Here is a 40560-nt window from a genome sequence, read left to right as displayed (position 1 = left end):
GGGCCACCTGCTGGGTGGCTTTGGTCGCTTCTTCTGCGTTGGATGCTAATTCTTCGCTGGTGGCAGCAACGGTCTGGGAAGCGCTGCTAATGCCATGAAGTAAATCTCTCAAAGTTGTGACCATAACCTTAAAAGAACCGGCTAAGTCTTTTATTTCATCTTTAGTTTGTACTTTGGGCACTTCTACGGTAAGATTGCCTTTGGCTACTTCTCCTGCAGCCATCGCCAGGGAATTGACAGGTTTGGAAATAGACCGGCTGAGAAAAAAGCCCAGTATAACACTGATAAGCAGCGCCCCTGCAGAAACAGCGAATACAGTTTTTATATGTCTGTTTATATCAGCTTCTGTTTTTTGGAGGGTTTCATTTACCAGTTCCGGGGTGTTTTGTGCAATACAAACGCTTGGCATGTTCCTCCGTTTCTGTACTTTTTACATACAGGGTGGCAAGGAGGGTATTGATAATAGTGTTGCGGCAACTTTTGCCGTACACCCCGAGGTTATGCTCAGTTTAAGGTTTCCTGAGTATTTGCTTTCACTTTTTATTTTAATCCTCTGGGCAACCACTTCTGCCGTCCTGGCATCGGTCCGGGGCAAAAGGATTAAAAATTCGTCCCCACCCCAGCGGGCAATGATGTCTTCTTTCCGGCAGCTCTCCTTTAATATCTTTGCCACTTTTTTTAAGAGCTTGTCCCCCTCTTCATGGCCAAAAACGTCATTCGCCAGTTTCAGTTCGTTAACGTCGGCCATGATCACCGCCAGGGGCAGTTCCGGGAGCTGTTCCAGCTTTTTTATCTGTTCCTCCATGAAGCGCCGGTTATAAAGGCCGGTCAGGGAATCATGGTAGCTTTAGTTCAGAATTTCTTTCTTTCATGCCCTCTCCTGCGTAACATCGCGGAAAACCATGACCACTCCGAAGGTTTGCCCTTTCTCGCCTCTTATGGGCGCAACGCTGTCGGCTATTGGTATCTTACGCCCGTCTTTGGTAATTAAAGCAATATGGTTGCCCGGGCCAATGATTTTTCCTGTTTTCAAAACTTTGGCTACAGGGTCTTCCACATTTTGGCCCGTTTCTTTACTGACCAGCTTGAAGACCCGGGCAAAGGGACTGCCTTTTGCTTCTTCTTCACTCCAGCCGTTATTTCCTTTGCCGCCCTGTTTAAGGCCGTTATCCTGCCTGTCCGGTCAGTGGTAACCACTCCGTCGCCAATGGAAAAGAGGATCTCCCCGTTTTTTAACTGGTGCGGGAAAACAAAATAGCTTCCACACACCGCCGATAGTTGGCTTCAACCTTTTCACCTATTTCTTTCCCTACCAGTTCAACAGGTGTTCTGTCTTTCAGTTCTGCCGGACTGAAACGGTTAATTGCCGGTGGGCAGCGTTATTCCTGATGTAGCAGAATTCACCGTTTTCTACCTTGACGTGGAACATGGTATCCTGGGTGCCGTTGAACACATTTCCCAGTTCTATACTCAATTACCTAATTCTCGTTTCCTTTTCCTCCAGGGTTTTTATCCGTTCCATTTCGGAAGTGATTTCCTGGAAAATAGTAATATAGCAGCTACATCAACGGAATTGGCTTTCTCGGTAAAAACCTTTTCAATGTTATCAAGCATTCTTGATATAAACTTATCTGCATCATTTATTTGCCTGTTGAACATCCTTACAAAGGCTTTCTTCAACTTTTCCTCATTCTCCGCCTTCATGCTGCAGCCTTCCCCCTTTTCATCCCGGTTCCTGCAAATCCACACATACTTTTTGTACTTCTCCCCCTGACCCCAGCGGATCCTTCTGAACCGCGAACCACATTCACCGCAAATAATCTTTCCTGAAAAGGCATATTTGTTGCTGTACCTGCCGTCCTTGACCACGCCGGGGTGTTCCAGGATACCGCCGGGCCTGGCTCCGTTGGCAAAGAACCACGCCCCGTATTCTTCGGTGGCCAAGGCAAGCCCTATTGCTTCCTTGGCCATGTGGATGGGGGAATAACCCTGAGAAAAAAGGTATGCGCAAAGCATCACCCCACTTTTTCGGGCATAGAAAAAGCACCTCCGAAGAAGTGCTAATAAATACAGGTTTATTGATTTTTGCCTTTTTATAGTTTTAGTATTTTTACTTGAACAATTTTGTCAAATCCATCTTTGCGTATATTATGCGATGGACTTCAACTATTTTCTCCTCTTCCCGAACAACGTAAAAAACAGCATAATTTTTCACAATCAACATTCGATAATCTTCTCCCAAAGGCTTTATAGGGCGGTATATCTTGTGTGCATAAGGAAAATCCCTCAACAGGGAGATAGAATACTCTAATGCCTCCAGCAGATCCATTGCCGCCTTTGGCGCATTTAACTGGTCGGATATATACAGGATAATGTCCGTTATATCCTGCTTGGCTATGGGAAGGAAAATGATTTCATACATTTCCGTCGTCTGCCTTTTCCTGTAAAGTTTGCCTCAAACTGTCGAAAACCTCTTTATGGGAAAAACGCTGATTGGTTTGTTTTGCTTGCAATTCCGCTTCCTTCAATTTGAAATACACTTCACTTTCAAATTGTAGCTTTTCGTAAGCTTCAAAGCTCATCACAACCATATCTCCATACCCATTTTTTGTAAGAAAAACAGGTTCGGAGGTTTCGTGGACAACCCTTGAAATCTCTGCGAAATTATTTCGCAAATCCGATACCGGCCTAATCTGTGGCATAGAATAACACCTCCACATTTTGCTTAGCATAATTTTATCATAATTATGCTAAATAATCAAGGCGCGCGTCTGAAGCTTGATAATAGTATCTCCAGCATATCATTTTACGCTTTGGATTAATTATTGTTTTCTGTTTCAGCAACAAATTGTGGTTGATCTGCGTCACCTGTAATTAGAACTGTCCCATATCAGCCCCGGTACATACCGTGGAGCTACCGACAAGTTAATATTTTCACCCGCTGTCAGGCCGTTTTCTGCCAAAATGCGGGAAACCGTGGTAAAAGCCAGGTCAGGTTTATTATTTTCCGCACTCAAATGAGCCAGAGTAACGGAATTAGTTTGTCCCGAAACAAGGGAAACTAAACTATGCCCCGCCACAATATTGGACAAGTGCCCCCTGTTGCCTAATATCCGTTTTTTCAGAGGCCAGGGATAAGACCCTCTTTGCAGCATATCGATGTCATGGTTGGCTTCCAGAATAAAATAATGAGATCCCCGGACTTTTTTCACGATTTCCGAGGTCATGCAGCCCGTATCCGTTATAATACTCGCCTTGGTATCCCCCTCGTAGAAAACATATCCGACGGGATCGGCTGCGTCGTGGGATGTGGAAAAAGTCTCGATTTTCAAAGAGTCAATTTCCAGGACATGGCCGGGCCTAAAACAACATACCTGCTGTTCCTGTATTTTGCCCAGGCTAAACTGCAAAGCCCGCCAGGTTTTTTCCGTCACATAGACAGGCAAATCATAACGTTGGGCCAAAACTCCAACACCTTTTATATGGTCGCTATGCTCATGAGTTATTAAAATAGCGGAAAGACTCTCACATAATTCCCCCATAGCCTGTATTTTTGCTTCCAAAGCCTTTCCACTCATTCCGGCATCAACAATCACGGACGTATTATCAGATTTGATAAATATTGAGTTTCCAGAACTCCCACTAGCCAAAGTACAAACCTTCATGAGGGCCCCTTTCCCTACTGTTCCGCATTTAAATTTACGATCAGCCTAACTTCAGTGTATAAACAGTAACCCGGTAATGCAGCCCGCTGTCTTCCACATTAAACCGACATTCTGCTACACCGAATTCTTCCTGCCCCAACCCGTAGATAAACTCCTGGGCGTCTTTACGGCCCGGGTCAGAAAGGATTATCCTTCCGCCCGGCTTTAACAGCCTGTAAAAAATACTCTTTAGATAAGGATATAATGTCGGTTCGTAAAGTATATCAGAACCAAGTATAATATCGAAATCCTCTGTTATCTCAAAACTACGCCAATCGGCCTGAATCCTTTTTATGTTCCCTACTTTGTTCAGTTTCGCATTAAAAGCGCAAAAATCAAGGGCTTCCGGAAATAAATCCGTCTGATACACAACCCCGTTTTTAGCGGCAGCAACTATGCCGGCCAATCCTAACCCCGCTCCCAGTTCCAGGATTTTTTGCCCTGTGAGGTCCGGCCCTTGCCATAAAAACCGGGCCATACCGATGGCGGCAGGCCATAAAACCGCCCAAAACGGAACATCATCGTTGGTTTTGACCAGATTCAAAAGAGAATCTATGTCTTTCACGGCCCTAACCTTAAAAAACCGGCCACCCACATCTATTTCCAGTATTTCTGTAGCCACCAAATATATTTCACTTCCTTAATTTAACACAATTGGATAAAATATTGCAAGCAGCAATACCGGCCCTGATGATGAACATTCTCTAAAAAATCAAGACCATAGTTATTATACCATGGCCTCACAACTTCCGACTGTATTTTATGTAATCGGACTAGACTTTGAATTTGGTTATCTTTTTCCTCAGCTCCTCAGCCGCTTCAGCCAGCCGCTGGGCATTCAATGTTACCTGTTCATTGGTATTCATCTGCTGCTGAGCGGCCGCGGAAACCTGTTGAACCGCCGATGACACTTGCTGGGCAATATTATTGATTTTATCTATGGCCTGAACAACCTGCGTGATGCCTGCTGATTGCTGTTGGGCCGCCGTCGAAATTTCCTGAACTATATCAACTGTATTTTCCACCGTCTCAACAATTTCCTTGAGAGCCTGTTGAGCGTCAGATGCTATAACTACTCCCTCTTCAACTTCTTTAGAACCAACAACCATGGCATTAACCGCCATGCTTGTTTCTGACTGGATCTCCTTAATCAGGTCGCCAATCTGCTGAGCAGCTTTACCGGAACCCTCGGCCAATTTTCTCACTTCATCTGCAACCACGGCAAAACCCCGGCCGTGTTCTCCTGCCCTAGCCGCCTCAATAGCGGCATTCAAAGCCAGTAGGTTAGTTTGATCGGCAATACTGGTAATCACGTTGACTATCTCGCCAATCTGTTCGGACCTTTCATTAAGGGTTTTTACCACCTGGGCCGATCTCTTCACGGTTTCAGAAATACTGTTCATTTTTAGCACAGCCCGTTCAACTTCATTAGCGCCCTTAATGGCCAACCGGGAGGCGTTTTGGGAAGCGCCGTGAGCATTTTGGGAACTTGCGGCAATCTGTTGTACGGCAGCCGATAAATCCCGCATGACCTGCAATGTTTCATTTAACTGATATGCTTGCCCTTGCGTACCACCCATTATTTGCTGTATGGCAGCAGAAATTTGCTGCAGAGCAGCGGTTGCTTCCTGAGTGGCATCATATACCTGCTGAGACTCGCAAGCCACATTATTGGCCGTTGACGCGCTCTGCTGAACAGTATCCCTTATGTCCTTAACCATCTTGTTGAAAGCGGTGGCCATTCGCCCAAAAACATCTTTGGTAGGAAAATATATTTCTCCGGTAAGGTCTCCTTCCGCCACTCTGTTAGTGGCCTGAAGAAATACCTGGAATATGCTTTTTAAAATCCTGGTCACCATATAGAGGATAAGAAGGCCGGAAATTACCCCAACGGGCATAACGCCTGTTACCAGTTGTTTTGTCTGTTCAGGAGTGGCCCCAAAATAGTGCATCAAAAAAAGAGTCCAAACCAAGGTGCCTCCGCCCGTAATAGCCACAAAAATAAGGCCTAAACGCACCATCGGCTTAATCCTGAAGCTTGGTCCTTTAGACATTATCCCACTTCCTTAGACAAAAATTGATAAAATTATAGTTCTGCCTTTATCCTCTTTTTTCCTGCCAGGGCGTTATAAAATGTTTATAAACTTTAATATTTTATAGCAGTTTTCACTCCCAGTGCATTTAATTTGTCATAAATCCCTTCGTAGCCTCTTTCTATATAATGGGTATTGCAAATTTCTGTTTCTCCTTCCGCCATCAAACCGGCAATTATCAATGCCGCCCCCGCCCTGAGGTCGGAAGCTTTAACTTTGGCTCCCTGCAGTTTTTCAACCCCCTGAATAATAGCAGTACGGCCTTCTACCTTTATTTTGGCGCCCATGCGTTTGAATTCATCGGCAACCTGCAGCCGGTTTTCAAAGATATTTTCCACAATTACACTGGTGCCTTTTACGGTGGTAAGCATAGCCATCACCTGCGACTGCATGTCCGTGGGGAACCCCGGATAGGGTAAGGTTTTAATGTCTATGGGCCGCAGTTTGCTCCGACGGCGCACTCGTACCTTTTCGTCTTCCTCCCTGATTTCTGCCCCTGCTTCCCTCAATTTTGCAATCAGGGGCTCGATATGGGTGGTAATCACACCATCGATAAGAAGGTCGCCGTCAGTAGCCACCGCAGCAACCATAAAGGTACCTGCCTCTATGCGGTCCGGAATGACGGAATAACGACCGCCTCGCAGCCGTTCCACCCCGTCGATACGAATAACGTCAGTTCCTGCTCCTCGCACCTTGGCGCCCAGGGAATTAAGGAAATTGGCCAAGTCGACAATTTCCGGTTCCTTGGCCACATTTTCAATGACCGTCTGGCCTTTTGCCAAAACAGCCGCCATCATTATGTTTTCCGTGGCACCCACGCTAGGGAAATCAAGGTAAATTTTGGCACCCTCTAAACGGTCGCATTTGCCTTTTATTACGCCGTGCTCAAGTTCAATCTCGGCACCCATGCCGGCCAATCCCTTGAAATGCAGGTCCATAGGCCGGCTACCGATATTACACCCTCCGGGCAAAGAAATCTCCACTCTCCCCTGCCTGGCCAGTAAGGGGCCCAACAGTAAATTAGAAGCCCGTAACTTCTTTACTAATTCGTATGGAGTCTGGTACCCAATATCACCGGGGACATGAATACGGATCGTATTCTTTTCGCACCAGTCGGCTTCCACACCCAGATTCTTAACGATGTCCAGCATTACATTTACATCACTGATGTTGGGAACATTGTCGATAATAACAGGTTCATCAGTTAATAGGGCAGCAGCAATAATAGCAAGAGCTGCATTCTTGGCCCCTGCTATTTTTACCTCGCCAACAAGCGGTGTCCCTCCCGAAATTATTAAGCTATCCACTCCGTTTTTGACCTCCTCAGATTGTCCACAGTCATACCTTATGTATATTCTCGATAAATGTAAATATTCCTGCCGGTCTTCCAACATAAAGACAGTTCTAAACCTTCCCGGTATAGAACTGTTCGGATTACCGCGGTATTTTTGCTGGCAACATTTTTACTGTATTTCATCACAAGTGAGGTTATTTTCAATTTCCCCGACTCCGGGCACCTGGGATACTATCCGTTCAACTGCCTCAGCCTGTCCGGGGTTTTTTACATAACCGGAAAGCCTTACTTTGTTGTTCTCTGTTTCCAACCGGATTGTCCCCGGGTTAACTACAGTATTGTGCGCTAACGCTGTTTCAATATTATTGACCAATGTAGCTTCATCTCTCACTAAATCAGTGGCGCCGATTTTCAAATGGTTTACCACGTTTTTTACACCGTAAACTTTTGCCGCCGATTCCAGTGCACTATTGGCTTGCGCCAGAGACGCAACATTACCTTCCAGGTACACGACACCATCATGAACACCTATTTCTATGTCATGCAGGTCAAGCATGGGATGCCTCCTAAAGCGTTCCTCGACGGCCGTATAAATCTGGGCATCAGTCACCGGCCTGTCCATGGCGACAGTTAAGCTGTTGTCTACTCCCGTTACTCCGGAAACCTTGCGGGCTAATTCTCCGGCCATCCATTTTTCAGCCAGAACATCAACCACTCCATGCAGCGTTACGGCGCCATTGGCAACATCAATATTAATATCTGCCGTCTTAGACAATCCCGCAGCTTCCAATTGGTCCACTATATCATTTTTGATTTGCTCGTCTTTCGTCATCAAAAACCCCCTCCTTCAAAGATGGTAATAATAGTCTGCCCAGAAGTTAACAAATTAGACCAAAAAAGCCCAAAATCCAAGAGTGGATTTTAGGCTTAATTCGACTTTAACCAGTCTGCAAATTCACTTTGAAATTCATCGAGGTTCATATCCAAAGCATGTTCAAAGCTTTGATTGATGGTTTCTCCCATGGAGAGCCTGACTAATATTTCCCACAGCTTACTCTCACCGTGTTTTTCTACAATATAACGGACCGCTTCATAGGATTGGCGGTATGCCAAGGACTGGTCGGCTAAAACATCAAATTGTCTGTCCATCACATTTAACGGATACAACTCTTTCCCTGAGATAGGCTGCCTGTATTCTTCCTCTACATCCCCAACAATTTTAAATTCCTGATATAAAGCTATCCCTTCCGTAAGCCAGCGCGGATAATTTCCCCTGGTAATGTAATCAACTACCAAATGAGTGAATTCGTGCGCCATCGGACCCCTTGTTTCAAAAACGGCCTTCATGTCTTCAGGGGTATCCGCTTCAATCCATTGCTTGGGCGACAGCACTCTGATTACGCCTGCCCAATAAACACCCATGGCGCTTTCATCAGCATCCCAGCCAAAACTTTTGCTTAAGGATTCCCTGGTCGGGTATACAACGATAAGCACTTTATCCTTTGGGGCATAGGCAAAATCCCTTCTGATAGGAATATATGCATTTTCGGCAGCATCCAAAACCAACCGGGCTATATCCCGGTCGGCACTTTGATACCTGACAATAAAATGCTCTCCCTCATTTTGGTTCCAGGAACGGGTTTTCCACATCATCTGAGCTTTGCTGAGCTCCCTGAATATGCTGTAAATATAGGTTTTCGACAGCATGGGAGCCCGCACGGACACTATAACAAACAAAATAAAGAGGGCCAACACCAACTGTACCGTCTTTTTTAACAGAAAATTGGTACCAAGAAAGGTTGCATCGAGGAAACTCACTAGCCCTCCCCCCTCTCTGGCAAGTTCTCTCCAAAAACAAACAACAAATCAATAATGTTTATAAACCCAAATTCTCCTCTAATACAAATTATACAATTTTGCCGGCAGGGTACCTACCGGAAATAATCGCCATAAAGCCAAAAAAGGGGCCAAATGTTTCCTTGGGGAAATACCATTTGACCCTCATAAGACTATCGTTGCGCCTATTTATTTTTGGGGCCGGATATAGCCTCAAAGTACTGCTTGATCAGGTTTTGCGCATCCTGGTACCTTGGGTCACCGGTTTTTATTTTCTGTAGCTCTTTGATGGCATCCATATACTGTTTCTTGCCGTCTCCAAGATAAATAGCATAATTAAAACGGGCCTGTGTAAAATTAGGGTCTATTTTCAAGGCCTGCCTTACTAATTCAATAGCCTTGTCCGTGTTACCGGTATAAAAATAAGCTGTGGCCAGGTCCCCTAAAACCAGTTTATTTTGGGGAGTCTCTTTCAGGGCTTTTTCATATTCGACAATAGCATCTTTAAAAAGTTTTTGGGCGCCTTCCACATCATTCTTTGTCAGCAGTTTATCCATGGCTTGGGAAAAATAAGCGTTACCCTTAGCCTCGCTACTGCCATTATTGGCAACGGCAGTACCACTCGAATAAGAGCCGGAACTAAAAGCCCAAAAACCAATAGATACAGACCCCAACAAGCCTATGGAAATCATGGCGACCAAAACATAAAGGACAATTTTGTTAGGCCTTTTCTTATTCATAAAAGCCATATATAAATAACCTCCCCTAAATTTTTTCTCATTTCTTACACGCAACTTATTATAACACAGCCCTTGGTCTAAAAAAAGGTATAATCTAAGCCAAACTTACCAACCTTTAGGTATATTCGGGCATGTCCAAAAGATAATAAGAGGAAGCTTATTTTTTAAGCTTCCCCATTATCAGCATTTTCCTTAATTGTTCTCTCTACTTCAGGTAAGGTAAAGGATTACGGAAACTGCCGCCCACCATTACCTCGAAGTGCAGGTGAGATCCTGTGCTTCTACCCGTGGAACCGACTTCACCAATTAATTGTCCGCGGGACACATACTCGCCCGGAGAAACCTCTATTTTAGAAAGGTGAGCATATTTTGTTCTTAGCCCATTGCCATGATCAATGGTAACCTGTTTGCCGTAAGCGCCGTCCCAACCTGTCGAAACCACCCTTCCGTCTTCTGCCGCACCTACCGGCTGTCCTGTATAACCGTCAATATCCAACCCTGTATGCATGCTCCCCCACCTGCTTCCGAAGGGGGAAGTAATGCGGCCGCCGGTAGGCCATGCCAAACGACCGCTGCCGCCCCTGCTCGCCACAACCAGCCTGGCTCCTCTTACAACTATTTGGTCTTTGGCCGGTTTAATAACTTTTTGGTTTAATACGGTACGGTTCTCCACGGTTCCATTAGCCAAAACCAGCTTGTAAGTAACTTCGCGGCTACCGTTTTCCCCTTTTTGGTTAATTTTTTGTCTTCCTTTCCACATACTTTTATCGGCTATTACTTTCACGTTATAGGGGATAGTCTCTTTAACAGTAGCTTTCGCCTCTACTACAACGGTTAACAGAGGTTCTTCCTTAACAAGTTTTATTTCCTGGCCCAAATCAAGCCTTTCGCCCTTAATTTCCGGGTTAGCAGCCTTCAAATCAGCCACATGGGTATCATATTTACGAGCAATGGTCCATAATGAGTCGCCGCTTTGCACTATGTGTACCCTGGCCTTTTCTTTACCATGCATAAGTTTTTCCACTGCCTGGTCCACGGTAACTACATCTGCCAGCGAAGCAGGAATTTCGGAAATTTCTACTTTTTCCCGGAATCCTACGGATAAAGTTTGCATATTATTTATATTGGCAGTAAATCTTTTCTTAATGGTATCGAGGACTTTATTTGCCTCTGCCCGGCTTGCCAGAATAGCCACCGTTTTCCCATTTACTTTTAAACCTGTCGCCACCCCGACAAAGGTCAGTTTTTTATCCAGTATTGGTTTTAACGCACCTATATCGGCAATCAGGTATCTTTTTGCTTCCGTATCAACAAAGTTTACTTTTTCTTTTATAATTAACTTTTGCTTCCACTGGTGGGCCTTTTCTTTCTTCAGTTGCTCCAGTACTTTTTGGGCTGCCCTCTTATCCGAAACCAAGGCTACCTGTTTTCCATCTACCTTTACTGCCACCGCCTTTTCAGTAGAGTAAGCTACGGATACACCGGTAATAACGGCCAAACACAAAACTGTGGTCAAAACTACTACTGCCTTTTTCCACTTACCATTTGAACCGCCCAAATTTATCCGGCTCCAAATATTTGTTAAAGTATTACTGCAGGTTTTTCTCAAAAACTTTACCGCGGTAAACAGGGAAATTTTTTCTTTCAGAAAAGACCGGAAAGGAAATCTTACGGAAGGACTTTTTTTGGCTAAAACTGTTTGTCTCGGTGCCATAATATGTTGTTTTCTTTGACTGTGTTTACTAAAATATTCCTTGGTTTTCTGCAAACGTAATTTTTTTCGGGAAGATTTAAATAGCGAAGTAAACTTTAAATCGGTTTTAATTAGCGATGAAAAAAAGGTTCCATTCTTGGCTGCCAAGCTCCCAAAAATCGACCTGGCTTTGTCAGTTATCGACTTCATCAGGCGCTCCTTTCTCACTGCCGGTACCTTTTTTGATAAAAAAAGACTCGTTTCGCACGCAGTCGCAGTTGATTATTTTATTGTATTGTACGATTACCGTTAACATTATAGCACAGGAAACATTTTCCCGTAAACCCTTAATTTTCGACAAAGCCCATCGCCGTAGTGCTTCGCAAATATACCCCATGTAGGTAGGCACCCCCGGTGCTAAAGGTTTTGTATGTTCCTCGCTTAAAAAATTATCAGAAAATTACAAAAACGCATTTATTTTAATAATTTTTAAGCCCCAAACCCGCTTAAAACAAACTAGCCCTTTCCAACCAAAACGGAAAGGGTTTTTTAATGGCAAAAGTTAAATATATTAATATCTCGCTATTGACGCGTGGGATCAAATTTATTAATATAAAAATGAACATTATTCATTTATGGATTGCATTCATTATTAATAACTTTTTTATGCCCTCAAAAAACGTTCCCGGGAAGAAAGGGGTGAAAAGAATGGCCGCAAGACCTAACCGGCGGGAAAAGAAAAAAATGCTGGCCAGGCAAAAAATTATGGACGCAGCTCTGCAACTTTTTGTGGACAATGGGCTAAAAGAAACATCCATAGCAGAAATTATGGAAGCAGCCGATTTGGGGACCGGGACCTTTTATAACTATTTTCGGTCAAAGGAAGATGTGTTGGAACAATATATTCATGAAAAAATAGCTGATGCCAGGACAGCTATTGAAAAAACAGCAACCCAACCCGTACCGGCTTCATCAAAACTGGCCGAAATTCTGATTCTTGTCAGCGAAACATTCCAAAAGAATTCCTATTTAACATATTTTTTTCTTCAATTGCAAAAATCGAATCCCACTTTACAGGCCCCGGTCGGACACGGAATGGTCTTCAGGGAAATTCTCCTGAAAGTGATCCGGGAGGGACAAAGTTCAGGTGAATTCAAAAATGATATCCCTCCCGAAATAATCCTCGAGCTGATTCACGGTGTTTTATGGTCATCTCTGACCGGAGCCAATCAAGGTAATGATCTCACCAATAATATCCGGCTCAAACTTGACCTGCTTTTGCACGGTATATTAAACAAAAAGGGGTAATGTATATGCGTTTGAATTTGGAACAAAATCTAAGCAGGTATCCGCTGGCGGCAAAATTATACCGTCAACTTACATTGCGTAAAGCAGTTCAGTTTGCCGTAGCCTTCATCATGCTTTATGCAGCCTGGGAATTTTACCACTTTGTTGAGTATATCAGAGGCAGCGGCCTGGGGCCGGCCCCCCATCGCCCCCCCGTGGCCGAAGGATTTTTGCCTATAGCAGCAGTTTTAGCTTTTAAAGCTCTATTTGCCCTGAAAGAAATTGACCCCATACACCCAGCCGGACTAATGATTTTTATTGCTACACTTATCACAGCATGGGTTTTCAGGCGGGCTCTCTGCTCCTGGATTTGTCCTATAGGTACCTTGTCTGAAACTTTGGGGCAACTGGGCCGTAAACTGATTGGCCGTAATTTAAACGTTCCAAAGTGGCTTGACCGCTTATTGCTTGGTATCAAATACCTGTTATTCTTTTATGTCGTGAAAATGATACTCCTGATTCCCACCGATGAAGCCGTAGCTTTCATGAAAATACCTTATTATGCTGTTTCCGATATAAAAATGTTTGATATGTTCATGAATTTGGGCGTCAAAGCCCTGAGCATAATTCTGGTTCTCGCTGTTCTCTCCGTGCTGATTAAATCTTTCTGGTGCCGGTACTTGTGTCCTTATGGAGCCCTGCTCGGTGTTCTCGGCTTCCTCAGCCCCATATTTTTAACTATTAACCATGATACTTGCCATAACTGCGGCGCCTGTAACCGTGTATGCCCAAACAGGGTAGATGTACAGGGGAAAAAGCGCCTGGTGGCATCCACTGAATGTACGGGCTGCACCTCCTGTGTATCGGCCTGTCCACAAAAAGGAACTTTGCAGTTTAAATTGTTCGGTTTATTACCCATCAGCCCGCTGGTATTTTCACTTGGGTTTTTAAGCCTCTTCTTCGGCATTATTCTTTGGGCCAAACTTACAGGGCACTGGGAAACCAACCTGACCATCGAAAATTACCGGGCTATTGACCAGATGATGTCCGGCGGTTTCGGCGGCATGTAAATTAAGGCGCTCCCAAGGGAGCGCCAGTTCATTTTTACCACCAAAACCAGAAAAACGGGAAGAAGAATGGGAAGAAAAACCTGAAACGCCAAGGCCAAAACAGTTGTGCCGAAATATTGGGTTCGGCGTAATTTTCCGGGTTGGCGCCAGCTTGTATTTCAGTATCTGTGGCTGCTTCAGCAGAATAGATGTCCGGATGCCAGCCAGGCATATAACCGGGCATTCCCGGATACATACCGGGCATATAACCGGGCATATATCCATAGTATGGCATTGGACAGCCACCTATAGGTGGATAAAAGGGATAAGTTACTCCGGGGTAATGACTGTATCCGCACATGCTGATTACTCCTTTCAGTACTCAAGTTTCATCTTATAATATGAATCTGCTAAATAGACGGATACATTTTTTTGTTATGTTAGTGAATTAATTGCGACCTAATACAGACCCCCATCTCAAACCTTTGGGGTAATGATTTTTTAGCAGGCCGTTGACTAATTTACCCCATCCCAGCGGAAACCCATCAACAGTCACTATCGCCCATCCCTGCTCTCCCCCCTGTATTATGAGGGATTCTCCTTTTAGGTAACGGTAGACATCTTCGTTGTCCGCCCTTAAGTTAACGGTACGTTTCCATTCACCGGCATGCAGGCCCAAAGCCAACGCATGAGATGGCTCGAATCTTCCTCTTTTTACCGTCCCCAAGTGCCAGCCGGCACGGCTTATTTTTAGTCGGCTCAGCTCCGGCAACCGGTCAAATACAGCATATAACTGGTCGCCAAACATAAGATAAGGACCTTCCGGCACAATATTTAAGGTCTCCCGGCAAAAAGTCGCAAATAACTTTTGTACTTCCGGTGAAACCTCGTTGATTTTGTCGACCCCTGACTTTCGGCCGGGCCATAGCTTTTGTTCGGCCCTTAGTATCTGGCCCGCCCCGGCATCGCCTTTTTTCCGCAGCCGGGCCACAAAATGTCCCTCCCCTTGTACTTTATGGGGCCAAATCCGCACCGTACCTGCTAAGGTCCCCGGCGCAAGCCAATCATTTTCGACCGGGCATATTTCAAAGTCATTATGTGCCTGTAAAAAACTGTTTACCTGTTCTTCGTTTTCCTCTGGAGAAAAAGTGCAGGTCGAATATACCAAAACGCCTCCCGGTTTAAGCATTGACGCCGCCTGTGCCAATAAATTTTTTTGCATGGCGGCACAGCGCTGCGATTTCCCTTCCGACCAATCCAGGCAAGCCTCAGGAAGCTTGCGGAACATCCCTTCCCCGGAACAGGGCGCGTCAACAAGAATTTTATCGAAATAGGCAGGCATACGCTCCGCCAATTTTTCCGGTGTTTCATTAGTGACCAGGATGTTCCTGGCCCCCCACCGTTCTAGATTTTCGGCAAGGGCTTTCACCCGGTTGGCATTAATTTCATTAGCAACCAACAGTCCTGTATGGCCCAGGTAGCTGTAAATATGAGTAGATTTACCGCCCGGAGCGGCGCATAAATCCAATATCCGTTCCCCTGGTTGGGGCTGTAATATTTCGACGACGGCCATAGCGCTCGGCTCCTGAATATAATAAAGACCGGCGGCATGGTAAGGATGTTTTCCCGGCCGGTCGTCGGGGCTATAATAAAATCCCAGCCTGCACCACGGAACAGGGCGCAAAGAAAAGGGTACGCGGCTGACCAGACTGTCCCGGGAAATTTTCAGCGGATTTACCCTGATTCCCCGGGCAGCTTCCTGCCCGTAACTTTCACAAAATAAATTAAACTCCTCCTCACCCAGTAACAATTTCATTTTCTCAATGAACTTTGCAGGCAATTCAGGCATGGGATTCAGTCCTTTAATTCATTGCTTTTTTCCAGGTTTTCCATGGCAACAGAAAGCATTAGTTTTATCCTGTTTAGCTGGTTTACTTCACTTGCCCCGGGATCGTAATCGATGGGGGCAATGTTAGCCAGCGGATAAGCCCTGCGCAGTTCCCTGATCATACCCTTACCGGTAATATGGTTCGGCAGACAGGCAAAAGGCTGCAGGCAGACAATATTGTTCACCCCACTATGGATAAGTTCTACCATCTCGCCTGTCAGGAACCAGCCTTCACCCGTCTGGTTAGCCAGGGACAAGTGCCGCTCCGCCAACCTGGCTATCTCCTCAATCGGTTTTGGGGGTTCGAAACGTTTACTTGTGGCCAAGGCCTTCCGCATATGCTTCCTGTAAGCTTCCATTACTTTAATGGAAATACTTCCGGAAATCATCTTTTTAAAACTCCCCGATAACTGCTCATACTTTATCTTGTTGTCAAAAGCGCTGTACATCAGGAAGTCAGTCAGGTCAGGCACAACGGCCTCTGCTCCCTCAGCTTCCAGCAGCTCGACAATATTATTATTCGCGGTAGGATGAAATTTAACAAGGATTTCACCTACTACCCCCACCCTGGGTTTACTCATGTTTTCGTGAATTTCCAGATTATCAAAATCTTTAACAATTCTATAAATATTTTCTTTAAATTCTTTTCTACCGCCTTTTCGCAAATGTTCCTGGCACTTATCTACCCAGTATTCATATAGCTTGTTGGCCGAGCCGGGTACCTTTTCATAAGGCCGTACCCTGTACAGTACCCTCATTAACAGGTCGCCGTAGACCAGTCCCATCATCAGGTCATTAAACATTGAAATAGTTACTTTGAACCCAGGTTGCTTTTCCAGGCCCGAAGCATTCAGTGAGATTACAGGTACATGGCCCATTCCGGCATCTCTTAATGCTTTCCGGATAAAAGCAATGTAATTGGTGGCCCGGCATCCTCCGCCTGTTTGAGTGATTATGACCGAGGTGTTCTTTAAATCGTAATCACCTGAATTTAAGGCCTTCATTAACTGGCCTACAACTATAATTGCCGGATAACAGGCATCATTATGGACGTATTTTAAACCTTCGTCGATAGCAGTCTTGTCAACTGATGGCAGGACCACTATTTTGTAGCCCGCCTTTTCAAAACCGGTTCTCAAAAACTGAAAATGGATCGGCGACATCTGGGGGGCCAGAATAGTATGTGTTTTTTTCATTTCTTCAGTGAATATGACTTTACCGGGATTTTCATATAATTTCCGCGGTACAAAGTTCCTCTTATCCCTCTCTTTTATGGCTGCAATCAGAGAACGGACACGTATTCTTGCCGCCCCCAGGTTGTTTATTTCATCTATCTTCAACACTGTATAAATCTTACCGTATGACTCCAGTATTTCTTTCACCTGGTCCGTAGTTACAGCATCCAGGCCGCAGCCGAAGGAATTCAACTGAATTAGCTCCAGATTCCTCTGGCGGGCCACGAAACTGGCTGCCGCATACAACCTGGAATGATAAACCCACTGGTCTACAACCCGCAAGGGCCTTTCCACTTCAGCCAGGTGCCTGATGGAGTCCTCCGACAGCACGGCAAAACCGAAGGACTTAACCATCTCCGGTATACCGTGGTTGATTTCGGGGTCAATATGATAAGGCCTTCCCACCAGGACAATGCCTTTAATGTTGTTGGCTTCTATGTATTTAATGGTTTCTTCTCCTTTTTTCCGTACATCCTCCTTATACCTGGCCAGTTCGGCATAAGCTTTATCTAAAGCCCTGGCAATCTCTTTTTTAGGAATACCCTCAGGGGCAAGTTCTTCCGTCAAGCGTTTAACCATTCTTTTCGGCATATCCAGCGGCAGGAATGGATGGTAAAAAATGACATTATTTTGCTTCAGAATATCCATATTGGCGTTAATAGTTTCAGGGTAGGATGTAACTATCGGACAGTTATATTTATTGTCGGCATTTTCATCTTCTTTGATATTATATGGTATACAGGGGTAAAAAATCTTTTTTACGCCTTTATTAATCAGGTCCGTAATATGCCCATGCACCAGTTTTGCCGGATAGCAGGTAGATTCCGATGGAATGGTTTCCATGCCCAGCTCATATATTTTCTTTGATGAGCGACCGGAAATCACCACTCTATAGCCAAGCTCCGTGAAGAAGGTAAACCAGAAGGGGTAGTCTTCATACATATTCAACACCCTGGGCAATCCTATAACGCCCCTGGTCGCTTCTTTTTTCGATAAGGGTTTATAGCTGAATAATCTTTTATACTTATACTCGTATAGATTGGGGACTTCATTGGCGACCTTTTCCTTGCCCGCTCCCCTTTCACACCGGTTACCCGAGACAAATTCCGTCCCGTTGGAAAAAGTCTTAACAGTAATCAGGCAATTATTTCCACATAAACCACAACGTTTGAAAGATGTTGCCGTGGAAAAGTTATTCAGTTCTTCTCCTTGCAACAGGCTTGAAGTATGTCCCTCCACGTAACGCTCCCTGGCAATCAGAGCCGCGCCAAAAGCTCCCATTAGACCGGCAATGTCCGGGCGGACCACCGGTCTTTTGATTATTTTCTCCATGGCCCGGAGCGCCGCATCGTTATAAAAGGTTCCACCCTGCACAACAATTTTTTCTCCCAGGTCATCGGCGCTCCTCAACCTGATGACCTTAAACAGGGCGTTCTTAATAACAGAAGTGGATATACCCGCAGAAATATCGCCAACATCAGCGCCTTCCTTCTGGGCCTGTTTTACTTTGGAATTCATAAACACAGTGCAACGGGTACCCAGATCAACAGGTTTCTTAGCTGTTAAGCCCAGCCGGGCAAATTCCTTTACATCCATATTTAACGAATTGGCAAAGGTTTCTATGAAAGACCCGCAGCCGGAAGAACAGGCCTCGTTTAACATGACCGAATCAATGACTCCATCGCGGACCACCAAACTTTTCATGTCCTGACCGCCGATATCCAGAACAAAATCCACCCCTGGCAGGAAGAAATCAGCGGCTTTATAGTGGGCCACCGTTTCTATCTCTCCGATATCTACCTTTAAAGCGGCTTTTATCAGGTGTTCACCATACCCGGTGACAGCAGAGTTAACTATCCTTGTCCTGCTGTTCATCTTGCTGTATAAAGTTTTTAAAGCTTCCACGGTAGACTCCAGCGGGCTGCCCATATTGCTCCCGTAATGGGAATATAACAGATTGCCGGCTTCATCTATCAAAGCAATTTTCGTAGTCGTGGAACCGGCATCGATACCCAAATAGGCATTACCTTCATAGGTCTCCAGCTCAACCCTTTTTACCTTATGCCGGGCGTGCCTTTCGCTAAATTCTCTGTATTCTTCTTCATTGGCAAACAATGGCTCCAGGTTTTCGCTGTCTTCATTGTTTAAGCTGTAAATCCTGGGCGCCCGTTCATAAAAACACTCAAAGGGTATCGGCGTTTCCTCCCGGGAAGACAGAGCTGCTCCCAGGGCCACAAAAAACTGGGAATCATCGGGGAAAATGACACTCTCATCGGCCAACCTGAGGGTTTCTATGAAACGCTTCCTGAGTTCGGACATGAAATGAAGCGGGCCGCCTAAAAAAGCCACATTACCGCTAATCGGCCTCCCCTGCGCCAATCCGCTGATGGTCTGGTTGACCACAGCCTGCAGAACCGATGCAGCAATGTCCTCCTTAGCCGCCCCTTCGTTTAGCAGGGGTTGGATATCAGTCTTGGCAAACACTCCGCACCTGGAAGCAATAGGGTAAATGTTTTTATGCTTTTTAGCCAGCTCATTTAGCCCTATGGGGTCAGTCTGCAGCAGAGCAGCCATCTGGTCAATAAAAGCTCCCGTACCGCCGGCACAGGTCCCGTTCATCCTTTGCTCGATTGAATCTCCAAAATATGTAATCTTGGCGTCCTCACCGCCAAGCTCTATGGCTACATCAGTATTGGGAATTTTCCTTCTGACAGCATTGACACAAGCAATAACCTCCTGGATAAAAGGCACATCCAACCTTTGGGATATACTGAAACCTCCAGAGCCCGTAACCATTACAGTCAACAGGTTTCTCTCCATAATTTTTTTGGCGTCCTCAAGCATGGCAAAAACTGTATTTTTTATGTCGGATAAATGCCGTAAATATTTTTTGTAAACGATATTATCGTCCTGGTCCAAGATAACCATTTTTACCGTGGTCGAGCCCACATCGACCCCAACATGCAAAACCTTGTTCATTTTTGTCCTCCATTGTGCGTCAAAAGTATCTATCCCACTTAATCTGAAACAACCGTATATTAAACCGTCCGGAAAAGTTAAACGGTAATCCCTTTGGCAAAGGCCCTGACATAACTGGCAACGCAGGTCTCTAAACCAATATTTCCAATTAAATCGCCATTGACCAAAAAAGTCATAAAAAGACCAAAGTTAGCAGCCAAAAAGTTAACAGCCAGAATCTCAGGATTTTCTTTGATAACTCCCTTTTCCTGCATCTTAGCCAGATACTCTATAAGTAATTTCTTCAATTCGCCGGAAAACTTCAATAAAGGCGCATCAAAGGTAGAAGTTAAATCATCGTTTTTAAACTCCATCAAAATTATCTGCCGGTTCTTCAACAGGGTATCCTGGTAACAGTAGCTTATTTTAAGTAAATCCTTTTCCAAATCCCATTCCAGATTGTTCTCGAAGAAAGACTTGAATTGGGGGGAAAATATGAAAGTTTCAAAGGCTTTTTCGAAGAGGTTCCTTTTGTTCAAAAAATGGCGGAAAACTGTCATTTCACTGACGCCCGCTTCTCTGGCAATTTCTTTGGTCGTAACGGAATCGTATCCCTTTTGGGAAAAAAGAATTATTGACGCGTTTAGTATTTTATCTGCAGTTAAGCTGCTCATATATTTTCCTCCACAGTAATACCTTTGTCCAGTGTATATCTCATTATATACATATTGTTAAAGACATTGTTACATGACGGCAACCTTATATGGTCGGATTATACCAATACAAAAAATGTTAGCACCCGCTAACAGCATTTTATCACTAATTTTTGACAACTTCAATCACCTTTCCGCTTTGTTTTCACCATATTTCTTTCGCTAAATCATAGCCGGTATCTCTTGGTGCACCACGCAGCGAAAGAAAATTTTTCCGGCATGCCCTTGGGCTATACTTTCTTACTCACTAAAAAAGACCTGCCGGTTATACAGGTTTTACGGTTGAAGGGGAATAATTATGTCATTGTCGGCCGGTTCCAAATCTGTTCCCAGTGAGAGAAGGGCCTCGCCAAGCATGCCTAAAAGAGGGCTTTCCGATGCTACCAGCCTTTGAATTACCGGCAACAACTCTTCGTCAAGAACCTCGTCCCCCTGGTAGTGCGCTACCATAATCGTGGCCAACAGGTCGCCGAGGGTCATGAATGGAGAAACTTTCTGCCTCACGATAAGAGCAGCCTGCTCCACCGCTTCTTCTTCAGTCAAACCCTGGCCCATAATAATACGGGCTAAAAAGTGCGGCGCCAAATCACGCAAACCGTCTGTCAAATATTTTTTGGCATAAACCGGGAATTTCAGACTTCCTGTATCGTAGTCAATTTCTTCAATTCTCGATGTCTTTATTCTTAATTTATTATCGGGCGTCCATTCGATGGTCCTGTACGGGTTAGGATAAGTCACCAGAGAACCGGTTTCAACGTCATAGATATATTTATTGCCAATCTGCTTGGCAGTAATATCCTGGGCATGAAAATGCCCGGTAAAGACTGCCGCCATACCGGCATCAGCCAAATCTACAGCTATTCTGTCGGCATCCTTAATCACATATTGAGCAAAAAACCGGCGCTGCACACTAAAGTGGTCCATTAAACCATGATGCATCATGCCCAAAACAATTTTCCCCTGCGCCTTGGCTTTTTTTATCTGCCCGATAATCCAATTCAGTGTAGCCCCAGAAAAAGCGCCTTCCGTTTTGGGCCGCCCAACAGTGTGGTTACGGTCATATATCGCCGAATCCATGACGATAAGCCTTAACCCTTGAACAGGCTCCACCACATAACTCAACGAATTGGTATCAACGGCAAGAGCCTCTGCATAGCCAAAATCTTTGTAAATCTCTTTAAACTGCTCAGGCGAAACATTTTCAACCGGGATTACCTGCGCGCCTTCAAATTTAAAGGCATGGGGGTTGTTAATATCATGGTTGCCATTAATGACATAAACTTTCCTGCCGCTGTCTTCCAGTTTTTTTAAATATGATGCAACCTTCAGGTGATTAACAAGTTCCCCGTCTTTGGTCAGGTCCCCCGAAATAAGCACGATACCGGCGTCACTGGCTTTAATCTGATTAATAGTTTTTCGCAAAATGGCATTACTTTCCGCCAACAGTTTCCGGTCCCCGGCCAGATACTCTTCGAAAGCAGCGCCTGTAGTACCAAGTTCCGGGGTATAATAATGGGGGTCGGAAAAAATAATTATCTTTTTATAATTCAATTTGTGGCGCTGCTGTTCCCTTGCACAGCCAAACCGTCCCCAAATTGTATTGTTTGGCCCCCGGGTAGCCCCCACCGGTTTTACCGACCCGGCAGGAGAAATTATCCCTAAGCCCATTACCAGAACCAGGAACAACCCTATCAGCCAACGCGGTTTAAATATGAACACAATTAATTTCACCGGGCCCAAACCCTCCTTAATGTAAAAGGCTGGGTTCTGTAGTTTGGCAACTTTTTGATGCATTTTACCGCTGCTGGACTATCTTTCCAACTTGTTGTATAATTTTATCCACTGCATCCTATGTTAGGAAAAAGCATATTATAACGGGGTAAAGATTGGAAAAGGAGTCAGGATATGAGATTACCTCCTGCATTTTTAACCAAAATGGAACAGCAACTGGGCAGCAATGTTGCGCGCTTTTTGCAAAGCTACACCGAACCCCGCACAGCCGGGTTGCGCGCCAACACCCTAAAGATTTCACCGGAAGCTCTACAGGAACTACTTCCTTTTTTACAGGAACGGGTCTCCTGGTGCAGGGACGGTTTCTATTACAACGAGGAAGAAGTTAGACCGGCAAAACTGCCCCACTATTACGCAGGTCTTTACTACATCCAGGAACCAAGCGCCATGCTCCCGGCCGAACTGTTACAGGTTCAACCGGGTGAGCGGGTGCTGGACTTATGCGCAGCGCCAGGCGGGAAATCTCTGCAACTTGCGGCCCATTTAGGAAAGGCGGGGCTTCTTGTAGTCAATGACCCCCATCCCCAACGAGCCAAGGTATTGTTAAAAAACATAGAACGGTATGGCGCGACAAATGCTGTTGTTTTGAGTGAGACTCCCCAGCGGCTGGCCCATATCTTCGCAGATTTTTTTGATAAAATTTTGGTAGATGCTCCGTGCTCCGGCGAGGGTATGTTCCGCAAAGAACCGGAAATGGCCAAAAACTGGAGTGAAGCAGAGGTGGCCAAATATGCCAAGTGGCAGGCCGCCATTTTAGAGCATATTCCTCAAATGCTCCGACCAGGCGGCGAAGTGGTTTACTCCACCTGCACCTTTTCCCGGGAGGAAAACGAACAGCAGGTACTCCGGTTCCTGGGCGCTTTTCCTGATTTTGAACTGTTGGAAATGCGCCGACTGTGGCCTCATGAAGTTAGAGGCGAGGGGCATTTTGCCGCAAAAATAAAAAACCTGTCTTTACAGGCAGAAAAAAAGGAATGTTTAATGGACAAAAACGGTCTCTGGCGACAGCAGGAAAAAAATGGCCTTACGCCGGAGGCAAAGCAAGCCCTGGCAGAATTCTCACTGCAGGTTTGGCAGGCTGCCGAAGGTTGGCAGGCATGGCTGCCTGAGGGTGGCATGGTGATAGAACGGGCCGGCCATATTCTTTGGGAAAGCTTATGCTTGCCGCCTTTGCGCGGCTTGAAGGTGCTTCGCTCCGGTTGGCTTCTGGGCACAATCCAAAAAGGGCGATTTCGCCCCAGCCCGGCCTTTGCCCTGGGCCTGCCCCCGGAGGCAGTCCATTCGGCAATCCAGCGGTTGGATTTATCATCTCACAACGCCGATGACAACTCTGTAGCCCTTCGCTATTTGCGCGGGGAGACCATCCAACGTGAGGGAAAAGTATGGGCCAAGGGCTGGCATTTGGTATCTCTGGACGGTTTTGTACTGGGGTGGGCAAAGGGAGCAGGAAATTGGTTAAAAAATGAGTTTCCCCCCGGCTGGCGTCGCATAGACGGAGAAGAAAGGTAAGGTGAAATCAATGGCGGAAAAAGAACGGCAGCGCCTGGACAAAGTGTTGGCCCATATGGGATTGGGCACACGCAAAGAAGCTAAAAAGTTGATTAAAGAGAGAAAAGTAGAGGTCAACGGGGAATTGGCCCAGGACCCGGGATTACATGTCCGGCCCGGTCAGGACCGCATTGTGGTAAATGGCAAACCCGTAGAATACCGGCAGTTTGTCTATTTAATGTTAAACAAACCGCAGGGTGTCCTGTCCGCCACTGGGGACGAGTCTGGTCAAGTGGTGGTTGACCTGCTGTCACCCAATTACCAATCCTTTCATCCATTCCCCGTAGGGCGGTTGGACAAAGATACAGAGGGCTTGCTTTTACTTACCAATGACGGTCACCTGGCCCACCGGCTCCTGTCACCGAAAAAACATGTGCCGAAAACCTATTATGCCATAGTTAGCGGAATGATTACACAAGAGGACGTGGAAATGTTTCGTCAGGGGGTAGTTTTAGACGATGGCTACCGCACTTTACCCGGCTGCCTGAAAATTCTCCGGTCCGGACCCGAATCGGAGGTTGAACTGGCTATCTACGAAGGAAAATATCACCAGGTTAAGCGTATGTTTCAGGCAGTGGGCAAAACAGTAACCTATCTGAAGCGGATTGCCATGGGCCCCCTGACGCTGGATAATACTCTAAAACCGGGGGAGTACCGCGAATTGACGGAAGAAGAAATTACCTCCCTGCGGGAACACCCCGGAGACACCGGTTAAGCTGTTATTTAGCAACTGAAGGCCGAAAATCACCCTTTGGGCCAATACCGGTTGCTGTGCCCAAATCTTGTCTGATAGTATTGAAAAATAATATTTTGTCCTAGAAAGTTCGGCACTTAACCGGAGGTAGTATGACTGCAGGCAAAGTTTACTTTTTATCAAAAGTAGAATTATTTGCACATTTAAGTCCACAGGATTTGGCAGAGCTTGCCAGGGACTTTGAATGGGCAAAATTTGACAAGTACTCGGATATCGTACTCCAGGGCGAGAAAAACTTTAAATTTTATGTCCTCGCCGAGGGCAAGGCAGAGGTGTTGATTAATAATCAGCAGGATCCATTGAAAGTTAATTCTTTCGGCCCTGGCGACATTTTCGGCGAGATATCCCTTTTTACCGGAAATCCTCCTCCCGTTACCATACGGTGCACAGAAAACTGCAAAGTCCTGGTAATGAATCGGGATAACTTTGCCCGTATGCTAACACGCTGGCCAAAACTTTATGAAAAGTTCCTGGAAAAACTTTCTCATCACCTGATGCAGGCCAATATGAGCATGTGGGAGACCCGCTACAAGGAACTTTTACGCGCCGGTCTCCTGGCAAATCAATTACAATATAAATTTTACGGCTTATGGGGAAGCAGAAAGACTACCAGAGAAGTCGAAAGTAAACTGGCTGAATTTTCCAGGAACGGTGGTAATTTGTTGGTTTTAGGCGAACGGGGAACAGGCCGACAGATGTTCGCCTGGTATTTACATAAACAACAGTTTGGTGAATCAGCTCCTTTTATCGTTATTGACGGGGTTCATTTTGACCGGTATTGGGGGGAAATACTTTACCATAAGGCAAAAGAAGGTAACCAATGCCCTAAAATCACCATAGACAGCCTGTTAGATATTGTCAAAGGCGGTACCTTGTTTATCAGAGACATAAACATGATTTCCGCCAGGAATCAGGTGCAGTTAGCCAGGGCCATCCGCCGCACGGAAACAGCCTGCCGTATTATTGGCAGCATCAATGTAGGCTCTGACCAGATACCGACAGATTTGGCCACACCGTTAACAAAATGTTTTGATCTCAGATATGAGATTACTCCTTTGCGGGAGCGAAAACGGGATATCCCCGTTATTGCCCAGGGTATTCTAAATAAACTGGCGCAACAAAACAACCGGAAAACACCCGTATTGGACCCACAGGCCAACAAGCTTCTCCTTTCCCATGACTTCCGTCAGGGGAACGTTACAGAACTGATTCAGGTCATAGAAAGAGCCTTCCTTTTGGCGGATGACGAAATTATCGGCCTTGAACACCTTTTCTTTGGCCAAACCCCCAAAAAGCTGGATGAAAGTATTGACCTTCTTACATGGGCATGGGTTAAAAAACTCATAATAAATAAAAAATTTCCGGTACAAATTCAAAAAGTTTCCTTCCTATTTTTCAGCTTTATCACCTTCTGTTTAATTTGGGGTCCCAAAACAAAGTTGACCGGAATTCTGTCCAGTATCATCTGGGGATTGTGGTGGCCGGCTTTGGCCATATTCTCGCCATTATTCGGCCGGATATGGTGTTGTATTTGCCCCTTCTCCGGCCTTTTTGAACTGGTTCAAAAATACGTTCATTTCAACCGCACTATCCCCAATTTTCTGAAAAAGTATGATTACGCGCTGGTAACTTTTTTGTTCCTACTAATAGTTTGGGTAGAAACAGTGGCCAACATTCGCTCTAGCCCCGTTTATACAGGACTGCTGTTTATTTGCATTATGGCGCTCGCCGGTATCATCGGCATCATTTTTGTCCGGCACACATGGTGCCGTCACCTGTGCCCGCTCGGCGGATTTGTCGGTATGGCATCAATAGGCGCTATGCTTGAAGTCAGAGCCGATCCAAATATATGTTTAAGCAAATGTTCCACTTATGAATGTTACCGTGGTAAAGATAACTCACCAGGCTGTCCGGTACTTCGGTATGCGCCTTTTATCGATAATAACCTGGACTGTAAACTGTGCTTACGCTGCATCCACAACTGCCCCAACGGTTCAGCCAAACTCAATTTGCGTTTTCCCGGCAAGGAAGTATGGCACCTGACCAGGATTAATCAGGGTTATGTAATTTTCATCGGAACAGCCCTGGCCATCCTGGTACCTATGCTTTATTTTCAACAGTTACAAAAGTTTTTGCCTTTTTCAACGTGGCAGGTAGCGTTTACTTTATCATACTGGCTGACTGCACTGATATCAGCCGTTGCAATCCGGTTGATAGCCCGTCCATTCCGCAATAAAACGGCTTCCCGCCGCATCAAACTGGTTTTTGCACTGGTTCCTATGGTATTGGCCGGCCATATTATTTATCAACTTTCCTACCTCCCAGGTATCACGGCCGTCAATCTTGGTGTAATCCTGGAGCCGCCCGGGAGCTATGGCCACATGTTTACAGTTCCGGCTTTGACCCTGCTTCGGTTTATTTCCGCCGCTATCGGAATAACTTTAACCGGATTTACAATTACCATGGTATTGGTACGCACCAGCAAGGAGACTTGAGATGTTCCATGGCTAACAGTGTACAGTTAAGCGGGGCCACAGAAGTTCCCTTCATGGGGCTACCGGCCCATTGCAATACTTTGCATCATTTGCTGTTCAGTAACTCCCTTGCTGTTTCCGGGGAAAAACCTTCAACATACTGAGATACATCCTTCAACCGGGTTTCGGGTGGAACATTTTCCGGAATCCCCAGCTTCTTGTATAAAACATCTTGACTCAGGCCCGTCCCTTTGGCCACATCAGCAAGGGTCATAGACCCCCGGATTTCCTCCACGTTGACAATTGACCCTTCTGCTACAGGAGCAGGTAAAGTCTTGTAGAAGCCAGTTGCCTGTGCGACCAGGATACCTCCGAAGAAAATTCCCATTACCAGACCAATGACTGCAAGGGCGGGTATTTCCTTTTTGCCCTGCTTTATAGCGATGGCGCCATTTTGGGGGCACACATTGACGCATTCCTGGCAGTTGATGCATTCAGCGGTGGTAACAGTGGTTTCCTTTTCCACATCAATATTCACGGGACAGCTCTTGCTGCACAATCGGCAGTGAATACATTTGGCTTCGTTCCTTTCCACTTTATTGGGGCTTAATTTCCCCAATATTCCGTAGAAGGCTCCGGCAGGACAAAGGTATTTGCAGAAGAATCTATCATAAACAAAGGAACCTATCACAGTTACAACCAGCAATATAAGACCGATAAAATATTCTTCAGCTAACTCGGTAAAACCTGCCGAAAGGTGCGCGTATGCGGCATAGGGGTCATAGGGTGACATCCAAAGCGTACCGGTAATCCATGCGCCCAGGAGCGTAATGAGCAGGACAAGGTATTTCAGATACCGCAGTGGTATATCAATTCTGTCGGGCATAGTGTATCTTTTCCCCAGTACTTTCTGCCCCAACTTAGCAAAAAACTCCTGTAAGGCGCCAAAAGGGCAGAGCAAACCGCAGAAGCTCCTGCGGAAAAGAAGAGTGATGATTAAGCTCAATACCAGCAGCACCATGGTGCCCGAAAATATTTTCTTGACAAAACTGCCTGAAAACATAAGGCTGTAGAGGGTTTCAAGACCGCCATAAGAACACAGGGCATGGATGGAAGCAGCCTTTTCCGGTCCACTCTGCTGGTGGAGGAAAGCAGCAACCGTAATATATACCAGTATGGCTGCCAGCAGTCCCCAGCGCAGATACCGCAATCCTTTGTTTGTCATATTGACGTAACCTCCTTGTAATGTTTTCGTAAGCTAATTATATATTTCATATATGGCAGAATTGTGACAAAAACCGGAAGTAATTGAGAACACTACAAGGAGATTTTGCTTAAAGAATACCTCTAAAAATAAGGGCAGAAACATTATATTGATGTTTCTGCCTTTATTTATGGAAAGACATTAAAGTTTTTTAAGCGGGTTCATTTTTTAAATAAGTTGCGAGTCCGTCATTGTAAAAAATAACACTTCTATGATGGTTCATCAAATTAATCAATTGGCTAAAACAATCGTCTTTTATAGTTTCAAAAATATAAGGACAGATTCCTACAACCGGAAGTTTTCTAATGACATCCTCCAATGAACTTTCAAAGTCAACCAAGTTTGGAAAGTGTCCCCCGCATGACAACAGGTGAGGAGAACCTGAACCCCACATGGTTTTGTAGCCCAATTCAAGAGTTTTTCTTGCCTCATCTGACCATATTTGAATCGGTCCGTTTTTTCCCGAACGATTGTACTGGTGGGTTAAGTCGACAATAGTAAGAGAATTTTTTCCTTCAAGCTCTTCAATAGGCAATCCTCTTAAGGATAGTTCCTGTCTAACGTCATCAGGATGCTGCCACCAGCATCCCTTAAACAATCTAGATCCTCTCGACAACCCCTTTTTAAAAAACTCTGCCTCAAGATTATACAGATTATTTGTGTTGCGGGTAACTGCCATCACATGATCGTGTTGAGGATGAATGTTATCCAGCAAACTCTGGTCTTTGATAATGACGGTATTGGTCTCGCTAAGCTTGAGTTCCAGGGTCTCTCGTCTTATGCGCCATTCTTTCCCGATTTTAACACCGGGCAGTTTTCCGGCTCGCAACCATCTATAGATTGTATTGGGGGTTGTTCTTAAAATGTCTGCTACTTCGTCTACTGTTAGCAGTTCCTCATTCATGTTAACCGCCTTCTCCTACTTTTTTATATTTTCATTAAAATGATATCACAGCGTATTGAACATATCAAGTAAAGTATAGGCTTTTAAAACGTTTATTATACAATGTTATACAATAAAAATTAATATTATACAATAAAATATATTGACATACAATATAGTGCGTTTTATAATGAGGCCAGATACAAATTTGTTTTCAAAAATATGACTACATTGTACAGGAGCTCTCTGGCACCGCCAATTTCTATCTGATTTAAGGAGTTGTTCCTTTTGATAAATCAGATTATTAAACGGGTCTGTGACATTATCAGAAGGGCAAAACCAGGTTATTTAATGGTCGCCACGTTAGGAACGTTTCTCGGGATTTCTCCAATAGCTTATTTGGGCTATCAATATGAAGCAGCACTTCTTTTCCCGTCTCTAGCCAGTTCTGCCATAGTATTATTTGCGTCTCCGGTTTCGATGACAAAAGTTAAATGTATTGTGGGTGGGCAACTGTTATCTGCTTTAGCTGGTGTCACCGTATACCAGCTTCTGGGATCGAATTGGTGGAGTGTCTCTATTAGCGTTGCCTTGGCAATGGTTTTAATGAATATTACTAACACATTACATCCTCCTGGTGGTGCAACGGCTTTTGTGGCAGTTATTTCCAAACAAAACTATGCATTTGTTCTTAAACCTGTCTTTCTTGGATTAGGAATCCTAATTTTGTCGGCTTTGGTTGTACAGTATTTCGCGTTGGTAAAAGATACTAAGCAATCTGATAAAATCAAGTCTTCCAATCATCCTTAAACTTTAGGTTCTGCCAATAGGAGGAAGTTTTCGGTAGAAAAACTTGGTTGCTTGATTGCTGATATCAAGAGAAATGGTTTCTGCGCAGACTTTCTCCATGATTTTTTACTTAAAAAAATGTTATCTAAAAGAAGGAGGAATTGAAGTTGGCAAATTTTCACGTACTGAAGATAGGTGACACTATAATAGGTGGGCCAATGGGATCGAATACCGGCTTAGCGGTAGGGAGCATTTTTTATGACAAACATTCTCTTGTTTCTGACCCATTTGCCGGCGAATTTGACGAAAATCGCGCGACAGAATTGGTGGACCGTGTAAATAAACTCAGTAAAAGATACGGTGTGCAAATGGCATTTGACATCATTGCCGCTTCACCCGAAGCCATGGAACGCTTTTTAGAATTTGTTAGTGTGCGTACAACCCTTCCTTTATTTATAAATGCTTCTGAGGCCGAGGCCCGTATGGCTGGCCTTGAGGCTGCCGCTAAACTGGGAATTCTAAATCGGGTAATTTATGCTTCGCTGAATGAGGATACAGAAGACGAAGAGTTGGAATTACTCTGCCGGCAACGCCCCGCCGCTGTCATGATACTTGCCAGTGATGTAAGCAACCCAACACCCGAGGGAAGTTGTGAGATGATCGAGAACTATTATCAGCCGATGTTAAAGGAGATTGGAGTAGAAGCCCCTATTGTGGACTTAGGCACGATGGATCCACCCTCAATTGGTCTGAATATTCGGCAAATTCAGGCTGTTCGTGAACGTTTTGGCTATCCTGCCGGTTGTGCCTTCTCTAACTGTTTTCCACAATGGACCAGTGTCAGTCAACTAGGCCAGGAATGGGTAAATCTATCTTTGGCAACAGCACTTGTTGCTTGTCGTGCAGCAGGTGCAGATTACTTGCACTATGGCATCATTGAAAAAGCAGCAGTGGCAGCCCATGTTTCTGCGACTGCCGAAGTGTTTTATGGCTTTGCGGCTCAGGAATTGGATGGTCATAAACTGCCTGAAGGACACGCTTTGTGGAATATGTTCAAACTGTAGGTGAAATAAAACGATGAATCTTCGGTCAAGATTAGCATCCATTATTTCCGGAAAACAATCAGGCTTGCCACTGATTGATATTGGAACTACGTCTCTCACTGGTATCCGGAACAATGTACTTCCCCATAAGGCAAAAGACAAAGCAGCTCATCCTGTATACGGAACAGTACCTTTGGAGCCGCTGGATTGTATCCGGCTAGGATCTGATTTTGTCCGTAGTGGTTTGTTATTTGACTTCCCCGCAATAACAGATGATAGCTTTATTGATGCCTATGGCGTTAAATGGATACAGGATGGAAGTGCTTTTTTTCCTGTCAGCCACCCTCTAGAAACAGCGGCGCTCAGCGATATTGTGCGTTATCCCAAAATCCAATGGCATCAGAAGATACAACCCATTGAATCTAATATTGCAAATAACTACCTTATAATCGCAGATGCGCCTTGCCCCGGTCTCCTAAATCTATGCTTCATGCTGCGCAGTACCTGGCAGTTTATGGAAGATATTGCAGATAATTGGCAAATTGCTACAGCGCTACTCGAATGGTCCGCAGAAACTATAGTAGATGCCTATAAATATATGTTGAGCTCACTTCCTTATGAACCAGATATAATCATTTATGCCGATGATTTGGGCCACCAGGATGGCATGTTTTTTTCTCCGATGGATTTTCGCAAATATATTCGACCCTTTATGCATTCATTGCTGACCAGACTCAGACAGTTAACCTCTGCCGCAATTTGCTTTCACAGTTGTGGAGCCATTCGACCAATTCTGAAGGATGTAGTTGAGCTCGGTATCAAGATATTTAATCTGGATACTAAAGCTAAGGGGATGAGTGTTCAGGAAATAAGGCAAGAGCTTCCACCTCATGTTGTACTGCATGGGTCAAACGACCTTTGTGCTTTGGGTAGGTCCGTAGCGAATCGGGATAGGGCCGGAATCGCCCGATTAATCACTGAATTGGCCAAAAGTTCACCGGTTATTGCCGCGCCCTTGGATAACTTGTTATCTACAGAAGAAGTACTTGCAACTATATATGGAGCTGCATTTATCCGAAATTTGTCCGACGATGATTTTGAAAAAATCCGTAACATTGGGCCGGTACGGAGCATCATCGAAGAGGCAATAGAAAAAACCTTATCAAAAGAACTACCTGCCGTATAACATAGGGTGACTTTTTTACCGTCAATGTACAACAAAAGTATTTATTATTCTGGCAATAAGGTGGTGAGAAACGGGATAACGAATTCATTGGAAAAGGACCATATCTACGCTTAAACTAACAAATTAAGGGAGTGAATCAATATGTCCAAGATGACCAGCCGAGAACGAGTTTTTGCGGCAGTTACTATGCAAGAGCTGCCGGACCAGTTACCCGTAAACCCGTTGTTGATGACACGGGGCATTCGCGAGGGGGGCGTTAGAGTTGATCAGGTCCTGCTCGATGGTGAGGCCATGGCCAAAGCCAAAATCAAAGCCCATCAAAAATTCGGCGGAGACGTGGTGGTTGCCGGGACCGACTTGTTTACCCCGGTAGAGAATCTGGGTGCTGTATTAGAATACCTGCCTTATGCACAACCCTCACTAGTTGAACATCCCGCACCTACAAAAGAAGCTTTTTACCGTCTAAAAGATAACTACCTAAAGAATGGCTTTAATCCGGAAAAAGGCCGCTTGAGAGCAATTCAAGAAGAAATAAGAACCTTAATCAGGGAAGGCTGGAAAGATACCCACGCGCTGGCTACCCCCGTTGGCGGTCCGATTACTACCGCCCAGTTAGTTACCGGTACCGACAATTTTTTCACTTATTTGGCTGAAGATCCGGATTTCGCTAAAGAGGTTATAGAATTATCCCTTGACGTGGTTAAAAATGTCTGCCGAATGATGTTTGAAGCTGGTGTTGATGTCTGCAATATTCTTGACCCATTCTGCTCCAGTGACATTTTACCGCCGGAAATGTATAGAGAGTTTGGCTTGCCCTACCAGCAGAGGTTATTCGCTTATATTAAGGAAATTGGCGGTATCGGGTTCACTCATACATGTACCTTTACCCAACCCATCTGGTCCGACATTGCCAATAGCGGCACCTTTAACTTTAACGGCGATATGTACCCTGGAGCAGACCATGCCAAGCGAGCTATCGGAGACAAAATTTCACTGATGGGGACGGTCAGCCCCTACTCAACATTAGTCCATGGCACCCCCGAGGATGTTGCCAGGGAAGTCAAGAAATTGGCTGTTGAAGTTGGGTATAACGGCGGATTTGTCTGCATGCCCGGTTGTGACATTGACTGGACTGTTCCGGAGGAAAACATGCGCGCGTTGATTGATACCTGTGCATCGATCAAGTACCCGATAGACATCGAAGCCCTTGGTGACCTGAGCAACGTTTATTTGGCGGGCCACCCCAAACACCCGGGTATGCGCAAAATATCAACGGATAACGATCAAATGGTCAGAATGGGCATTCAAAAGAAGGCAAATAAAACTCCGGAAGAAGAGGTTTATTCAAATCTGGCGGATGCGATTTTGGAATACGACGGTGATAAAGTCGTTGAGTGGACCAAAAAAGGTCTGGAACTCGGGTTAACCCCGCAGCAGATTATATTTGACGGTTTATCCCTTGGTATGAAAATGGTCGGCGACTTGTATGAGCGTAACGAACGTTTCATCACCGATATGATTAAATCTGCCAAGACTATGGAAAAGGCTATGGCTATTCTTGTTCCGCTGCTGGAAGCATCAGGAGCAGGAGACGGGAATAAAGAAACGGTGGTAGTGGGTCTGATTCGTGGGAACACTCAGGACATCGGAAAAAATCTTGTTGTCCTAATGCTCAAAGCCAACGGCTTTAATGTTATTGATCTTGGCAAGAATGTTAAACCTGAACAATTTGTTGAAGCAGCAGAAGCTAATAATGCGGTGGCAATTGGTATATCCGTCATGACCAACTCATCGGTTATTTACGCAGAAAAAACAGTAGAATTGCTTAAAGCAAAAGGCTTGGCCGACAAGTATTTGGTCATGACCGGTGGCGCAGCAATGAATGAACAGATTGCTTCCCAAATCGGCGCAAAATATGGTTCTGATGCTAACGCTGCAGTTTCCTTGGTTAAAGAACATATTAAGGCAACAGCCTAAATATTTCTTTTCAAGGAGGTTAATTATGCCTATATATGACTTTCTTTGCAGTGAATGTGGGACAAAAAGACCGGTGATGGTTGATTATGAAGCCAAAAAAGGGTTGGAACTGATATGTGTCCAATGTGGAGGAGTCATGAGAGCTATGCCGGTAGCCATGTTTAACCTCATCAGGTCAACAAAAGATAAGCTGCCTATTGAAAGAAAAGTTAAAGCTTGTGGACATACTCATCATTGTCAGTGTGCCGCCATTAAACAAAGTAAACCTAATCCATTTCAAAAGCAAATTGATGAAGCTTTAGGGAATGCCGAGAACCAGTAAACAACAGGTAGATGCTAATGTAAGTAATCAAACCCAGTAAATATAGTACAATAAAGCCTCCGCTCTCGAGTGGAGGCTTATATTAAATACCGTAGATGTCCCTCATGTGGTCTTCGATATCACGGACGGGCATACCCTTGGCATACATGGCTATGATAAGGCCGCCAAGTCCACCCTGGGCACCAGCCCTGCCTGTGCGGCCCGGCTGAGTAAGGTAGTTACCGCTTGATACCCTGTCTCGCCTAAATTTTCACTGAACTCGTTTACGTAAAGATTAATATGTGCCTGGGCAACTTCAGGCGACAGCTCCTGAGCATGGCACATTACATACTCCCGTGAAGCCTCCGGGTGTGCCCACGCGTATCTGAGCGAGGCCCGAATCCAGTCAGCGACAGCCGTTAAATCCAGGTTCCGACGGGCGACGATCGCTCCCAAAGGAATCGGCAGATTGGTATCAGCTTCCCACCAACTGCCCAGATCAGCCAAAAGGTCCAGCCCGTAAGAAGGGTAAGTGAAGCGTGCCTCGTGAATCACCAGCCCGGCATCAACGGCGCCGTCACGCACCGCCGGCATGATCTCATGAAAAGGCATAACCACTATCTCGCCTACCCCCCCTGGTACTTTTTGAGCTGCCCACAGGCGGAACAACAGGTAGGCCGTTGATCTTTCACTGGGAACCGCAATCCGTTTACCGGCCAAAACCGCCGGATCCTCGGTATTACCTGCTTTTAGCGACGTTAATACCAGCGGCCCACAACCTCTGCCCAGTGCACCTCCACATGGGAGCAGCGCGTAATCAGATAATACCCATGGGAGAGCTGCATAAGAAATCTTAATCACCTCCGGCCCGTTACCACCGGCCGCCAAACTGTTGGTGATGTCAATATCGGCATAAGTAACCTCCAGCTTCGGAGCACCCGGAATCAGTCCATGTACCCAGGCATGGAATATAAAAGTATCGTTAGGACAAGGAGAAAAAGCAATTCTCATAGTAAAACCTCCAATAATACTGAACTTGCCGCTTCGAGAGCGGCCAATGCCTCATCTATACGCCATGTGCTCCGTTCCCTTAAGCCAACCAGGTTTGAGACAGAGCGGATTTCCAGCACCGGCACACCAAGCGCCTGTCCCGCTACAGCCACACCATACCCCTCCATTGCCTCAGCAGCGGCCCCCGGTACCCGTGCCGCCATTTCTACCGCACTCTCAGCCGTACCCGTCACTGTAGATACAGTCAATATAGGGGCAGCGCTGACCGGCAGATTGGCCGCAAGTAACGCTTCAGTCAACCGGTTCACCAGGCAGAGATCCGCCTGAACACGGGTACATCCGAAGCCCAATTCATCCAAACTCATGAAACCTTTCGGGGTTTCCGCCCCTAAATCCGCGGCAACAATTTCATTTGCCACCACAAGGGAACCAATCTCAGCCCTGCCAGGGAACCCTCCACCAATACCGGCGCTCACTACCAGGTCGTATTCAGCAGTTGCCAAGATCCTTGCCGTATTGGCTGCCGCCGCTGCCGGGCCAACACCCGCCAAGCAGACATCAAACCTTTGATCGCCCTTCAGCCCACGCAATACCGCATCCCGTTCTGCCTGAACAGCGGTCATTACCAGGATACGTTTTTTAGGCAAATTCATAGTATTCGCTCCTTTGGAGTATTCGCTTCTTTTTTACAGATACATCTCGTAAAAAGAGCATCAGTTATAATTACCGTTGATCCATTTATACAGGTCGTCGTAAACAGTTCGATTTCAATTCCCGTCCCATACTTTTGGGCCAAAGCCGCTGCCCGCTCCATGCGGTCTTCCAAAGGCGCCTGAGTAGCATAATAGTTAGGCTGCAGAAACACATGGGTAAAGCCATATGATTTCCTGCCGTTCATCCAGCCTTTATATGAAACATAAGCTTATGCTTTTCCCTGACAGCATCTATAATATACTTCTTCACAGCACCAGAGTTGCTAATTACAATACTTTGGGATAAGGTATAAATCTTATCCACCCTTATGCAGGAATCCCACCTTTAAGGTTCCCTCGTCAAGGTCGTTACTGGTCAGCATTACAATATAATCCTTTGCTGTCAGGTTCGAAGTAATGGCCGCAACCACTATATCTTCCGTCTTGCTATTATAATTATTATTGGATAAAACCAGAACAGGGCGTTTTTTATTGGAAGTCAAATCACTGAAAGGTATTGGAATTAATTAAGATATCACCCTGTTTATACATTATTCCATACCTCATCATCAATATCATTGTTCCAAAAATCTATGCTGCTCTCACTGGCAGATATTAAATCTTTGAATATTTGATTATCCTGCTTGTTTTTCAAAAACATGATAAAATCAATTACTTCTGGTATTTGACTTTCTGGAATTTCATCAATTAATTTAATTAAAATACTTTTACCTGCATTCATTAATCTCACCTCAGTATTATTATATCACAAAACTTTCTCACCCAACCCCTTAAAAACCTCGATCTGTTCTTTCAACAAAGTTCTGGGGACAAGCAAAAGGGCAGCAAAGATGTTTTAGCTGCCCGTTCCTCCTGTTTGCCTCCAAGGTCATCTTGCTTGATCAAGTGGCTATAACCGTTTTCCAACTTGTCTCGGTTAAACAGGAGGTGGTAAAGCTCACAGGCTGCAGCAAAAATTTGCTTTTCCAGGAGGAGGCTGGTATTTATATAAATATCATTTATGATACTTCTCCCCCCTGTTAATCTTAAACGCCCTGTACAACTGCTCCACCATAATCAGCCGCATAAGCTGATGGGGGAAGGTCATTTTTCCGAAAGACAATTGCAAATCCGCCCGCTCCAATACCTTCTTGGGCAGGCCCAGAGAACCGCCGATAACGAAGCAAAGCTCACTCTTTCCCTGCAGGGCCCAGTTCCGCAACTGGTCCGCCAGGCCCTCCGATGAAAGCATCTTTCCGTCAATAGCAAGGGCCACTACGGTTGCACCCTGTTTAATGTGCCTTAATATCTTCTCCCCTTCCCGTTCCCGAACCAGTTCCTGCTCCGCTGCCGAAGCGTTCTCCGGTTCCCGTTCATCGGGAACTTCCGTTACTTCTACTTTGGCATAGGGCTTAAGCCTTTTCAAGTATTCATTTATCCCGGCTATGAGGTATTTTTCTTTAATTTTGCCGACAGCAATAATGTTGATATGCATAATCCACCACCACCGGTTACTGACCCATCTTCCGCTTACCTTCATTATACCACTCAAAAGGGGAAGCTCCCAATTTTTGTTGGCAATCCGGCGTTTAGAACAAAATACCCACTCCTACGCCCAATACGGGCGTAGTCGGGGTGCAAAGGTAGGTTTGCGTAGCAAACCTCTCATCATATAAAGAGGGTGCTGCCAAACCTTTGGCAAACACCCTTCAGTAATTCTTTTATCTATACCGGCCGGCGATCACTCACCCTCGGTCACAGAAATCAATCAAACAACTTACTTACTGACAAATCCTCGTGAATGCGTATAATGGCTTCTCCCAACAGCGGAGCAACAGAAAGCGCCTTGATCTTGTCAATCTTTTTGCTTTCAGGCAACGGGATGGTATTAGTAATAACCACTTCTTTAATCGGCGAATTCTGCAGCCGCTCAATGGCCGGCCCGGACAGTACAGGATGGGTGCAGCAGCAATAAATCTCTTTGGCGCCCCTGTCTAAAAGCGCCTGCGCTCCCTGGGTAATGGTTCCGGCCGTATCAATGATATCATCAATCATGATGACAGTTTTTCCCTTTACATCACCGATAATATTCATAATTTCCGCAACGTTGGGTTCCGGCCTTCTCTTGTCAATTATGGCAATTGCTGCGCCAATCCTTTCTGCCAGGTCCCTGGCCCGGGTCACGCCACCTAAATCTGGCGATACTACCAGCACATCACTGAAGTTTTTGTTGTTGAAGTATTCCGCCAATATCGGAACCCCGGGCAGGTGGTCTACCGGAATATCAAAAAATCCCTGGATTTGCCCGGCATGCAGGTCCATGGTAATAACGCGCATGGCCCCGCTGGCCGTTATCAGGTTGGCCATAAGCTTGGCTGTTATGGGGTCTCTGGCCCGGGCTTTCCGGTCCTGCCGGGCATAGCCATAATAGGGCATAACCGCCGTAATCCGGCGAGCTGAGGCCCTCTTTAGAGCATCTATCATGATCAACAGTTCCATTATATTTTCATTTACCGGGTCACAGGTGGGTTGTACAACAAAGACATCAGCGCCCCGGACACTTTCGTTAATTTTCACCTGAATTTCCCCGTCACTAAACCTCGATACCTTCGACTCTCCGATAGAAACGCCCAAATACTCTGCAATCTCCTCGGCCAGACTGTGATTAGCATTACCTGAAAAGATTTTTAGCTTCCGGTTGAAAATTGGCATCAATGACTTCCTCCCAACGTTGTAAATAAACTTAACCTTTCCCATTATACTATTGTTTAATCCTTTTTTCTAGAGGCCCAATTGGGATAATTAACTTGTTTAGCCCTTTCCACACTCAGCGCTTCACTGGGCACATCCTTAGTAATGGTAGAACCGGCTGCCGTAAAGGCATGCTTACCTACCCGGACAGGCGCCACCAGGTTGGTATTACTGCCGATAAAAGCTCCGTCTTCAATAATGGTACGTGATTTTTTATACCCGTCATAATTGCATGTAATGGTTCCCGCTCCAATGTTAACCTTTTCACCCACATCGGCATCTCCGACATAACTCAGATGAGGCACCTTACTTCCGGCGCCGATGTTAGAATTCTTGATCTCAACAAAATCTCCTATCTTAACATTTTCCCTCAGGACAGTACCCGGTCTAAGGTAAGCAAAGGGACCAATAGAAGTATGAGCACCGACCTTGGCATTTAATATAACAGAGTATTGAACATTAACATTATCGGCAAGAACAGAGTTAACAATTCTGGTATTAGGACCGATAATGCAGCCGGCGCCAATTTGCGTATCTCCTTCCAATATAGAACCCGGATATATCACCGTATCAGTCCCAATCACCACACCGCTGTCTATATAAGTAGCTTCAGGGTCTATTATTGTAACCCCCGCAAGCATATGCCTTTCAGCAACCCTCTGCCTAAGAACTTTTTCCGCCTGCGCCAGTTGGCTTCTGTTGTTTATGCCCAATATTTCTTCACTATCCTCGGCTGTAACAGCTCCAACTTTCCAATTTTTTCTCTTCATTATCTCCAACACATCGGTGAGATAGTATTCTCCCTGAGCATTAACAGGGTTAATTTCTCTTAAGGCCTGATACAATTCCCTGGCCTTAAAGCAATAAAATCCCGTATTTATCTCTTTAACCCGCAGTTCCTCCGGAGATGCATCCTTTTGCTCAACAATCTTTTCCACGTCTCCGGACTTACCCCTGATAATACGGCCATAACCACTGGGGTCTTCAAGAATGGCTGTCAAAACTGTCGCCGTGTTCCCGGCGGTTTTATGGCCGGTGACCAACCTCTTTAAAGTACCTGAAGTAATCAGGGGAGTATCACCGCATAGAACCAGAACATCGCCAGACCATGACCCCAGCACCTCTTCCGTTTGCATGACAGCATGTCCGGTTCCCAATTGTTCTGCCTGTAAAGCAAATTCCACCTGTCCACCTAAAAGCTTTTTCACCTGCTCTGCCCCATGGCCTATTATGACAACTGTCTTTTCTATACCGGCCTTGGAAACAGCGTGAAGTACATGGCAGATCATCGGCTCCCCGGCTGCCTTGTGCAGAACCTTGGGCAAGTCAGACTTCATCCTTGTACCTTTACCTGCCGCAAGAATAATGGCTGCTACATCCAACATAGGCGTCCTCCCTAAAATATCTGGTCATTATTTTATTGATTACAAAAATATTCCCAAATATTCTTTTATTCAACATTTTAACGCCATTTCCTGCGGTAATTTTAAGGAAATTACCCGGACAATTTTGCGCTAATGTATATATACGAACAAATTCGCCTATCGGCGATTCTTTCTTGAACTATACAAACGATTCACTATTATAGGGTTGGCTAATGCCAACT

The 40560-nt window shown here is 45.3% G+C and carries 41 protein-coding genes and 1 pseudogene; 10 read left to right on the top strand and 32 right to left on the bottom strand.

Annotation, left to right across the window (positions count from 1 at the left end; translation table 11 throughout):
• The 17 genes and pseudogenes from ACSNJE_RS14225 to ACSNJE_RS14145 all read right to left on the bottom strand — a co-directional run.
• The coding region (locus ACSNJE_RS14225) for a HAMP domain-containing protein (protein WP_474773755.1) at positions 1 to 409 on the bottom strand (409 nt) is incomplete at its 3' end.
• A 21-nt stretch (positions 410 to 430) separates the two neighbouring features.
• Positions 431 to 805 carry a GGDEF domain-containing protein gene (locus tag ACSNJE_RS14220; RefSeq protein ID WP_495252919.1) on the bottom strand — a complete coding sequence of 125 codons (375 nt, stop codon included), beginning with the start codon at positions 803 to 805 and terminating at the stop codon, positions 431 to 433.
• Between the two features lie 63 nt (positions 806 to 868).
• Complete coding sequence (locus ACSNJE_RS14215) at positions 869 to 1084, bottom strand: PAS domain-containing protein (protein ID WP_474773811.1); 216 nt, start codon at positions 1082 to 1084, stop codon at positions 869 to 871.
• Entirely contained in the window at positions 1042 to 1269 is a 228-nt protein-coding gene (locus tag ACSNJE_RS14210) for a hypothetical protein (RefSeq protein ID WP_474773757.1), read from the bottom strand. The genes ACSNJE_RS14215 and ACSNJE_RS14210 overlap by 43 nt, the downstream gene beginning before the upstream one ends.
• A 67-nt stretch (positions 1270 to 1336) precedes the next feature.
• Positions 1337 to 1474: a hypothetical protein gene (locus ACSNJE_RS14205; protein WP_474773758.1), complete on the bottom strand. Its 138-nt coding sequence runs from the start codon at positions 1472 to 1474 to the stop codon at positions 1337 to 1339.
• Positions 1475 to 1509: 35 nt separating this feature from the next.
• A pseudogene (locus ACSNJE_RS14200) lies at positions 1510 to 1989 on the bottom strand (recombinase zinc ribbon domain-containing protein); the annotation flags it as partial.
• 121 nt (positions 1990 to 2110) lie between these two features.
• The gene (locus tag ACSNJE_RS14195) at positions 2111 to 2422 is read right to left on the bottom strand and encodes a type II toxin-antitoxin system RelE/ParE family toxin (protein ID WP_052218361.1); all 312 of its coding nucleotides are present in this window, start codon (positions 2420 to 2422) and stop codon (positions 2111 to 2113) included.
• On the bottom strand, positions 2415 to 2702 hold the full coding sequence (locus ACSNJE_RS14190; protein ID WP_013119085.1) for a type II toxin-antitoxin system Phd/YefM family antitoxin: 288 nt from the start codon (positions 2700 to 2702) through the stop codon (positions 2415 to 2417). The genes ACSNJE_RS14195 and ACSNJE_RS14190 overlap by 8 nt, the downstream gene beginning before the upstream one ends.
• A 162-nt stretch (positions 2703 to 2864) precedes the next feature.
• A complete protein-coding gene (locus ACSNJE_RS14185; RefSeq protein WP_495252918.1) occupies positions 2865 to 3650 on the bottom strand; it encodes an MBL fold metallo-hydrolase in 786 nt (261 codons plus the stop codon).
• 55 nt (positions 3651 to 3705) lie between these two features.
• Positions 3706 to 4326: a class I SAM-dependent methyltransferase gene (locus ACSNJE_RS14180; RefSeq protein ID WP_495252917.1), complete on the bottom strand. Its 621-nt coding sequence runs from the start codon at positions 4324 to 4326 to the stop codon at positions 3706 to 3708.
• Between the two features lie 151 nt (positions 4327 to 4477).
• Positions 4478 to 5758, bottom strand: coding sequence for a methyl-accepting chemotaxis protein (locus ACSNJE_RS14175; RefSeq protein WP_013119082.1), 1281 nt, complete (start codon positions 5756 to 5758; stop codon positions 4478 to 4480).
• Positions 5759 to 5850: 92 nt separating this feature from the next.
• Positions 5851 to 7104, bottom strand: coding sequence for a UDP-N-acetylglucosamine 1-carboxyvinyltransferase (murA, locus tag ACSNJE_RS14170; protein ID WP_495252916.1), 1254 nt, complete (start codon positions 7102 to 7104; stop codon positions 5851 to 5853).
• Between the two features lie 156 nt (positions 7105 to 7260).
• Positions 7261 to 7923, bottom strand: coding sequence for a BON domain-containing protein (locus ACSNJE_RS14165; protein WP_052218356.1), 663 nt, complete (start codon positions 7921 to 7923; stop codon positions 7261 to 7263).
• A gap of 95 nt (positions 7924 to 8018) precedes the next feature.
• A complete protein-coding gene (locus ACSNJE_RS14160; protein ID WP_474773762.1) occupies positions 8019 to 8909 on the bottom strand; it encodes a peptidase MA family metallohydrolase in 891 nt (296 codons plus the stop codon).
• A gap of 203 nt (positions 8910 to 9112) precedes the next feature.
• Positions 9113 to 9676: a tetratricopeptide repeat protein gene (locus ACSNJE_RS14155; protein WP_495252915.1), complete on the bottom strand. Its 564-nt coding sequence runs from the start codon at positions 9674 to 9676 to the stop codon at positions 9113 to 9115.
• Between the two features lie 196 nt (positions 9677 to 9872).
• A complete protein-coding gene (locus ACSNJE_RS14150; RefSeq protein ID WP_160315557.1) occupies positions 9873 to 11225 on the bottom strand; it encodes a peptidoglycan DD-metalloendopeptidase family protein in 1353 nt (450 codons plus the stop codon).
• Between the two features lie 328 nt (positions 11226 to 11553).
• Complete coding sequence (locus tag ACSNJE_RS14145; protein WP_041587631.1) at positions 11554 to 11757, bottom strand: hypothetical protein; 204 nt, start codon at positions 11755 to 11757, stop codon at positions 11554 to 11556.
• A gap of 311 nt (positions 11758 to 12068) precedes the next feature.
• Here ACSNJE_RS14145 and ACSNJE_RS14140 point away from each other — a divergent pair, with 311 nt between their 5' ends.
• Together ACSNJE_RS14140 and ACSNJE_RS14135 are read left to right on the top strand one after the other, a co-directional pair.
• Positions 12069 to 12668, top strand: coding sequence for a TetR/AcrR family transcriptional regulator (locus ACSNJE_RS14140; RefSeq protein WP_495252914.1), 600 nt, complete (start codon positions 12069 to 12071; stop codon positions 12666 to 12668).
• 5 nt (positions 12669 to 12673) lie between these two features.
• On the top strand, positions 12674 to 13717 hold the full coding sequence (locus ACSNJE_RS14135; protein WP_474773766.1) for a 4Fe-4S binding protein: 1044 nt from the start codon (positions 12674 to 12676) through the stop codon (positions 13715 to 13717).
• A gap of 34 nt (positions 13718 to 13751) precedes the next feature.
• Here ACSNJE_RS14135 and ACSNJE_RS14130 read toward each other — a convergent pair whose 3' ends face one another.
• From ACSNJE_RS14130 to ACSNJE_RS14110, 5 genes are all read right to left on the bottom strand, one after another.
• Positions 13752 to 13991, bottom strand: a complete 240-nt coding sequence (locus tag ACSNJE_RS14130; RefSeq protein WP_495252913.1) for a hypothetical protein — start codon at positions 13989 to 13991, stop codon at positions 13752 to 13754.
• Between the two features lie 153 nt (positions 13992 to 14144).
• Positions 14145 to 15545 (bottom strand): RsmB/NOP family class I SAM-dependent RNA methyltransferase, encoded by a 1401-nt coding sequence (locus ACSNJE_RS14125; RefSeq protein WP_474773767.1) that lies wholly within the window; start codon positions 15543 to 15545, stop codon positions 14145 to 14147.
• A 5-nt stretch (positions 15546 to 15550) separates the two neighbouring features.
• Positions 15551 to 19798: an acyl-CoA dehydratase activase-related protein gene (locus ACSNJE_RS14120; protein WP_495252912.1), complete on the bottom strand. Its 4248-nt coding sequence runs from the start codon at positions 19796 to 19798 to the stop codon at positions 15551 to 15553.
• Between the two features lie 77 nt (positions 19799 to 19875).
• Entirely contained in the window at positions 19876 to 20451 is a 576-nt protein-coding gene (locus ACSNJE_RS14115) for a TetR/AcrR family transcriptional regulator (protein WP_495252911.1), read from the bottom strand.
• Positions 20452 to 20766: 315 nt separating this feature from the next.
• The gene (locus tag ACSNJE_RS14110) at positions 20767 to 22221 is read right to left on the bottom strand and encodes a metallophosphoesterase family protein (RefSeq protein ID WP_495252910.1); all 1455 of its coding nucleotides are present in this window, start codon (positions 22219 to 22221) and stop codon (positions 20767 to 20769) included.
• A gap of 174 nt (positions 22222 to 22395) precedes the next feature.
• Between ACSNJE_RS14110 and ACSNJE_RS14105 the strand changes: the two genes are divergently transcribed.
• The 3 genes from ACSNJE_RS14105 to ACSNJE_RS14095 all read left to right on the top strand — a co-directional run bounded on the left by ACSNJE_RS14105 (position 22396) and on the right by ACSNJE_RS14095 (position 27078).
• On the top strand, positions 22396 to 23790 hold the full coding sequence (locus ACSNJE_RS14105; RefSeq protein ID WP_495252909.1) for an RsmB/NOP family class I SAM-dependent RNA methyltransferase: 1395 nt from the start codon (positions 22396 to 22398) through the stop codon (positions 23788 to 23790).
• Positions 23791 to 23800: 10 nt separating this feature from the next.
• Positions 23801 to 24544 carry a pseudouridine synthase gene (locus tag ACSNJE_RS14100; RefSeq protein WP_495252908.1) on the top strand — a complete coding sequence of 248 codons (744 nt, stop codon included), beginning with the start codon at positions 23801 to 23803 and terminating at the stop codon, positions 24542 to 24544.
• A gap of 131 nt (positions 24545 to 24675) precedes the next feature.
• Positions 24676 to 27078, top strand: a complete 2403-nt coding sequence (locus ACSNJE_RS14095; RefSeq protein WP_495252907.1) for a cyclic nucleotide-binding domain-containing protein — start codon at positions 24676 to 24678, stop codon at positions 27076 to 27078.
• A gap of 85 nt (positions 27079 to 27163) precedes the next feature.
• On the opposite strand, the gene ACSNJE_RS14090 is transcribed toward ACSNJE_RS14095, so the two are convergent.
• Both ACSNJE_RS14090 and ACSNJE_RS14085 read right to left on the bottom strand, forming a co-directional pair.
• Entirely contained in the window at positions 27164 to 28282 is a 1119-nt protein-coding gene (locus ACSNJE_RS14090) for a 4Fe-4S binding protein (protein ID WP_052218343.1), read from the bottom strand.
• A 190-nt stretch (positions 28283 to 28472) separates the two neighbouring features.
• Positions 28473 to 29225 (bottom strand): MEDS domain-containing protein, encoded by a 753-nt coding sequence (locus ACSNJE_RS14085; RefSeq protein ID WP_052218342.1) that lies wholly within the window; start codon positions 29223 to 29225, stop codon positions 28473 to 28475.
• 267 nt (positions 29226 to 29492) lie between these two features.
• Between ACSNJE_RS14085 and ACSNJE_RS14080 the strand changes: the two genes are divergently transcribed.
• The 5 genes from ACSNJE_RS14080 (at position 29493) to ACSNJE_RS14060 (ending at position 34521) form a co-directional block, all read left to right on the top strand.
• Positions 29493 to 30014 (top strand): HPP family protein, encoded by a 522-nt coding sequence (locus ACSNJE_RS14080; protein ID WP_495252906.1) that lies wholly within the window; start codon positions 29493 to 29495, stop codon positions 30012 to 30014.
• Between the two features lie 146 nt (positions 30015 to 30160).
• Entirely contained in the window at positions 30161 to 31057 is an 897-nt protein-coding gene (locus ACSNJE_RS14075) for a tetrahydromethanopterin S-methyltransferase subunit H family protein (RefSeq protein ID WP_495252905.1), read from the top strand.
• A gap of 13 nt (positions 31058 to 31070) precedes the next feature.
• Positions 31071 to 32222: a uroporphyrinogen decarboxylase family protein gene (locus tag ACSNJE_RS14070; RefSeq protein WP_495252904.1), complete on the top strand. Its 1152-nt coding sequence runs from the start codon at positions 31071 to 31073 to the stop codon at positions 32220 to 32222.
• 141 nt (positions 32223 to 32363) lie between these two features.
• Complete coding sequence (locus tag ACSNJE_RS14065) at positions 32364 to 34199, top strand: MtaA/CmuA family methyltransferase (protein ID WP_474773779.1); 1836 nt, start codon at positions 32364 to 32366, stop codon at positions 34197 to 34199.
• Positions 34200 to 34224: 25 nt separating this feature from the next.
• Complete coding sequence (locus tag ACSNJE_RS14060) at positions 34225 to 34521, top strand: zinc ribbon domain-containing protein (protein WP_495252903.1); 297 nt, start codon at positions 34225 to 34227, stop codon at positions 34519 to 34521.
• 150 nt (positions 34522 to 34671) lie between these two features.
• On the opposite strand, the gene ACSNJE_RS14055 is transcribed toward ACSNJE_RS14060, so the two are convergent.
• The 8 genes from ACSNJE_RS14055 to glmU form a co-directional block, all read right to left on the bottom strand.
• On the bottom strand, positions 34672 to 35511 hold the full coding sequence (locus ACSNJE_RS14055; RefSeq protein ID WP_052218336.1) for a 1,4-dihydroxy-6-naphtoate synthase: 840 nt from the start codon (positions 35509 to 35511) through the stop codon (positions 34672 to 34674).
• A complete protein-coding gene (locus ACSNJE_RS14050; protein ID WP_474773781.1) occupies positions 35508 to 36164 on the bottom strand; it encodes a futalosine hydrolase in 657 nt (218 codons plus the stop codon). Before ACSNJE_RS14050 ends, ACSNJE_RS14055 begins: the two co-directional genes overlap by 4 nt.
• Positions 36161 to 36409: a DUF4855 domain-containing protein gene (locus ACSNJE_RS14045; protein ID WP_052218334.1), complete on the bottom strand. Its 249-nt coding sequence runs from the start codon at positions 36407 to 36409 to the stop codon at positions 36161 to 36163. Before ACSNJE_RS14045 ends, ACSNJE_RS14050 begins: the two co-directional genes overlap by 4 nt.
• A gap of 111 nt (positions 36410 to 36520) precedes the next feature.
• Positions 36521 to 36706 (bottom strand): type II toxin-antitoxin system PemK/MazF family toxin, encoded by a 186-nt coding sequence (locus ACSNJE_RS14040; RefSeq protein WP_495252902.1) that lies wholly within the window; start codon positions 36704 to 36706, stop codon positions 36521 to 36523.
• A gap of 41 nt (positions 36707 to 36747) precedes the next feature.
• A complete protein-coding gene (locus ACSNJE_RS14035; protein WP_013119055.1) occupies positions 36748 to 36945 on the bottom strand; it encodes a DUF2281 domain-containing protein in 198 nt (65 codons plus the stop codon).
• Positions 36946 to 37218: 273 nt separating this feature from the next.
• On the bottom strand, positions 37219 to 37698 hold the full coding sequence (gene rlmH, locus ACSNJE_RS14030) for a 23S rRNA (pseudouridine(1915)-N(3))-methyltransferase RlmH (RefSeq protein WP_052218333.1): 480 nt from the start codon (positions 37696 to 37698) through the stop codon (positions 37219 to 37221).
• A 269-nt stretch (positions 37699 to 37967) separates the two neighbouring features.
• Positions 37968 to 38915 (bottom strand): ribose-phosphate diphosphokinase, encoded by a 948-nt coding sequence (locus ACSNJE_RS14025; RefSeq protein ID WP_013119053.1) that lies wholly within the window; start codon positions 38913 to 38915, stop codon positions 37968 to 37970.
• A 56-nt stretch (positions 38916 to 38971) separates the two neighbouring features.
• A complete protein-coding gene (gene glmU, locus ACSNJE_RS14020; protein ID WP_052218364.1) occupies positions 38972 to 40336 on the bottom strand; it encodes a bifunctional UDP-N-acetylglucosamine diphosphorylase/glucosamine-1-phosphate N-acetyltransferase GlmU in 1365 nt (454 codons plus the stop codon).
• Positions 40337 to 40560 lie beyond the last annotated feature (224 nt).

The sequence above is a fragment of the Thermincola sp. GK-1 genome, assembly GCF_059412445.1.
This window is presented reverse-complemented; position numbering and strand designations above follow the sequence as displayed.

Coding starts and splice junctions, on each gene's coding strand:
- ACSNJE_RS14220 (WP_495252919.1), bottom strand. CDS start 805: ATGGAGGAACAGATAAAAAAGCTGGAACAGCTCCCGGAACTGCCCCTG.
- ACSNJE_RS14195 (WP_052218361.1), bottom strand. CDS start 2,422: ATGTATGAAATCATTTTCCTTCCCATAGCCAAGCAGGATATAACGGAC.
- ACSNJE_RS14190 (WP_013119085.1), bottom strand. CDS start 2,702: ATGCCACAGATTAGGCCGGTATCGGATTTGCGAAATAATTTCGCAGAG.
- ACSNJE_RS14175 (WP_013119082.1), bottom strand. CDS start 5,758: ATGTCTAAAGGACCAAGCTTCAGGATTAAGCCGATGGTGCGTTTAGGC.
- ACSNJE_RS14165 (WP_052218356.1), bottom strand. CDS start 7,923: ATGACGAAAGACGAGCAAATCAAAAATGATATAGTGGACCAATTGGAA.
- ACSNJE_RS14155 (WP_495252915.1), bottom strand. CDS start 9,676: ATGGCTTTTATGAATAAGAAAAGGCCTAACAAAATTGTCCTTTATGTT.
- ACSNJE_RS14145 (WP_041587631.1), bottom strand. CDS start 11,757: ATGGGGTATATTTGCGAAGCACTACGGCGATGGGCTTTGTCGAAAATT.
- ACSNJE_RS14140 (WP_495252914.1), top strand. CDS start 12,069: ATGGCCGCAAGACCTAACCGGCGGGAAAAGAAAAAAATGCTGGCCAGG.
- ACSNJE_RS14135 (WP_474773766.1), top strand. CDS start 12,674: ATGCGTTTGAATTTGGAACAAAATCTAAGCAGGTATCCGCTGGCGGCA.
- ACSNJE_RS14130 (WP_495252913.1), bottom strand. CDS start 13,991: ATGCCATACTATGGATATATGCCCGGTTATATGCCCGGTATGTATCCG.
- ACSNJE_RS14125 (WP_474773767.1), bottom strand. CDS start 15,545: ATGCCTGAATTGCCTGCAAAGTTCATTGAGAAAATGAAATTGTTACTG.
- ACSNJE_RS14120 (WP_495252912.1), bottom strand. CDS start 19,798: ATGAACAAGGTTTTGCATGTTGGGGTCGATGTGGGCTCGACCACGGTA.
- ACSNJE_RS14115 (WP_495252911.1), bottom strand. CDS start 20,451: ATGAGCAGCTTAACTGCAGATAAAATACTAAACGCGTCAATAATTCTT.
- ACSNJE_RS14105 (WP_495252909.1), top strand. CDS start 22,396: ATGAGATTACCTCCTGCATTTTTAACCAAAATGGAACAGCAACTGGGC.
- ACSNJE_RS14100 (WP_495252908.1), top strand. CDS start 23,801: ATGGCGGAAAAAGAACGGCAGCGCCTGGACAAAGTGTTGGCCCATATG.
- ACSNJE_RS14095 (WP_495252907.1), top strand. CDS start 24,676: ATGACTGCAGGCAAAGTTTACTTTTTATCAAAAGTAGAATTATTTGCA.
- ACSNJE_RS14090 (WP_052218343.1), bottom strand. CDS start 28,282: ATGACAAACAAAGGATTGCGGTATCTGCGCTGGGGACTGCTGGCAGCC.
- ACSNJE_RS14085 (WP_052218342.1), bottom strand. CDS start 29,225: ATGAATGAGGAACTGCTAACAGTAGACGAAGTAGCAGACATTTTAAGA.
- ACSNJE_RS14070 (WP_495252904.1), top strand. CDS start 31,071: ATGAATCTTCGGTCAAGATTAGCATCCATTATTTCCGGAAAACAATCA.
- ACSNJE_RS14065 (WP_474773779.1), top strand. CDS start 32,364: ATGTCCAAGATGACCAGCCGAGAACGAGTTTTTGCGGCAGTTACTATG.
- ACSNJE_RS14060 (WP_495252903.1), top strand. CDS start 34,225: ATGCCTATATATGACTTTCTTTGCAGTGAATGTGGGACAAAAAGACCG.
- ACSNJE_RS14055 (WP_052218336.1), bottom strand. CDS start 35,511: ATGAGAATTGCTTTTTCTCCTTGTCCTAACGATACTTTTATATTCCAT.
- ACSNJE_RS14050 (WP_474773781.1), bottom strand. CDS start 36,164: ATGAATTTGCCTAAAAAACGTATCCTGGTAATGACCGCTGTTCAGGCA.
- ACSNJE_RS14045 (WP_052218334.1), bottom strand. CDS start 36,409: ATGAACGGCAGGAAATCATATGGCTTTACCCATGTGTTTCTGCAGCCT.
- ACSNJE_RS14035 (WP_013119055.1), bottom strand. CDS start 36,945: ATGAATGCAGGTAAAAGTATTTTAATTAAATTAATTGATGAAATTCCA.
- rlmH (WP_052218333.1), bottom strand. CDS start 37,698: ATGCATATCAACATTATTGCTGTCGGCAAAATTAAAGAAAAATACCTC.
- ACSNJE_RS14025 (WP_013119053.1), bottom strand. CDS start 38,915: ATGCCAATTTTCAACCGGAAGCTAAAAATCTTTTCAGGTAATGCTAAT.